General features: G+C 55.1%; 47 protein-coding genes and 1 pseudogene (2 of these 48 cut by a window edge). 13 read left to right on the top strand and 35 right to left on the bottom strand.

Translation table 11 applies throughout. The features are described from left to right. The 23 genes from F0Q32_RS06110 to F0Q32_RS06220 form a co-directional block, all read right to left on the bottom strand. On the bottom strand, positions 1-12 hold the 5' portion of the coding sequence (locus F0Q32_RS06110; RefSeq protein WP_149462364.1) for a CDP-glycerol glycerophosphotransferase family protein. 1,074 nt of this gene lie to the left of the window's left edge; the window shows 12 of its 1,086 coding nt (coding positions 1-12); the start codon lies at positions 10-12; the stop codon falls past the left edge of the window. A 76-nt stretch (positions 13-88) separates the two neighbouring features. Continuing rightward, complete coding sequence (locus F0Q32_RS06115) at positions 89-484, bottom strand: adenylyltransferase/cytidyltransferase family protein (RefSeq protein WP_149462365.1); 396 nt, start codon at positions 482-484, stop codon at positions 89-91. Positions 485-812: 328 nt separating this feature from the next. Further along, positions 813-1,706 carry a GalU regulator GalF gene (gene galF / locus F0Q32_RS06120; RefSeq protein WP_149462366.1) on the bottom strand — a complete coding sequence of 298 codons (894 nt, stop codon included), beginning with the start codon at positions 1,704-1,706 and terminating at the stop codon, positions 813-815. A 146-nt stretch (positions 1,707-1,852) separates the two neighbouring features. Beyond that, complete coding sequence (wcaM, locus tag F0Q32_RS06125; protein WP_149462367.1) at positions 1,853-3,244, bottom strand: colanic acid biosynthesis protein WcaM; 1,392 nt, start codon at positions 3,242-3,244, stop codon at positions 1,853-1,855. 6 nt (positions 3,245-3,250) lie between these two features. Next, positions 3,251-4,477, bottom strand: coding sequence for a colanic acid biosynthesis glycosyltransferase WcaL (gene wcaL / locus F0Q32_RS06130; protein WP_149462368.1), 1,227 nt, complete (start codon positions 4,475-4,477; stop codon positions 3,251-3,253). Next, positions 4,474-5,754, bottom strand: a complete 1,281-nt coding sequence (gene wcaK, locus F0Q32_RS06135) for a colanic acid biosynthesis pyruvyl transferase WcaK (protein ID WP_149462369.1) — start codon at positions 5,752-5,754, stop codon at positions 4,474-4,476. Before wcaK ends, wcaL begins: the two co-directional genes overlap by 4 nt. 15 nt (positions 5,755-5,769) lie before the next feature. Beyond that, complete coding sequence (gene wzxC / locus F0Q32_RS06140; RefSeq protein WP_149462370.1) at positions 5,770-7,248, bottom strand: colanic acid undecaprenyl disphosphate flippase WzxC; 1,479 nt, start codon at positions 7,246-7,248, stop codon at positions 5,770-5,772. Between the two features lie 9 nt (positions 7,249-7,257). Continuing rightward, positions 7,258-8,652 (bottom strand): undecaprenyl-phosphate glucose phosphotransferase, encoded by a 1,395-nt coding sequence (wcaJ, locus tag F0Q32_RS06145; protein ID WP_149462371.1) that lies wholly within the window; start codon positions 8,650-8,652, stop codon positions 7,258-7,260. 138 nt (positions 8,653-8,790) lie between these two features. Then, complete coding sequence (gene cpsG, locus F0Q32_RS06150; RefSeq protein ID WP_149462372.1) at positions 8,791-10,161, bottom strand: colanic acid biosynthesis phosphomannomutase CpsG; 1,371 nt, start codon at positions 10,159-10,161, stop codon at positions 8,791-8,793. Positions 10,162-10,268: 107 nt separating this feature from the next. After that, the gene (cpsB, locus tag F0Q32_RS06155; protein WP_149462373.1) at positions 10,269-11,705 is read right to left on the bottom strand and encodes a mannose-1-phosphate guanyltransferase; all 1,437 of its coding nucleotides are present in this window, start codon (positions 11,703-11,705) and stop codon (positions 10,269-10,271) included. A 3-nt stretch (positions 11,706-11,708) separates the two neighbouring features. Further along, complete coding sequence (gene wcaI, locus F0Q32_RS06160) at positions 11,709-12,932, bottom strand: colanic acid biosynthesis fucosyltransferase WcaI (protein ID WP_149462374.1); 1,224 nt, start codon at positions 12,930-12,932, stop codon at positions 11,709-11,711. A gap of 59 nt (positions 12,933-12,991) precedes the next feature. Beyond that, positions 12,992-13,531, bottom strand: coding sequence for a GDP-mannose mannosyl hydrolase (locus tag F0Q32_RS06165; RefSeq protein ID WP_149462375.1), 540 nt, complete (start codon positions 13,529-13,531; stop codon positions 12,992-12,994). A 3-nt stretch (positions 13,532-13,534) separates the two neighbouring features. Then, entirely contained in the window at positions 13,535-14,500 is a 966-nt protein-coding gene (locus F0Q32_RS06170) for a GDP-L-fucose synthase (RefSeq protein WP_149462376.1), read from the bottom strand. Positions 14,501-14,502: 2 nt separating this feature from the next. After that, on the bottom strand, positions 14,503-15,624 hold the full coding sequence (gene gmd, locus F0Q32_RS06175) for a GDP-mannose 4,6-dehydratase (protein ID WP_015963835.1): 1,122 nt from the start codon (positions 15,622-15,624) through the stop codon (positions 14,503-14,505). Positions 15,625-15,651: 27 nt separating this feature from the next. Beyond that, the gene (wcaF, locus tag F0Q32_RS06180; protein WP_149462377.1) at positions 15,652-16,200 is read right to left on the bottom strand and encodes a colanic acid biosynthesis acetyltransferase WcaF; all 549 of its coding nucleotides are present in this window, start codon (positions 16,198-16,200) and stop codon (positions 15,652-15,654) included. Positions 16,201-16,215: 15 nt separating this feature from the next. Next, positions 16,216-16,962 carry a colanic acid biosynthesis glycosyltransferase WcaE gene (gene wcaE, locus F0Q32_RS06185; RefSeq protein WP_149462378.1) on the bottom strand — a complete coding sequence of 249 codons (747 nt, stop codon included), beginning with the start codon at positions 16,960-16,962 and terminating at the stop codon, positions 16,216-16,218. 13 nt (positions 16,963-16,975) lie between these two features. Further along, positions 16,976-18,199, bottom strand: coding sequence for a colanic acid polymerase WcaD (wcaD, locus tag F0Q32_RS06190; RefSeq protein WP_149462379.1), 1,224 nt, complete (start codon positions 18,197-18,199; stop codon positions 16,976-16,978). Beyond that, complete coding sequence (gene wcaC / locus F0Q32_RS06195) at positions 18,174-19,391, bottom strand: colanic acid biosynthesis glycosyltransferase WcaC (protein WP_149462380.1); 1,218 nt, start codon at positions 19,389-19,391, stop codon at positions 18,174-18,176. Before wcaC ends, wcaD begins: the two co-directional genes overlap by 26 nt. Beyond that, positions 19,388-19,876: a colanic acid biosynthesis acetyltransferase WcaB gene (gene wcaB / locus F0Q32_RS06200; RefSeq protein WP_149462381.1), complete on the bottom strand. Its 489-nt coding sequence runs from the start codon at positions 19,874-19,876 to the stop codon at positions 19,388-19,390. Before wcaB ends, wcaC begins: the two co-directional genes overlap by 4 nt. A 2-nt stretch (positions 19,877-19,878) precedes the next feature. Further along, positions 19,879-20,721 (bottom strand): colanic acid biosynthesis glycosyltransferase WcaA, encoded by an 843-nt coding sequence (gene wcaA, locus F0Q32_RS06205; protein WP_149462382.1) that lies wholly within the window; start codon positions 20,719-20,721, stop codon positions 19,879-19,881. Between the two features lie 135 nt (positions 20,722-20,856). Then, complete coding sequence (wzc, locus tag F0Q32_RS06210; protein ID WP_149462383.1) at positions 20,857-23,019, bottom strand: tyrosine-protein kinase Wzc; 2,163 nt, start codon at positions 23,017-23,019, stop codon at positions 20,857-20,859. A 2-nt stretch (positions 23,020-23,021) separates the two neighbouring features. Then, positions 23,022-23,465 carry a low molecular weight protein-tyrosine-phosphatase Wzb gene (wzb, locus tag F0Q32_RS06215; RefSeq protein ID WP_149462384.1) on the bottom strand — a complete coding sequence of 148 codons (444 nt, stop codon included), beginning with the start codon at positions 23,463-23,465 and terminating at the stop codon, positions 23,022-23,024. 6 nt (positions 23,466-23,471) lie between these two features. Continuing rightward, on the bottom strand, positions 23,472-24,605 hold the full coding sequence (locus F0Q32_RS06220) for a polysaccharide export protein (RefSeq protein ID WP_149462385.1): 1,134 nt from the start codon (positions 24,603-24,605) through the stop codon (positions 23,472-23,474). Positions 24,606-25,277: 672 nt separating this feature from the next. Between F0Q32_RS06220 and F0Q32_RS06225 the strand changes: the two genes are divergently transcribed. The 3 genes from F0Q32_RS06225 to cbpM all read left to right on the top strand — a co-directional run bounded on the left by F0Q32_RS06225 (position 25,278) and on the right by cbpM (position 28,237). Beyond that, complete coding sequence (locus F0Q32_RS06225; protein ID WP_149462386.1) at positions 25,278-26,864, top strand: TerC family protein; 1,587 nt, start codon at positions 25,278-25,280, stop codon at positions 26,862-26,864. A 162-nt stretch (positions 26,865-27,026) separates the two neighbouring features. Next, positions 27,027-27,944: a curved DNA-binding protein gene (cbpA, locus tag F0Q32_RS06230; RefSeq protein WP_149462387.1), complete on the top strand. Its 918-nt coding sequence runs from the start codon at positions 27,027-27,029 to the stop codon at positions 27,942-27,944. After that, positions 27,944-28,237: a chaperone modulator CbpM gene (cbpM, locus tag F0Q32_RS06235; protein ID WP_149462388.1), complete on the top strand. Its 294-nt coding sequence runs from the start codon at positions 27,944-27,946 to the stop codon at positions 28,235-28,237. Before cbpA ends, cbpM begins: the two co-directional genes overlap by 1 nt. Positions 28,238-28,358: 121 nt before the next feature. Here the strand turns inward: cbpM and asmA are convergent, their stop codons facing one another. From asmA to udk, 3 genes are all read right to left on the bottom strand, one after another. Then, positions 28,359-30,206, bottom strand: coding sequence for an outer membrane assembly protein AsmA (gene asmA, locus F0Q32_RS06240; RefSeq protein ID WP_149462389.1), 1,848 nt, complete (start codon positions 30,204-30,206; stop codon positions 28,359-28,361). Between the two features lie 26 nt (positions 30,207-30,232). Then, on the bottom strand, positions 30,233-30,814 hold the full coding sequence (gene dcd / locus F0Q32_RS06245; protein WP_015963821.1) for a dCTP deaminase: 582 nt from the start codon (positions 30,812-30,814) through the stop codon (positions 30,233-30,235). Between the two features lie 79 nt (positions 30,815-30,893). Further along, positions 30,894-31,535: a uridine kinase gene (gene udk, locus F0Q32_RS06250; protein WP_015963820.1), complete on the bottom strand. Its 642-nt coding sequence runs from the start codon at positions 31,533-31,535 to the stop codon at positions 30,894-30,896. A 323-nt stretch (positions 31,536-31,858) separates the two neighbouring features. Here udk and F0Q32_RS06255 point away from each other — a divergent pair. Next, positions 31,859-34,441: pseudogene (locus F0Q32_RS06255) on the top strand (diguanylate cyclase); the annotation flags it as partial. Positions 34,442-34,448: 7 nt separating this feature from the next. Here F0Q32_RS06255 and alkA read toward each other — a convergent pair. Then, entirely contained in the window at positions 34,449-35,288 is an 840-nt protein-coding gene (alkA, locus tag F0Q32_RS06260) for a DNA-3-methyladenine glycosylase 2 (RefSeq protein ID WP_149462391.1), read from the bottom strand. Between the two features lie 133 nt (positions 35,289-35,421). Here alkA and yegD point away from each other — a divergent pair, with 133 nt between their 5' ends. After that, the gene (gene yegD / locus F0Q32_RS06265; protein WP_149462392.1) at positions 35,422-36,774 is read left to right on the top strand and encodes a molecular chaperone; all 1,353 of its coding nucleotides are present in this window, start codon (positions 35,422-35,424) and stop codon (positions 36,772-36,774) included. Between the two features lie 108 nt (positions 36,775-36,882). Here yegD and F0Q32_RS26330 read toward each other — a convergent pair whose 3' ends face one another. Together F0Q32_RS26330 and F0Q32_RS26335 are read right to left on the bottom strand one after the other, a co-directional pair. Continuing rightward, on the bottom strand, positions 36,883-36,942 hold the full coding sequence (locus tag F0Q32_RS26330) for a type I toxin-antitoxin system Ibs family toxin (protein ID WP_223145798.1): 60 nt from the start codon (positions 36,940-36,942) through the stop codon (positions 36,883-36,885). Between the two features lie 217 nt (positions 36,943-37,159). Next, entirely contained in the window at positions 37,160-37,219 is a 60-nt protein-coding gene (locus tag F0Q32_RS26335) for a type I toxin-antitoxin system Ibs family toxin (RefSeq protein WP_108418456.1), read from the bottom strand. 276 nt (positions 37,220-37,495) lie between these two features. On the opposite strand from F0Q32_RS26335, the gene F0Q32_RS06280 reads away from it, so the two are divergent. From F0Q32_RS06280 to yegS, 8 genes are all read left to right on the top strand, one after another. After that, a complete protein-coding gene (locus F0Q32_RS06280) occupies positions 37,496-38,749 on the top strand; it encodes an MdtA/MuxA family multidrug efflux RND transporter periplasmic adaptor subunit (protein WP_149462395.1) in 1,254 nt (417 codons plus the stop codon). Then, complete coding sequence (locus F0Q32_RS06285) at positions 38,749-41,871, top strand: MdtB/MuxB family multidrug efflux RND transporter permease subunit (RefSeq protein ID WP_149462396.1); 3,123 nt, start codon at positions 38,749-38,751, stop codon at positions 41,869-41,871. Before F0Q32_RS06280 ends, F0Q32_RS06285 begins: the two co-directional genes overlap by 1 nt. Next, a complete protein-coding gene (mdtC, locus tag F0Q32_RS06290) occupies positions 41,872-44,949 on the top strand; it encodes a multidrug efflux RND transporter permease subunit MdtC (protein ID WP_149462397.1) in 3,078 nt (1,025 codons plus the stop codon). A gap of 1 nt (position 44,950) precedes the next feature. Continuing rightward, complete coding sequence (locus tag F0Q32_RS06295; protein ID WP_149462398.1) at positions 44,951-46,366, top strand: MFS transporter; 1,416 nt, start codon at positions 44,951-44,953, stop codon at positions 46,364-46,366. Then, positions 46,363-47,790 (top strand): two-component system sensor histidine kinase BaeS, encoded by a 1,428-nt coding sequence (gene baeS / locus F0Q32_RS06300; RefSeq protein WP_149462399.1) that lies wholly within the window; start codon positions 46,363-46,365, stop codon positions 47,788-47,790. Before F0Q32_RS06295 ends, baeS begins: the two co-directional genes overlap by 4 nt. Then, the gene (gene baeR, locus F0Q32_RS06305; protein ID WP_113857241.1) at positions 47,787-48,509 is read left to right on the top strand and encodes a two-component system response regulator BaeR; all 723 of its coding nucleotides are present in this window, start codon (positions 47,787-47,789) and stop codon (positions 48,507-48,509) included. The genes baeS and baeR overlap by 4 nt, the downstream gene beginning before the upstream one ends. Positions 48,510-48,717: 208 nt before the next feature. Further along, positions 48,718-50,079: a tRNA 5-hydroxyuridine modification protein YegQ gene (gene yegQ / locus F0Q32_RS06310; protein ID WP_149462400.1), complete on the top strand. Its 1,362-nt coding sequence runs from the start codon at positions 48,718-48,720 to the stop codon at positions 50,077-50,079. A 265-nt stretch (positions 50,080-50,344) separates the two neighbouring features. After that, complete coding sequence (gene yegS, locus F0Q32_RS06315) at positions 50,345-51,244, top strand: lipid kinase YegS (RefSeq protein WP_149462401.1); 900 nt, start codon at positions 50,345-50,347, stop codon at positions 51,242-51,244. 157 nt (positions 51,245-51,401) lie between these two features. Here yegS and F0Q32_RS06320 read toward each other — a convergent pair whose 3' ends face one another. The 6 genes in view from F0Q32_RS06320 to F0Q32_RS06345 are tightly spaced (at most 39 nt apart) and all read right to left on the bottom strand, a layout consistent with a single transcriptional unit that may run on beyond the window. Then, on the bottom strand, positions 51,402-52,175 hold the full coding sequence (locus tag F0Q32_RS06320) for an ABC transporter ATP-binding protein (protein ID WP_149462402.1): 774 nt from the start codon (positions 52,173-52,175) through the stop codon (positions 51,402-51,404). 10 nt (positions 52,176-52,185) lie between these two features. Then, positions 52,186-53,049, bottom strand: a complete 864-nt coding sequence (locus F0Q32_RS06325; protein ID WP_149462403.1) for an ABC transporter ATP-binding protein — start codon at positions 53,047-53,049, stop codon at positions 52,186-52,188. Further along, complete coding sequence (locus F0Q32_RS06330; RefSeq protein WP_149462404.1) at positions 53,021-53,926, bottom strand: ABC transporter permease; 906 nt, start codon at positions 53,924-53,926, stop codon at positions 53,021-53,023. The genes F0Q32_RS06325 and F0Q32_RS06330 overlap by 29 nt, the downstream gene beginning before the upstream one ends. Beyond that, on the bottom strand, positions 53,923-54,960 hold the full coding sequence (locus F0Q32_RS06335; protein WP_149462405.1) for an ABC transporter permease: 1,038 nt from the start codon (positions 54,958-54,960) through the stop codon (positions 53,923-53,925). The genes F0Q32_RS06330 and F0Q32_RS06335 overlap by 4 nt, the downstream gene beginning before the upstream one ends. Further along, the gene (locus tag F0Q32_RS06340) at positions 54,957-56,579 is read right to left on the bottom strand and encodes an ABC transporter substrate-binding protein (protein WP_149462406.1); all 1,623 of its coding nucleotides are present in this window, start codon (positions 56,577-56,579) and stop codon (positions 54,957-54,959) included. The genes F0Q32_RS06335 and F0Q32_RS06340 overlap by 4 nt, the downstream gene beginning before the upstream one ends. A 39-nt stretch (positions 56,580-56,618) precedes the next feature. Continuing rightward, on the bottom strand, positions 56,619-57,671 hold the 3' portion of the coding sequence (locus tag F0Q32_RS06345) for a mandelate racemase family protein (protein WP_149462407.1). 102 nt of this gene lie beyond the right edge of the window; 1,053 of the gene's 1,155 nt are visible here — the last part of the coding sequence; its start codon lies off the right edge, out of view; its stop codon occupies positions 56,619-56,621.

Raw genomic sequence — 57,671 nt, forward strand, 5'->3', positions numbered from 1 at the left:
AATATGATTCATATTTAACCTTCAAGAAAAAAACCCAAGCTAAAAGACTGCCATTTTTTCAATCTAAAATCATGTTAATTATCAATATTTATTTTAACTGTTTTACCACTTCAATAATCTCAGTAGTTGATATTGAAGGTGTTCTTGGTAAATAAATAACTTCGCAGACGTCCTTCACCCAATCAAAACGTCCTTTCCAGTCATCCCCCATAATAAGTACATCAGCACGAAACTCTAAAATGTAATTTTTTTTAAGCTCAAGAGACTCTTCCAAAAACACTTCATCAACAAATTTTAAGGCGCTTATAATTCGACATCTTTCTTGTTGACTGTAGATGGGAAACCTCCCCTTTTTAGCATAATTCAAATTATCGGAACTCACACCTACAATCAAATGATTGCCATATTCAGCAGCTCTTTCCAGAATATTAACATGACCAACATGAAAGACGTCAAATGTACCGAAAGTAATAATTCTCTTCATAGTTATCTCACTATAGGTATGCTACCGCCCCTGGCTCAACAGCTACCAGTGCACTGCACAAAATTCAGTATGTCGCAGGCCACCCATCGCAAACCTTCGCGTTTGCGATGAATCTCACCCACCAATTCAGCCCACTATTTTGGGCGCAATCCCTGTGTAAGACAAGGAAAAATCCGGCAATTTTTGTCAAAAGTCACCGCGCAATCACTAATTTTAGTTGTTGTTTTTAAAAGCAAAAACGGCAGCTGTTGTGAAATGAGATGTTTCTCAACCACAATCATCTGCCGTTCTGTTACATCACCAACAATCCGTGTTATTGCGTAATGACTTATTCTGAAAGAAGTTTCTCAATCCCTTTACGGAATTTAGCGCCTTCCTTCAGATTGCGCAGCCCATACTGGACAAACGCCTGCATGTAACCCATTTTCTTACCACAGTCGTAGCTGTCGCCGCTCATCAGCATCGCGTCAACGGACTGCTTCTTCGCCAGCTCGGCAATAGCATCCGTCAGCTGAATACGACCCCAGGCTCCCGGCGCGGTTTTTTCCAGTTCTGCCCAGATGTCAGCGGAAAGCACATAGCGCCCTACTGCCATCAGGTCGGAATCCAGCGTTTGCGGTTGGTCCGGTTTTTCAATGAACTCGACGATACGGCTCACCTTACCTTCTACGGTCAGCGGTTCTTTAGTCTGAATAACAGAATACTCAGAGAGATCGCCCGGCATACGTTTCGCCAGCACCTGGCTACGGCCCGTTTCGTTGAAACGCGCCACCATAGCAGCAAGGTTATAACGCAGTGGGTCGGCGGATGCGCCATCAAGAATGATATCGGGCAGAACAACCACAAACGGGTTATCGCCAACGATCGGACGCGCGCAAAGAATGGAGTGGCCCAGACCCAGCGGCTGTGCCTGACGCACGTTCATGATGGTTACGCCCGGTGGGCAAATGGACTGAACTTCCGCCAGCAGCTGACGCTTAACGCGTTGCTCCAGAAGAGCTTCCAGTTCGTAGGAGGTGTCGAAGTGGTTTTCCACGGCATTTTTAGAGGCGTGGGTGACCAGGACGATTTCTTTGATCCCTGCAGCAACAACTTCGTCGACGATGTATTGGATCATCGGCTTGTCAACGATCGGTAGCATCTCTTTAGGAATGGCCTTGGTGGCAGGGAGCATATGCATGCCCAGCCCGGCTACCGGAATGACTGCTTTCAAATTAACCATTATCGTGTCCACCTATATACGGTTGATGAATTATAGCTATTAAACATGTTTGATCCACTATGTTTTCTCATAGTATCGGGTAAATACCGCTAAATCTCTGGATACAATCCGAGAATGCGTCTGAAGTGGTGGGTTCGGCTAAAAATTCAGCGTTCAGGCAGGGTGAAATTCAGCGCATCAACATTGACAACATGCTGATCGATACGGTCAATATCCACAGACCGCTGGCCATTTTCATTGACCGCATGAATATTTGACATTGAGAGCAGCGTCTCCTGTTTTGCCATGAACTTCCCGCGTACATCCTTACGTAAGTCAAAGTGAAGCTGTAGCGCGGGCCCGCGCGTTGCAGGTTGCATCACCTTGATATTACGCATAAAGATGTGTTGCGGCTTGTTGTGGATCTCCAGCGACGCGTGGTTCAGATCAAGATTGGTCAGCGCCACAAAAGATGGCGCGTTACCCGATGAAATCTGTATTCCCCGCAGCTTTTGCGGTAATTGGCGATTATCCATCCGCACATTATTTACCCTGAAATTCTGCGGTATCGACAGATATTTCCCTTTGATAACGCCGTAGCCAATTAACATACCCGCGCTATTCACCATATCCACGCCATCGATAACGAAATTATCACACCCATATATTGCTACCGTTGCGTTATCAATTCCGGCTTTCTTACTGTATTCGGGGGTGATATTTCGTGCCTTAATATTACGGATAATAAAGTGTTTACCATTTTCGACGTGAACCAGCTGTCGGCAATGGCTGCCGGTGATATTGGCGACGACAAAGTTTTTCACCGCCTGATGTTCCGGGTAGTCGTTGTCGTAGGTACTGCCCGCAAGCCCAATACCGATGCCCCAGTTGGTCTTGCCATTGGTGCAATCAATATGGTCAATCACATGATCGGAGATGAGGATATTCTTGTCGTTAATCGCGACGTTCCATTCAATGGCATCGCCCTGAAGATGGCTAAATTTACAGTGGGTAATTTTTACGCCGTCGAGTTGATTATGAAATCCCTGGCGTAAAATACCGTAGTTAGCCTGGCTGACATTTACCCGCGTGATGGCGAGATTGCGCATCGTTCTTTGTTGCTTGCCGCCGATGTAGATTTGCGTCACCGGGCCAAAGCCGCTCATCGCCAGCCCTTCGATGGTACAGTCAGAACCACGTACATCGAGGGTGATATTATTGAGACTCCCCTCCCCCACCACTTTACACCCATTCTGCAGTGCAAAACGCCCGCGACCATTGCCTTTAAGGCTGCCGTTAACCTGCAGCGTTTTACCCGGTGGCATGATGATGCCGGTGTTGATATTGTCGCAAATCACGCCCCTGGGGACGTCGATAATATCGGCGTCGTTAAATGCCTGACGAAATGCGCGGATCCAGTCATTACCGACCAGATAGTTGCGGATATCGACTGCATCATTACGCCCCAGCGCCCGAGCGGCTGGGCTGTGTAGCAGAGGAACAGCGGCGAGCGTAGCGCTTACCGACAGGAAGCGACGTCGGGAGTATTTTTTATCCATGCAACCTCAATAGCAAAGGGTTTGCAGCAGGCTCGCAAGCTGGCGGTTAATCACCTGCTGATTGAAATCGGTTTCGACTTTTTTTCGCGCGCGTTGCAGCACCGGGCGCAGCGTCTGTTCATCAAGATGGCGCAGTTCGCTGAGTTTGCCCGCCAGTGCCGGGGCGTCATTCTCCGCCACCAGCCAACCGGAGGCGTTGGCGTCTATCAGTTCCGGAATACCACTGTGCTCGGTCGAGAGCACCGGAATGCCCACCGCCATCGCTTCCATCAGTGCCACGGGAATCCCCTCCATATCGCCATCCGCGCCGGTGATTGACGGCAGCAGAAAGACATCCGCCTCATCGAGCATCGCTTTTACCTCGTGGCTGGGCTTAAAACCCGGCATCTCGACGTACCCTTCCAGTTGATACTGTTCGATAAGCGTCCGCAGGCGGCGTTCCCACGGGCCAATACCGAGGATCCGGTAATGAAAGGCGACCCCGCGCTCTTTCAACTGGCGGCAGGCTTCAATTGCCACATGCAGACCTTTTTTCTCCGTCAGGCGGGCGACAGAGATAATCTGTAGCGTGTCACCCGGTGCTTTAGTGGGACGCAAGGCGAAGCGCTCCATGTTGACGCCCATCCGCGAGACAGCGATTTTGGTGCTCGGGCAACCCATGCCCTGTAGCCGCTTCGCCCACAAATCACTGATCGGTAGCATCAGGTCGCCCCGCCGAAACAGTTGCTGATATTCGGGCGTATAGTGACTGAGTACATCGCGGCTGGAGATATCAATCCCGTGAAAAACGGTGGCGATTTTGCCGCGGATCACGCCCAGTTCGCGCAGTTTCGCCGCGGTGACGCCCGCCGGGCCGAAGTGGGCAATAAACACATCGGCACTAAACGGTTGGGCGTTATTGCCGCAAATGGCCGAGAGGATCAGGTTGCGCGCTTCATGACCGTAACGCTTCATGTTTAGCGCCTGCCACGTTGCCAGGCGATGCAAACCACGCAACGTGCTTACTGCACGATGGCGAAACTTGGCGCCTGTAGTTACCGGTTCATCCTGTAACCAGCGGGTTTTCGCTGCGAGGTTATATTGGGTGTATGCGGCGTGGGTGTTGGCCATATCGCCCTTTTGCAGGGCAATAATTTCGACCTCATGGCCCATCTCGATAAAGGCCACAATCTGGTTGAGCACAAACGTTTCAGACGACAGCGGGAATTTCAGTAAGAAGAAACCAACCTTCATTTCTCCTCCCCGATACGCGTTAATACCGACTCGACCATCGCCAGTCCCGCAGCACGTTCACGCGCCACGGCGTCATTCAGGCGTGGCACCAGTGTGGAGAGTTGGCCTAATGTGTCTGCCGCCATAGCTTCCAGGTCGCCGTTCAGCAGATGGCGAATATCCACCGCCATCTCGGGCACCCCCAGTTGCTGCATAATACCCGCCGATTTGTGTTCGTAGTTAATGGCAATTGCCGGTGTGCCGAAGTTCATGGAGATAATCGCTGAATGCAGGCGCGTACCCACCGTCAGGTCACAGGCGCCCAGCAGTTTGCCCATTTCCAGGTCGTTGAGTTCGTCCATCACCACGTGATAGCGCGACGGGTCCTGGATGTGTTTGCGTAGGTTCAGCGCCACCATACGATCGTCTTTGTTGTAGCTGTCGATACCCGTACAGGTAGAGAGCGCCATCACCTGCCAGCCGCTGGCGATAATACGGTTGACTACACCCGCAAACGCTTTTTCGTAGGCTTCCTGCGTGGTGCCGAGGCGCTTATCAAACGGCGCCAGTTCGCGCAGCGTAATCGCGACGGTTTTCTGCTGCTGTGCCACGTTCAGCCAGTGTTGGACGGCGTAGCTCGCGTCAAACGTCTCATCGTGGTGATCCACCAGCCAGGCGGTATCGACGCCCTTCTCCACTTTCGAGGTGTCAATGTCGCTGCGTTTCATCAGGTCAAGACTCACGGATTCACGCAGGAACAGCGCGTCGCAGTGACCGAACACATAGTTTGCCATCTGGTTAAACGCGGGGGACTGGAATGGGCCAACACTATGGCCGACCATATAAATCGGTTTTTTCGCCATAAAGGTGCACAGCGCGTGCTCAAACTGCGTCACACCATACAGGTCGACAAAGAACGATCCACCGACCTGAATAATCGCATCATAGCCTGACAGCAGGCGCACAAAATCGGTAAAGCCCTGGGCAATCGCGATATTACGCAGTTTTCCGCTGTCGGTGACGCGTGAGAGCAGCACCTGGTGCTGATAGCGACGGCGCAGCACTTTCTTAACCCGCCCGACCATGCCCGGCGCATTGTTGTGTGCCTTCATCTGCAAATAGAGCGGGTCGCCCATCACCGGGCGATTTAATAACCAGGAAGAACTCACCGGATAGCGGCTCATCACATCCACTTCAGCCTCAGGCGACAGCGTATTGATGGCATCTAAAAGCCCGCGCAGAATGGCGCTATCGCCACGGTTGCCGCAGGTGTGATTGCCAAGAATCAATAATTTCATAATGACCTCAAAAAATTAGCCTGCGCGAAGCAGTGTTTTCATCTTCTCGTTACGGCACAGCTGACGCTTCATCTCCACCACCAGCGGGTGACGGGAGAGCACGATCATCGCCCCAAAGGCCAGAACACCCGCGGCGATTTGCACCGCCAGCAGTAGCGCCAGTGACAGTTGACCATTCAGTACCCACCCCAGCCCATAGCTCACCACGAGCGTGGGCAAAGAGAGATAGAACGGCAGCCACAGGCTGAGAATGTATTCACGGTAGCTGGAGCCCAGAATGGGTTTAATCAGAACGAAATAGCTCAGAATGGTGTTGATAATTTGCACCAGCAGGAAGCCCAGGGTGACGCCAATCGCCCCGCCTAACTGGCCGCCGACGATAATCGCCGGGATAAACAAGCAGGTTTTAAAAACATTGAATTTAAAACTGATATCGACGCGCGCTTTCGCCATCAGCAGCGAACCAATCGGATTACCGACCGAACGTAACAGCCCGACCACACACAACAGTTGCAGCACCGGAATGATGCTCACCCATTTCTCACCAAAAACCAGCGGCACAACGTGGTTGCTCACCACCATCAGCCCGAGCAGCGCCGGGAAGTTGATAATGCCGACCACGGAAAGCAGCTTGTAGAAGTTGACGCGCAGTTTGGCTGTGTCGTCCTGGATTTTGGCAAACGCCGGGAACAGCACGCGGGTGATAATCGGGTTCAGCTTCATGGGCGGTACCACCGCCACGTTATAGGCCAGGTTATAGCCTCCCGCGACGCTCGCCCCCAGAATACGCGCCAGCACCAGCGTCGAGAGGTTAGTATTCACGTAGTTGATGACGCTATCCGCCGTCAGCCAGGCCCCGAAACGCAGGTTAGACGACACGCTCGCCAGCGAAAAATGCAACCCGGGGCGATAGATTTTGCGGCCAAAATAGCCAAACAGCAGCGTGCGCACCGCGCTGTTCACCAGATATCCCAGAATTGCGGTCATCGCCAGCGGCCAGAAATGCGCCGACACCACGGTAAACGTAAAGCCTGCCAGAACCGAACTGGTTTCAATCAGGCCAATCTTGTTAAATTCCAGCTCTTTTTGCATCAGCGCGCGGAACTGCTGCCCATGGGGGATCACAATAAATGCCAGCGATAAGGTCTGAATCAGCGGCTGTAAATCCGGGTTATGCAGCACGCTGGCAATCGCCCCGCTCAGGGCAAACATTGCCACGCACACCACCACGCCCAGCCCGACGTTCAGCCAGTACAGAGTGGTCAGTTCGAGTTGGCTTATCTCTTTGCGCTGAATGATCGAGTTCGCGATACCGAAATCAGACAGCGTATCCGCCAGGGCGATAATCACCAGCGAAACGGTCAACAGACCGAACTGGTGGTTATCGATGATGCGCGCCAGCACCGTCATCTGCACCAGCCCCAGGCCGATGATGATCACGGTCGCCATTGCCGACCACTTCGCGCCGCTGATGGTTTTTTCTCTCAGGCTCATACCCGTTCCTCAATACGCCGTTTTACTGACGAAGCCTTTAAACACCGTCAGGAAAACAATTTTGATATCGAACCACAGGCTCCACTCGCGAATGTATTCCAGGTCGAACTCGACACGTTTTTCCATTTTTTCCAGCGTGTCCGTTTCACCGCGCCAGCCATTGATTTGCGCCCAACCGGTAATGCCAGGCTTCACTTTGTGGCGCAGCATGTAACCTTCAATCAACTGACGATACTGTTCGTTATGCGCCACCGCATGAGGACGTGGGCCGACAATCGACATGCCGCCGGTCAACACATTGATAAACTGCGGTAGTTCATCGAGCGAGGTGCGGCGCAGGAAGTTGCCAACGGGCGTGACGCGCGGATCGTTCTGTGTCGCCTGAGTGACCACCGCGTCGTTTTCCATCACTTTCATCGAGCGGAATTTCCATACTTTGATAGGCTTACCGTCCATGCCGTAACGGGTCTGACGGAAAATGACCGGCCCGGCGGAAGTGAGTTTCACCGCCAGGGCAATGCAGCACAGCGCAGGTGAGATCAGCAGCAGGATCATGCTGGCCAGCATAATATCTTCCAGCCGTTTAATGATGCGGTTCACGCCCGACAGCGGCGTGTCGTACAGCGGCACGACCGGTACGCCGTTCACCTCTTCAATTCGTGAGTGAAGAATGTTGAAGGTAAAGACATCGGGGATGATCAGCACCGAGCAGGTGGTGTCCGCCAGTTCGCGCATCAGTTTTTTGATCAGGCCCTCTTCCTGCATCGACATCGCGATATAGACGTTGTGAATTTTGCCCGCGCGCGCGTCATCCAGCAGTTGTTGAATATTGCCCGCCCAATCGGCGCTGACGCCGCCAGGTTTGGCGTCATGATAGGTCCCCACCACTTCATAACCCAGCCACGGCTGATTACGGAAGCTCTCCAGCAGCGCCTGCCCCTGCGGGAGATCGCCCGCCACCGCGACGTAGCGTTTGTTATAGCCGTGATTACGCAGCACGCCCGCGCCATAGCGAATAAACGCCCGGCTGGCCAACATGCCGCAGGTGGTCAGTAAATACCAACTCAGCCAGACGCTGATGTTGGTGCTGAAATCATCATCAAACGCCAGCAGCCCGGCACTGAACACCAGGCTCAGGGTCCAGTTCTGCAACAACAGCAGCAGTTCGGTGGTAATGCGCACGCCGCGCCACGAACGATAGAAATCGGTGATCCCACCGATCATCTGGAACACCACCAACGTCACCAGTGCCATCAGCAGATGGAGATATAAAAACGGCAGCGCCGCGGCTTTGCACACTACCCACAGCCCGCCGAGCATAATGGTGATATCCGAAAAACGCTGCACCATTGAGATTAACGATGCATTCGTTTTGGCTCGCTCGCGCTTTTTTAGAGTCGTCATCGTTGTTCCTTTTTCATATGCCGTCACCCTCACCCTACCCCTCTCCCTGAGGGAGAGGGGACAGATCGTGCCCATACGTAAACATCTGCGCGGGTTTTCACCCTCTCCCTCAGGGAGAGGGCCGGGGTGAGGGGGCCCTTACTGCTTAAGCAGCGCCAGAATATCCTGCGTTCGCGCCTGCATCAGCGTAGTGTCGCCGCGCGATTCCACGTTCAAACGCACCACCGGTTCGGTGTTCGACGAACGCAGGTTGAAGCGCCAGTCCGCAAACGCGAGGCTGATGCCGTCGGTGCGGTCAATTTCCAGCGCCTCGTCAGCAAAATGCTGTTCAACGCGGGCAATCGCCGTAGCAGGTTCCGCCAGTTTGCTGTTAATCTCCCCACTCGCCGGGAACGCCGCCATGCGGTCACGCACCAGTTCGCCCAGCGTTTTTCCTTTCAGGCACAGCAGTTCGCTTACCAGCAGCCACGGGATCATCCCGCTGTCGCAGTAGGCAAAATCACGGAAGTAGTGATGGGCGCTCATTTCGCCGCCGTAGATGGCGTCGTCTTTACGCATGCGTTCTTTGATAAAGGCGTGCCCGGTTTTCGACATCACCGGCGTGCCGCCTGCCGCCGTTACCACATCTACCGTGTTCCAGGAGAGACGCGGGTCGTGGATAATTTTTGCGCCCGGATTTTTCTCAAGGAACGCTTCCGCCAGCAGACCGACAATGTAGTAACCCTCGATAAACTGCCCGGTCTCATCGAACAGGAAGCAGCGGTCGAAATCGCCGTCAAAGGCGATACCCATATCCGCGCCGTGTTCAATTATCGCGTTGCGGGTGTCATCGCGGCATTCAGGTAACAGCGGGTTAGGAATACCGTTGGGGAAATTGCCATCCGGGGTGTTGTGCACTTTAATCAGCGTCACCGGCACGTTCAGTGCTTTAAAGCGCGCTTCCAGGGCATCAATTACCGGGCCTGCCGCGCCATTGCCGGAATTCACCACCAGCTTGAGGGGCGTCAGGTTTTTGACGTTGATGTACTGCAACAGGTGATCGATATACGCATCGCGCAGATCAATTTTCTGATAGCTGCCGCGTTGACTTTCATCCACCGGCGGGAAGTCGTTGGCTTCCGCCAGTCGCTGCACATCGCGCAGCCCGGTATCACCGCTGATTGGGCGCGCGCCTTCACGCACCAGCTTCATGCCGTTGTAATCCATCGGATTATGGCTGGCGGTGACTTCGATACCGCCGTCAATGCCAAGATGGAAGGTCGCAAAGTAGATCTCTTCAGTGCCGGAAAGGCCGATATCGAGCACATCGACGCCGGCATCGCGCAGACCGCGCGCCAGCGCCAGTTTCAGCGCTTCGCTGGTCAGACGCACATCGCCGCCCAGTACAATAGTTTTGGGTTTCAGAAACTCGCCGTAGGCGCGGCCAATACGCCACGCAATATCTTCATTTAGCTCTTCGCCTAATTTGCCGCGAATGTCATAGGCTTTAAAACAGGTTAACGTTTTCATGTTTTTACCTTTCTTCAGGCAACAGTTGGCCCTGACCGGTGAGGGTCATTATTTTCAGTGTCGTGAATTGCCGGATGGTGCTGCGCTTATCCGGCTAACAAAACGCGCTACACGCGCCCGTAGCGATCCGCGAAGCGCACCACATCGTCCTCTTCCAGATACGAACCGGAGCGGACTTCAATTAAATCGAGCGGGATCTTCCCGGGATTCTCAAGGCTGTGCGTCGCGCCGAGCGGAATATAGATGGATTCATTTTCACCCAGCAGCTTGATCTCATCGTTGATGGTGACTTTGGCGGTGCCCGCCACCACAATCCAGTGTTCTGCCCGGTGGTGATGCATTTGCAGTGAAAGCCCCTCGCCCGGTTTCACGGTGATCCGCTTCACCTGATAGCGATCGCCGGAGTCAATCGAGTCATATTTTCCCCACGGGCGATACACTTCGCGGTGAATATGATGCTCATGACGACCATCGGCTTTAATCTGCTCGACGACTTTTTTGACATCCTGCACCGCGCTGCGATCGGCGATCAGAACCGCGTCTTTGGTTTGCACTACCACCAAATCCTTTACACCTACGGTCGTCACCAGGCCGGATTCGGCGTATACATAGCTGTTTTCGGTTTTGTGGCTGATCACGTCGCCGTGATGCACGTTGCCTTCCGGCGTGTGGTTGCTGATTTCCCACAGTGAGGACCAGGAACCCACGTCGCTCCAGCCCGCATCCATCGGCACCACAACCGCATCGGCGGTCTGTTCCATCACCGCATAATCGACAGACTCTTCCGGACAGGCCAGAAACGCCGCTTCATCAACACGGATAAAATCGAGATCCGGGTCAGTGACGTTCATCGCCTTTTCGCACGCCTCGAGAATATCCGGGCGGTATTTTTTCAGCTCTTCAAGGAAGCGCCCGGCGCGGAAAAGGAACATGCCGCTGTTCCAGTAATATTCGCCGCTGGAGACATACGCCTGGGCGGTATCAAGATCCGGCTTTTCGACAAACTGGGCAACATCGAAGGCCACCGCGTCTTTTTCACCCGGGCTGATATCACCGCGGCGAATGTAACCGTAGCCAGTTTCCGGCAGATCGGGCACGATACCAAACGTGACCAGCTTTCCGCTCTCTGCATACGGCGTCGCATTGCGCACCGCTTCCCGGAACGCGTCTTCATTCTGAATTACGTGGTCGGCTGCCAGCACCAGCATCAACGGATCGCAGCCGGTATCCCGACGCACTGCCGCCAGCGCGGCAAGGGCAATGGCCGGTGCGGTATTGCGACCAGCAGGTTCGAGAATAATGTTCTCGGTCAGTTTATTCATCTGGCGCAATTGCTCAGCCACGATAAAGCGGTGCTGCTCATTGCAGATAACCACCGGACTTTCACACTCCACGCCGTGCAGGCGGTTAATGGTCGCCTGCAACATGGTCAGCTCGCCTTTCAGGCACAGGAACTGTTTCGGATAAAGCACTCGGGACAGCGGCCACAAACGGCTGCCGGAGCCACCGGCCATCACTACCGGAAAAAGTGTTGATTGACTCATTGTTTAACCCCGAATATCAGCTATAAATTGGCTCAGCACGTTCTCTTTTTCGAGCGTGCGTTCCGCGTAGGCCAGCGCCTGCGCATTGCGTTTCGGCATCAATAGTGCCTGTTCAATACCATCCATTAACGCTGGAACCGATTCCGGCTCGACGCACACGGCGATCCCCGGCTCAGTCAGGCACAACTGCCCCAGCTCGGTTTCAGCTTCAGCGGTAATCACCGCATTACCGCCCACCGCCAGAATATTGGTCAGTTTGGATGGCAGTACCGCATCCGCCGCGCCGCGTTTTTGAATCACCAGATGGCAGTCGGCCATCGAGAGCAGCGCGGGCAATGCGTCGTAAGATTGCAGCGGGAAGAAGCGGACATTATCCAGACCTCGTTCCAGCGCCAGTTTTTCCAGCCGCGCTTTCCCGCCGCCCTGGCCGACAATCACAAACAGCCACGGTTTGTCACGCAGCAAGGCAGCGGCTTCAATCACGCTTTCCAGCCCCTGCTTCTCGCCGATATTGCCGGAGTAAAGAATCAGTTTGCGGTCGGCTGGCAGGCCAAGCTGCTCACGCAACACCGCCACGTGTGTACTGTTTACCTCGCGGAAGCGTTCCACTTCCGACCAGTTCGGGAAGAAAATCACCTTCTCTTCCGGCACGCCCTTCTCGCAGGCTTTATTCATCATTGAGCGCGAGATGGTCGAGACGTTATCCACGTTATGCAGGCCGCTGCGCTCAAAGGCACTGGCGAGCTTTGCCACTTTGCCCGGTTTACCCTTACCCGCCATCCCCAGGCCAAGCATCGCATCGACTTCGTAATCCTGAATATGCAGTAAGGTTCGTGCGCCAGAGAGTTTTGCCAGCAAACGCATCCCCGGCGTGCAAAAGAGCGTAGGCACCACGCCAATGATGCGATCCGGCTTCCAGCGACGCTGGGCCAGCAGCGGGAAAAAGCTGCTGACGGCAAAGCTGGCCAGATGAATCAGGCGCTTCAACGTGGAGGGCTGTTTAGGGACATACAGCGGGCAGCGCCAGACAGTGGCGGCGCCCTCTTCCCGGCGATAGCGCCAGGCGGAGTAGTGTTCGCCCACCTGCCACTGCGGGTAGTATGGCGGCGCGGTGATCACCCGGACGTCGTGCCCCTGGCTCGCCATCCACTCGACCATTTCGCCGGTGTATTTGCCGATACCAGTCAATTCCGGTGAATAGTTAATGCCATAGACCAGTATTTTCATACGCTTCATCCTTCAAGTTGCCTCTGCGTTGTCTGCGCTCATTCACCCCAGTCACGTACTTATGTACGCTCCCGGGGATTCACTCGCTTGCCGCCTTGATGCAACTCGAATGATTTTGCGTATAGCCCTGGTACCTCGGCCCGCTTCTCTTCGAGGAAGTAGGCGCGGCTGTTGGCATGCACATTGTCCGTTGCCAGCAACGCCGATGCCGTCAGCCAACGGTAATCGTTGTGCTGCTCATCCGGGAGCGTCAGGTCGCTTGCTTCAACGCGCAGGCGGAAGCCCAGCACAATGTAGTGGGTCGAGAAATCCGCTTCGGAGAAGTTGTCATCATAAAAATGCTGCCAGACGCCGTAGAACTGGCCTGCCGATATCGGCAGGCTCAGGCCCAGCTCCGCCTGCGTTAAGCGGGCGAAGGCGTCGGCGAGCGTTTCATCTTTCTGCACGCGACCGCCAGGAACAAACCAGAACCCCTGCGCCGGGCGGTTGGTGCGTTTGCCAAGCAGATATTCGCCCTGTGCGTTCTCCACAATCAAATCGATTGAGATAAGCGGCGTCGAACGCACTACGGTGGCAAAATCCTGCGTGCTCAGAAACATCGGTTACCCCCGAAAACGCTGCTGGTTTTGCAGAAACCACTGGTAGGTGCTGGCCAGACCAGCTTCCAGGGTGATTTCGTGATACCAGCCCAGTTGATGCAGGCGGGAAACGTCGAGCAGCTTGCGCGGCGTGCCGTCCGGTTTCGACGCATCGAAAACCACGCGGCCCTTGAAGCCCACCACTTTCGCCAGCGTCTGCGCCAGCTCGCGAATAGTGCAGTCGATACCGGTGCCAACGTTGATGTGCGACAGCATCGGCTGGGTGTTCTCCTGCCACACGTCGCGGTCCAGCTCCATCACGTGGATGCTGGCAGCCGCCATGTCGTCCACGTGGAGGAACTCGCGCATTGGCGTGCCGCTGCCCCACACCACCACATCAGACGCATTCTGCTGGGCGGCTTCATGGAAGCGGCGCAGCAGCGCGGGAATGACGTGCGAATTGCTCGGGTGGAAGTTATCGTTCGGCCCATACAAGTTAGTCGGCATCACCGAGCGATAGTCGCGACCGTGCTGGCGGTTATAGGATTCACACAGCTTGATCCCGGCAATTTTGGCGATGGCGTACGGCTCGTTGGTCTCTTCCAGCGTGCCCTGCAGCAGCTCACTTTCAGCCATTGGCTGCTTCGCCAGCTTCGGATAGATGCAGGATGAGCCAAGGAACAGCAGCTTATTCACGTTATGCACATGTGCGGCGTGAATAATGTTGCTTTCAATCATCATGTTTTCGTAGATGAAATCGGCGGGATAGGTATTGTTCGCCACAATACCGCCCACTTTTGCCGCCGCCAGATAGACCTGGTCAATCTGCTCGGTGGCAAAGAATTCATTCACAGCCTGGCTGTCGAGCAGGTTGAGCTCATCGCGAGTACGCAGAATCAGATCCACGTTTTCTCGCTGCTCAAGCTGGCGGACAATGGCCGAACCGACCATTCCCCGGTGGCCCGCCACAAAAATACGTTGTCTGGTCATTCTCAGGACTCCAGCGCGATCGCCACATCGTAGCCGTGGGATTTCAGCAGAGAGTGTTTCTTCGCCGCTTCAAGATCTTTGGCCACCATTTCTGAAACCATTTCCTGAAGAGTGGTTTCCGGTTTCCAGCCCAGTACTTCATGCGCTTTGGTCGGGTCGCCCAGCAGGGTTTCCACTTCCGCAGGGCGGAAATAGCGCGGGTCAACGGCGATGATGATATCGCCCGGTTTCACGCCTGGCGCATCATGGCCGGTTACGGAAACCACGATACCCTTCTCTTCCACGCCGGTGCCTTCAAAGCGCAGTTTGATACCCAACTGTGCCGCGGCCATTTCGACGAACTGACGCACGGAATACTGCACGCCGGTGGCGATCACGAAATCTTCCGGTTTGTCCTGTTGCAGCATCATCCACTGCATTTTCACGTAGTCCTTTGCGTGGCCCCAGTCACGCAGGGAATCCATGTTGCCGAGGTACAGGCAGGACTCCAGGCCCTGAGCGATATTGGCAATCGCGCGGGTAATTTTGCGGGTGACGAAGGTTTCGCCACGACGCGGGGATTCATGGTTGAACAGAATGCCGTTGCAGGCATACATGCCGTAGGATTCACGGTAGTTGACGGTGATCCAGTAGGCGTACAGTTTCGCGACCGCATACGGAGAGCGCGGATAGAACGGCGTGGTCTCTTTCTGTGGAATTTCCTGTACCAGGCCATACAACTCAGAGGTGGACGCCTGATAGAAACGGGTTTTCTTTTCCAGGCCGAGGAAGCGAATGGCTTCCAGCAGACGCAGGGTGCCCATGGCATCCACATCGGCGGTGTATTCCGGAGATTCAAACGAAACGGCTACGTGACTCATCGCGCCCAGGTTGTACACTTCGTCCGGCTGCACTTCCTGCAGGATACGGGTCAGGTTGGAGCTGTCGGTCAGGTCGCCGTAATGCAGATGGAATTTCGGGTTGCTGGTGTGCGGATCCTGGTAGATATGGTCAACGCGTTCCGTGTTAAAAGAGGAAGCGCGGCGCTTAATGCCATGCACTTCGTAGCCTTTTTCCAGCAGAAGCTCTGCCAGGTAAGAACCATCCTGACCGGTTACGCCGGTGATGAGAGCGACTTTTGACATGTTTTTATCCTCTGTACTTATCAGAAATTAATCAGTTTCAACGCGTTCGCGTATCACCACTGCGGGGTTGCCACGGCAAATCACGTTTGCCGGAAGCGATTTAAAAACGCTGCTTCGCGCACCAACGACGGTGCCGTCGCCAATTTCAATGCCGGGAGCGACAAACACATCCGTCGCCAGCCAGCATTTCTCGCCAATCACAATCGGTGTGGCGGTAATATCAAAATGTTGACTCTGAAAGTCATGACTTCCGGTACATAAATAACACTTCTGTGAAACCACCGAATTTGCGCCGATGGTAATATCGCCCAGCGTATATAACACGGCGTCGTCGCCTACCCAGGCATAATCACCGAGGGTTAATTTCCACGGATAAGTAATTTTCACCGACGGGCGAATCACTACGTTTTTTCCTATTTTCGCGCCAAACAGACGTAACAAAAATGCGCGCCAGCGGTAGAGTATTTGCGGTGACCAGGCAAACAAAGTGGATTGTACCGCCCACCATAATTGCACTTTAATGCCGCCCGCTCCGCGAAAACCCGTCGGAACAGAGAATCCCGATAAATCTTGCATAGTTTTTCCTTATATTCAGGATTTGTTATATAAGGCTTTTGTTTTGCCGGTAGTACGCAGGCGTAATAAATAAGACAATTCTGTCAGAAGCTTTGGCATACGTAATATTTCACGCTGTACATTTTTTGCATCCTGACACAACTGTAAATTATTGGTAGTTGATACGCCGCCCATGGAAAATTCTGACACCAGGCCTTTAATTCTTTTAAAGGCATAGCCTGCTTTATACATTTTGGCGGCCAGTGCATAATCAGATGAAACACGATATTGCATATCATACGGATTTTGTTTCAACCCCACGCAGGGGAAGAAGATAGCCTGATGACTGGCGGGCAGGCTGTGATAAATATACCAGCCGCTTTTTGCCCGACGGGTTAACAGCGTGCCATCACCAAAATCGAGCATCGCATCACCCAGATACATTGCATCATCTTTTTTATTACGCAGCTGACGCACAAATTGTGAGACGTCCTGATGAAACACATCGCCGGAATTCAGGAACAGGGCAAACTTGCCTTTGGCCATCGCGATGCCTTTATTCATTGCATCGTACAGGCCGTTATCCGGCTCGCTGACATAACGTAAGTTGTACTGCCCGTTGCGTTTTTCGAGAAACTCCGCCGTGCCGTCTGCCGACCCGCCGTCCACCACAATCCACTCAAACTGAATGCTCGGATCGTTCGCCAGATGCGCCAGTGAACGCCAGGTTTTGACGATGCCGTCATGGTTACGAAACGCGACGGTAATAACACTCAGCAGCATTGTTTTTTCCACCTTATCCGTTGTCTGCCATATTGAGCGCTTTACGCAAAATAAAGGGACAGACAATTAAAAATGCATATTCCGGGCTAAATATCGAACCGGTAAAAAACAGCGATATCGGCGTAAAAAGAAACAACTGCACGCGGAAATTGCGATTATTCCCAAAAGCGTTAATTGTCATCTTTCCGACATTAATCATGTACCATGCCGTTAATATCACTGCGAACCACGAAAAATAAATAATGAGCAGATACAAACCATTGTCTATTGTTTTTCCGACATCCGCACCGTTAAAGATTCCGAATGATGCCACATATTCGTAAAGAGATCCGAAACGCACAATCCCATCAATATGGGTCAGTGAATAACCGACCATTACCAGCGGACCAACAATGCGGTAATAGGATGACGAGCCTTCCGTCCCCAAATCCCCCAGGCGTTCCGATATATACGGAAAGGCAAACACCAGGCCGACCAAAAATACGGCCAAAGAAATAATCGCTAACGGCAGTTTTTTCTTAATAGCCTCTTTGTTCAGATACTGGAAAGCCCACTCCAATAAATAAAACAGGATAAACGTCATTACCCCGGAAAATGATCCTGAAAGAATAATCCCTGCCAGAATCATAGCATCTGCTTTAGGGGTTTTGATACCGAACTGTTTGATACAGAGCCAAATTGAGATTAACGCCAGAGCGAAGAATGCCGGCTCGAAATAAAGTGCGGTGGTACGCTTACCGCCGAACTTGATAAAATTCAGAACATAGCTGTTACTGTATATAAGATATTTCGAAATTGTCTCCATCAGGCTACTGCCTCCGGAGACAATAATTTGCAGCATCTCGACGGCTGCCAGCATGACGATGACGCCAATCACCATATAAAAGCCACGCAAAATTTTGCGGTGGTTATGCGGCGAGATAACCTTAAAGCGAATACTCCATACCATGCCGACAATAATCACAATGTAGACAAACAGCATCGTCGAGGTGACGTACTTGCTGGCATCGTAAGACTGGCCGAACAGATAGTTAAACAGCGTCAGCCCTGCCCCCGCGCCGAGTGCAATCATCAGTTTTTTCAGGTTAATCAGATCAACGTAGAGTAAAAGCAGCAGCGGCAGAAAAGTAACGATAGTTATCGGAAAGCTCTCACCAAGCTGGGCGATTTTAACGTTAACCAGCAAGTAGATTAACGGTAGCAGCAGATAGCTACAGATTCTGATAGAACGAGACATACTCCTCCAGCATCTGTTGGCCGCTGTAGGCCTGACGGCTCCGGGCGCTAAACTGCGCAAGCGTGGTCCCAAAAATAGCCTGAGCGATATCCACTTTCGATAGCTGCGCAAGACGCAGAACGTCGCTGTCATCGACCGTACGCCCACCCGATTTACTCAACACTTCCTGTGCGGCATCGCTGTGAGTCGCAATAACCGGCACGCCAATCGACAGCGCTTCGCACAGAATCAGCGGATAATTATCGACGCGAGAACTGAACAGCAGCGCATCCATACCGTTGAGTTTGCCCATCAGCTGGCGTTTATCGGTCAGGAAACCATGATTCACCACGTTATCCGCGTTGAACGGGGAGAATTTACCGAAGGTATGTACTTCCACTTTATCGCCGAGGGCAATCAGCGCCTGCACCAGTTGCTGATTGGTTTTTCCGTCGTAACGCAAGTCATGCGCTACCACGGCGATTTTTGGCCGCTGCGCATTTGCCACTTTGGGCTGAAGGTCGGCCAGAATGGTTTCCGTGGCCACATCAATTCCGTTGTTAATCACCAGACAGCGGCCTGCGCCGTAAAGGCTGTTGAAGGCATCGGCCACGTGATGACTGGGCGAAATAAAGTTGCAGCCCAGCGCCAACATCTGGCGAAACAGCGCGCGTTTTTCATCGACCTGCAGATGGGCACGATCGACCTTCACCGGCGGGTAGTTACTGAGGGTCGGACACTGCGTGCAGTTGCTCTTCCAGCCTTCACAGCCGTCAAGAAACGCGCAGCGACCCGTGACGCTCCAGTGATCGTGCAGCGTCCAGACGAAAGTGACGTCAGGTTTATGCGCTTTCACCCGCTGGCAGAATTTCACGACCTCCGCCAGATTGAGCCAGTAACTGTGCAGCACATGAAAATGCAACACTACCGGGCCGCTTGTGCGCGTCACTGTGCGATACAGCCCGTTCAGATTACCGAACAGGTCGCGGTTAAACAGACGAAACAGCGCCAGGTTCGCTATCGAAGTGGCACGCGCCGTATGCTTAATCACATTCGGATAACGGTCATGGCTTTCGCTTCTTTTACCGCCTTTGCCATAGCCGTAGATAAACTGCGAGTTCATTCCCTGCTGTAGCGCGCGCTGATGGAGATCCAGCGCTACGCCTGCCGCGCCGCCCTCTGCCAGGCGAACGTTAAATTGCATAATATTCATTTCAGTACCTTCACCCGCGCTTTCTCACCCACCACCAACGCATGGTCGGGGATGTTATCCAGCACCACGCTGCCTGCGCCGATGGTGACCTGATTACCAATCGTGATATCGCCGATAATCACCACGTTGGCCCCGAGTTCAACGCCGTTGCCGAGAACCGGACACGCCAGGCTGTTGGGGCCGCGATTACCGATGGTGACACCGTGACGGATGGTAAAATCATCGCCCGCCACCACGTTCTTGTTGATGACTACGGCATAACCGTGGTGAATAGTGAAGCGACGACCAATCGTCGCGGCGGCCTGAATTTCGTAGCCAAACAGACACTCGGTCACGAAGCGATAGAGCAACAACATTGGCGCGGCCCACAGATTATTGAGCACATTTTTCTTGCGCCACACAGAGCAAAAATGGGCGATGCGATAGGCCATCACCATGCAGCATGGGCGCAGGCTCCAGCTATTGGCGCGTAAATCTTCCAGCATGATTATTTCCCCCGCAGCCCGTCGGCGAGGCGTTTGCCGTTGCGCACTGAAAACAGCGTTAATAGCGTGCGCCAGTTCATGCGTTTATTGCGGATCTGATACAGGGTGAAGAGCTGGTATTTCTTGCTCGCCCGGTCAAATTTGTCTTTGTGTTTGCGGTAAAAATGGAAGTAACCGGAAAACTTTTTCGGCGAATTGGTGATTTGCATCTCACCGTGGTTGATGTGCAGGATCTGCGTCGCTTCTTCGATTTTCCACGGCTCGCCGTAGGCCACCACCATGCGCAGGAAGATGTCGTAATCCTGCGCCGCTTTCAGTTGCGTATCGAACAGGCACTCTTTGAAACGCCACGCCGAACTAAACACCTGGTTGCCAACAATGTTGCGTTTATAGAATAACGTGCGGGAAAACGGCGATTTCGGATACAACGGCAGGCTCGCCGGCTGTGAGTAGACTTCGCCCTGGCAAAGATAGTCGTTGGCATAAAGAAACGCGTGGGTCACCAGCTGGTGCTTTTGTTCGAGAAACACCGACAAACGGTTTGGCGTCCATTCATCGTCATCATCAATACCGGTAATAAACTGGCCTTTCGCCTGCATAATCGCCTGGTTACGCACCGCACACGCGCCGGAATTAACGTCGTTATGGATGTAGTACACGCGAGGATCATTCAGGTCGGTGACAAATTGCTGAAGCTGTTCGTATGATTCGGAGCAATCATCGACGATGATCATCTCCCAGTTCGGGTAATCCTGGCGCAGCACCGATTTGATGGCGCGGATAGCCAACTGCTGGCGATTCCAGGTCGGCATATAGATAGAGATCAATGGATTTTCTGTGGTCATGAGGATCCCCCGGAGAAGCAAAGTCATGGCATTTTCCCCCTCACCCCGGCCCTCTCCCTCAGGGAGAGGGAGAAAACCAGCACCGTACGATCCCCTCTCCCTGTGGGAGAGGGTTAGGGTGAGGGCAAACACACCTTATTTAGAATCAGATTTATATTCGTATTCGTAGTAGCCGTAATCCTGATAGCCCGTCGCGCGACGGAAGATGGAGTTCAGGATCACCCCTTTCACTTCAATGCCGTTTTGCTCGAAGCGGCTAAGGCTGGTTTCCACTTCTTTCAGGGTATTGACCGCGTAGCGCGCTACCATCAGCGTGGTGCCCGCGTGGCGACCGACAATGGCGGCATCGGTGACCGCCAGGATTGGCGGCGTATCGATAAGGATCAGATCATAGTTGGCGCTGGCCCAGCTCATCAGTTCGCCGAATCGCTCGCTCATCAGCAACTCCGACGGATTAGGCGGTACCTGACCGCGCGGTACCAGATCGAAGTTGTTAATCGAAGTGCGTTTCGCGCAGGACGCAATATCGGCTTTCCCGACCAGCACTTCTGACAGACCGTTATCGTTGCTGGTCCCCAGCAGTTCGTGGGTATAGCCTTTACGCATATCACAGTCGATCATCAGCACGCGCTTGCCGGTCTGGCTTATCACCGCCGCGAGGTTGGCGCAGACAAAGGTTTTACCAATAGACGGGCTGACGCCGGTCATCATCAGCACCTTGTTACCCGCCTGCATCATCGCAAAGTGCAGGCTGGTTCGCAGGCTGCGCACCGCTTCAATCGCCAGATCCGTTGGGTTACCGACCGCCAGCAACTGGCTCTGTTTATAGCGTTTAACGCCTTTCACCGTTTTCACGCTGTCACGTGCTTTCTGCCACTCCGACAGCGGAATGCTGGCATAAACATTAATACCATGCTCTTCCAGCACCTGCGGGCTTTCGATACCACGGTTAAACAGCGAGCGCAGCAGCACGCCAACGATAGAGAGCATCAGGCCGAGGATCAGACTGCCGAGAATAATCAGCGCTTTCTTCGGCTTCACGACGCCCGGTTGTGCAATCGCCGGGTCGACAATACGCACATCACCCACGGTACTGGCTTCGGTGATTTTCAGCTCCTGCTGTTTATTCAGCAGCTGCATATACACCTGTTGCCCGGATTCCACATCACGCGTTAAACGCACAATTTCCTGCTGGGTTTTCGGCATCGCGGTCACCCGTTTCGACAGGCGTGCTTTCTCTTCTTCCAGCGCCCGACGTTTTTCCAGCAACGTGCGATACGCAGGGTGAATGCGGGTGTAGAGCTTAGAGATTTCCGCTTCTTTAAAGGTCAGTTCATTGAGCTGTGCGTCAATGTTAACCATCGAGTCCAGCACGGATTTCGCTTCCAGCGGCAGGTCGACGGAGTCTTTCTGCTGGCGATAGGCATTAAGGTTGTTTTCCGCAACATCCAGATTATGGCGCACCACCGGCAGCTGTTTATCGAGGAAGGCGAGGCTTTTCGCCGCTTCTTCGGATTTGCGCGCCACGTTCTGTTCGAGGTAATTACGCGCAATGCTATCGAGGATCTTGCGGATCTGCTCTTTATCTTCGCCGGTAATGCTGAGGGTCAGCACGCCGGAATCTTTACCATCTTCCGTGACGCTCAGGCTGTTTTGCAGCGAATTAATCATGCCGAGCGTGGAGAATCGCGTCAGGGTAAACGATGCGCCTTCATGGGCGGCAATTGCCGTCACCAACAGTGACACGCCGCCTTTCTCCAGCGGTTTGCCTACTTCGCCCTGGGCGCTGAAGCCATCATCATTGCTCAGTTGATAGCGCGTCGGGCTCAGCACTTCCAGCGTAAAGGTGCTTGCCGCCATCGACTGCGGGCGATTAAAAGTGCTGACTTTAACCGTTTCATTTTTGCGCCCCATCAAGCGATCCCACCCTGCGCCAATCAGCGGGAAGGTGTTTTTCTCAACCGAAATATCGAGGTCAAGGTCGTCAACAGTTTTGCCCAGCACCAGACGCGAGGTGATCATTCTGATCTCCGCGTCAGACGCGGGCGGCTTATTGCTCAGAGCGCTGCTGATATCCTGCACCAGCGCGCTGCCCTGATTTTGTTCAATGCGCACCAGCGCATCGGCGCTGTAAATCGGCGTGGCAAAAAGGGTGTAGATAATGCCGACCAGCGTGAACACGCCGGTAATACCCAGCACCCACCATTTTGCTTCGATGACCGTGCCCACCAGGCGACCAATATCAATTTCATCACTGCCCGTGGTCTGCGGGGCTATCTGTTTTACTTTTTCTGTCATTGTTATCCCTGCTGAGCTTTCAGTGCCTGCGCCCACTGTTGAGCAGACCGGTCGAGTAACTGATATACCGCTTCAAAGGCTTCACGGCTTTTGCGATAGGGATCGGGAATGTCGCGTTCATCATCCCAGTGCCCAAACAGCATTACCTTGCCGCGCATTTCCGGCGCGATGTCATGCAGTTTCGAGATGTGGCGGCGTTCCATTGCCAGAATCAGGTCATACTCCCGGCACATCGCGCCGGAAATTTGGCGAGCGCAATGCCCGTCAAGCGAAAGTTGATGGTCTGCTGCCACGCTCACCGCGCTGGCATCTGCCCCCTTCCCCACCAGTGCGCCCAAACCTGCGGACGCAATGGTTACCGACGGCAAATGGCTTTTCAGCAGACGCTCCCCCGTTGGGGAACGGCAAATGTTCCCCACACATACCACCAGAATTTTGTTAAACATGTCGGCTTACCACGTATGGACATCTTTTGCCGTGTCCGTCATGTAGCGAACGCCACTGATGGTCGGCAACAGTTGGTTGATCAGACGGTTCCAGCGCGTCACTGGCGCGGTCGTCACGTACACGACGTCATACGGCTGCAGCACGAAGTTGGTCGCCATCACCAGCGAGGTGGCATCGGACATATCCAACTGATAAACGTTCGCCATCTTGCCGTTGTTGCCCTCTTTGGTTGGGCGGATCACGAAGATACCGCTGGCGTTCGAGGAGGTGAGATCCAACCCTTCCGCCTGGCCCAGCGCTTCGGTCAGCGTCATGCCGCTGAAGTCCATTTTGAGGGTGCTCTGTTTCTTCACTTCACCCATCACGAACACTTTCAGGTCATCGTTGCGTGGCACAAACAATATGTCGCCCGGATACAGCAGTCGGTTCTGTTTCAGGTCGCCGTTCTGCATCAGCGCCTGAATGGAGATGCGCTCTTCACGCCCGTTATGCGTCAGCACCACGTTGCGCCAGTCGGCCATGTCGGTCAGGCCGCCTGCGGCGTTAATGGCATCCAGAACGGTCAGCGGCACGTTAGTAATCGCCTGCTGCCCCGATTTATTTACCTGCCCGGACACATACGCTTTCTGCGAGCGGAACGCGGCGACGTTCACATCAACTTGTGGGTCGGTGATGTAAGCGGCCAGGCGTTGGCTGACAACCTGGCGGATTTCCGAGAGGGTTTTGCCTTTCACCTCAACTTTACCGATGTAAGGGTAAAAAATGGTGCCGTCAGGCTGCACCCAGTTCCCGGTGTCGCTGGAGCTGCGGTACTGGCCTGCCGGGGTGGTGAGTTCCGGGTGATCCCAGACGGTGACGTTCAGCACGTCACCCGGCCCCACGCGATACTGATAATTGCTTAACTCCTGATCCAGCGAGGTATTTGGCTGTGCGACATTGGGTCGTGGGCGCAATTGTTCAATCAGTCGCGGGGTCAGCGGATAAACATTCACCATCTTGTCGATGTCAAAATCAGCGTCTTGCTGTTTAATGACATCTTTCCCGTAGGTAGACATATTGCTGCCAGGAAAGACAGTGCAACCACTCATAAAGGTTACCGACACCAATAATGGCATCAATTTTAGTTTGGATTTCATCATTGATTATTTATCACTTTGGCAGAGAAATTATCCTGTGCGAATTAAATAAACCCGAACATCTCTATTACCTGAGCATTCAGAATGCATTTAATCGTGCGTGAATATAAATGGCATATATCCTAAAAAAGATTGTATTCATCCGCAGGCTATTGACAGAATAATCGAGGCTGATTATCTCGCCTTCAGGCACGCTACCGCCCTTGGCTTTAAGCTACCAAATCACCTAAAATTCAGAATGTTAGAAATAAGTCTACATTTTCGACATTGAATAAAGATTATTCCTGGCATTAAACTTTTCGGCGCATAAATATCTGCCGGATACGTTCCCATGCCTTTTAACATTCAATGCCGGAAGAATTGTTACAGCAATGCAAACAGCAGGCAAGGTAACGACGGCTTAAAAATAGTTTTTAAGAATAATATTAAGCGCCACAAAAACGTTTTTTTAGGATTTTATTTATATTGACATAAAAGAATTATCATAAATGTCGGTATGTTATTTCAGCAAGTATTGGCACTCGCTATAATAAACAAGAGAAAACATAAGGTTTAATTACCCACGACCAGGCATTTTTCGTCAGACAAATCTCAGGGAAACATTGCAATTTGCCCCGGCTTTATCCATGATCGAAGTGTGACAAATGTCATATGACTTAAGGTATTAAACAACGTATGGAATGGATTGCCGATCCCTCAATCTGGGCGGGTCTTATCACGCTTGTGGTCATCGAGCTCGTTCTCGGGATTGATAACCTGGTGTTTATCGCCATCCTGGCAGAAAAACTGCCTCCGGCGCAGCGCGACCGCGCACGCGTCACCGGCCTGATTCTGGCAATGCTGATGCGTCTGGTGCTGCTGGCCTCGATTTCCTGGCTGGTTACGCTCACTAAACCGCTTTTTGTGTTCCGCGATTTAAGCTTCAGCGCGCGTGACCTCATTATGCTCTTCGGCGGCCTCTTCCTTCTCTTTAAAGCCACCGTCGAACTCAATGAACGGCTGGAAGGTAAAGACAGCGATAACCCCACCCAGCGGCGCGGCGCGCGTTTCTGGGGCGTCGTCGCCCAAATTGTGGTGCTGGACGCGGTCTTCTCGCTCGACTCGGTGATAACGGCGGTCGGAATGGTTGACCATCTGGCGGTCATGATGGCGGCGGTGATTATTGCCATCAGCCTGATGCTGCTCGCCAGTAAAGCTCTCACGCGCTTTGTGAACAGCCACCCGACTATCGTTATTCTTTGTCTCAGCTTCCTGCTCATGATTGGTTTCAGCCTGGTCGCAGAAGGCTTTGGCTTTGCCATTCCGAAAGGCTATCTGTACGCGGCGATTGGCTTCTCGGTGATGATTGAGGCGCTGAACCAGTTGGCCATCTTCAACCGTCGTCGCTTCCTGACAGCAAACCTGACGATGCGCCAGCGCACGACCGAAACGGTGATGCGCCTGCTGAGTGGGCGAAAAGAGGACGCCGAGCTGGATGCCGATAGCGCATCCATGATTGCCGACCATCGGGACGATCCTATCTTCGAGCCGCAGGAACGGATGATGATTGAGCGCGTGCTCAACCTCAACCAACGTACCGTCAGCAGTATTATGACCTCGCGCCACGATATTGAGCATATCGATCTCAGCGCCCCGGAAAGCGAAATCCGCGCGCTGCTGGAGAAAAACCAGCACACGCGTCTGGTTATCACCGGCGGCGATGATGAAGAAGAGCTGTTAGGCGTGGTACACGTGATTGATCTGCTGCAACAGTCCCTGCGCAATGAGCCGCTGGACCTGCGCGCGCTTATCCGCCAGCCGCTGGTCTTCCCGGAAACGCTGCCGCTGCTCTCCGCACTGGAACAGTTCCGTAACGCCCGTACCCACTTCGCTTTCGTAGTCGATGAATTTGGTTCGGTGGAAGGTATTGTGACGCTCAGTGACGTCATGGAGACCATCGCCGGCAACCTGCCGAACGAAGTGGAAGAGATTGACGCCCGCCACGATATTCAGCGCAATCCGGACGGTACCTGGACGGCGAACGGGCATATGCCACTGGAAGATCTGGTGCAGTACATTCCACTGCCGCTGGACGACAAACGTGAGTATCACACCATTGCCGGGCTGCTGATGGAACATTTGCAACGCGTACCGACAGCGGGAGAAGAGGTGCAAATTGGCCCCTTCACGCTGAAAACGTTGCAGGTTGAAAGCCACCGCGTGCAAAAGGTCCAGATTATCCCACCGCCGCAGGAAGAGGATGAACTGAACTACGAGGTGTAATGCACATAAGGGCTGATTATTAATCAGCCCTTTTACCTTCTTGTCTTCTATCAATTTTCCCGCACATTTCTTCTGCCCTACCGCGCACATTTGCCCTACGCTTATACACGAGCCCTTTTTCAGGTGGGCCATGACCACCGCATTCATTAATGAGATAACATTATGGAATTAAAGGATTATTATGCGATTCTGGGGGTTAAACCAACGGACGATCTGAAGACCATCAAGACCGCCTACCGCCGTCTGGCGCGCAAATATCACCCCGATGTCAGTAAAGAAAACGATGCCGAAGCCCGCTTTAAAGATCTCGCCGAAGCCTGGGAAGTGTTGAAAGACGAGCAGAAGCGCGCCGAATATGACGAGCTCTGGGCGCATCGTAACGATCCGCAGTTTGGCCGCCATCAGCAGGGCCACGAGCAGAGCTACAATCAACAGGATTTTGACGATATTTTCTCTTCGATGTTTGGTCAGCAGGCGCATCACGCCCGCCGCCAGCGCGCGTCGCGCGGCCAGGATCTGGAAATTGAAGTGGCGGTGTTCCTCGAAGAGACGCTGGCCGAGCAGCAGCGTACTATCAGCTATAAAGTGCCGGTGTATAACGTCTTCGGCATGGTTGAGCAGGAACTGCCGAAAACGCTGAATGTGAAAATCCCTGCGGGGGTCAGCGACGGGCAACGTATTCGCCTCAAAGGCCAGGGCACGCCGGGCGAAAATGGCGGGCCAAACGGCGACCTGTGGATGATTATTCACATTGCGCCGCATCCGCTGTTTGATATCGTCGGCCATAATCTGGAGATCGTACTCCCGCTGGCGCCATGGGAAGCTGCGCTGGGTACCAAAGTTGAAGTACCTACGCTAAAAGAGAGCATTCTGCTGACCATTCCACCCGGCAGTCAGGCCGGACAACGGCTACGCATTAAGGGCAAAGGGCTGGTCAGTAAAACCGTCACCGGCGATCTGTTTGCGGTGATTAAAATTGTAATGCCGCCGAAACCGGATGAGAAAATGCGCACGCTGTGGCAACAACTGGCTGAGAGTCAGGCCAGCTTCGACCCGCGTAAAACATGGGGGAAAGCATAATGACGACCGTTACCGTAACCTTAACCGTCACTGAATTTTGTCTGCGCACGGGAGTGTCATCCGAAGAGCTGGATGAAATTGTCGGGCTGGGGATGATTGAACCGCGCGTTTCGCAAGCACAGGAGTGGCTGTTTGATGACCATGCAGCGGTGGTGGTACATCGCGCCGTGCGCCTGCGTCATGAGCTGGAACTCGACTGGCCGGGGATCGCCGTGGCGTTGACGCTGCTGGATGAGAATGCGCGGCTGGCGCGGGAAAATGAATTGCTGAGACAAAGGCTGGAGCGGTGGTAGAACTCCCCCCTCACCCTAACCCTCTCCCACAGGGAGAGGGGACAGAGTGTGCTAATCTACATGTTCTGCGCGGGTTTTCTCCCTCTCCCTGTGGGAGAGGGCGGGGTGAGGGGTGTATGTCTTAATGACTCTCTAAAAACTGCTTCACATCCTTTCCTGACTGCCTGTCCTTATTTTTGTCCGCCCAGTCGCTCAGGCGGCGGCGCGCTTCGCTTTGCAGATGCTTACGCAGCGCCTGATCCACCTGAAGGCTGTAATTCAGCGCCTGCCACTTGCCGTAAACACGTAGCGGAATGGCCGTCTCTTTGAGGATCTGAACCAGCGAGCTTTGGCCCTGCCAGCCGTCAACTACGCGGACGTTAAACTGCATGTCGCCCTCTTCTTTGACCAGATCCAGCACACCTTTACCATTAACCGCCAGCAGCGGCGACTCGCCCTGCATATCGCTCAGGGTCAGTTTGCCGTGATCCAGGCTGAACGCCGTCGTCAGGTTATCAAGCCGCGTGGCGCTGTCGTAGCTTTCCTGCGCTTTAACATCGGCGCTGCGCTCAACCGCCTGCTGTACCAGTTGCTGGAAGTTCAGGCCTTCCGCGCGCACGTCTTTCAGCGAAATATCCGCTTTCCCTTCCCAGTTGCGACGGAAGCTCTCAGCGTCAATGGCCGTACCGGCAAACTCACCGTCCAGCGTTAAGCGCCCCGTCAGGTCAATAGGATAATTAAAGGCTTTCAGCAGGCTGCCAATCTGGACATTCTCAAGCTGCGGATGGAATTCCGCCGCAGGCGTTAATTTCCGGGCATCCAGTTGGCCAGGCAGAGAGAGTTTTCCACCGTCCAGCGTGCCTTCAAGCCGGGTAATATCCAGCAGACCACGCGTGTTGGTCGCCTGATGCGCCACATTGGTGAAGTTCATTCCGCGCCAGGTCAGCTGTTTTGCGACCAGCGAAATCGCGCCATCAAAGCTTTTCAGGCCGCTGTATTGCGGAACGCTGTCGCTGTCGGCAATAACCGGACGCGCCTGTTTTGGCGCACTCTGCGCCTGCTGGACACCGTTGGCGTCGGTCATGGCTGCGCTACGGGTTAACAGGTTATCGAGATTGAGCTTGTCAGACTGCAAATCGAGCGTCCATACCGGATGGTCGCTCAAGACCACGCTGCCAGAGCCGCGCAGTGAGCTGTCGTTAGCTGTAAAATTGATGTCGCTGAAGCTCAGGGTTTTCTGCTCTTCCTGCCAGCGCGCATTCACGCTACCTGCACCGCTGATGCCCTGCGAAGGCAAATCAGCGCCCTGAAGTTGCCAGGTGATTTGCGAGAGCTGCGCGTCCAGACGATGTGGATAATCGCCGGCCTGGATACGTGCGGTCAGCGCCAGTGCTAAATCACGTTGATCACGATTGATGCGCCCAGAAAAATCGAGTGTTGCCACGTGATGTTCGTCCTGCTCCATCTCCAGACGGATGTCACGTACTGTAACCTGTTCATCATCAGCATGCTGGAATACCAGCACGCTATCGGCCACTTTGAGACGAGAGATATCAAAGGACCAGCCGCGATCTTCCGGCACCAGCGGCAAGGTGTTTTCTTTCGGCACAACGGGAGCATGTTCAACCGGTGCGGCTTCACTCTGCGGCGTTAACTGGATCACCCCGCCCTTGAGCATCACCTGCTTAACCTGTAATTGATGCGAAAGCAGCGGCAGCAGCGCCACATCCAGACGCATGTTATCGGCGCGAACCAGCGGCTCCGTTGCCCCCGGTGCGGTGAGACGCATTCTACCGGACAAAATGCTGAGCTGCGGCCAGACGTGCCAACGCAGCGGGCCATCCAGTTGAAGCTGATAGCCACTGCGTGCTTCGACCTGCCGCACCATATAGCTGCGGAAGTCGTTCGGGTTGACCAACAGAACTAACGCCGAGAGGCCGGCGATGAGCACCACCAGCAAAATCATCAGCGTCGTTAAAATACGTCTCATGGCATCCTCACCAGACCAGCTTTAACTCAGTCTTTATCGATACGACTGGCGACCGCACCCTGCTGGTCACGGTACTTCGCGTCTTCACGACGGTTGTAAGGGCGTGCAGCCGGGCCAGAAAGCGGCTCAAAGCTCAGCGCGCCAATCAGCATCCCCGGACGCAGCGCCAGCGGCAATTTTCCGGAGTTATAGAATTCAAGAACGATACAACCGGACCAGCCCGGATCGATACGGTGTGCGGTCACGTGAACCATTAGCCCAAGACGCGCAAGGGAGGAACGCCCGTCAAGCCAGCCGACTAAATCCGCAGGCAGCGTGACAGATTCCAGCGTCACCGCCAGCGCCAGTTCACCCGGGTGCAAATAAAATGCATCACCTTCTGCGAGAACGATCTCTTCGCTCATCACGCGATCGAGCGCCGCGCTCACTTCCGCTTTCGGGCCGCTTAAATCAATATAGGCGGCAGTATGACCGCTGAAGGTACGAAATTTATTGCCCAGGCGCACATCAACCGTCGCGCCATTAATACGCTCGACGGGAGGACGCGGGTTAATTGCCAGTCGGCCTTCATCCAGCCAGGCTTCAATATCTCGGTCACACAGACGCATGCCATTCTCCTTTGGTACAACCAGCCCCCATGATGAGATGCGCGGGGGCGATTACTGCACGTTACACAATTCGCGTGAGTTATTCAAAAAACTGACTAATTTTCGCTTTCAGAATATCAATTGCAATGCGGTTTTTCCCGCCGCGCGGCACGATGATATCGGCATACTGTTTGGAGGGGTCGATAAACTGCAGGAACATCGGGCGAACGGTTTTCTGATACTGCGCCATCACTGAGTCCATCGAACGGCCGCGCTCGTTAACGTCGCGCTTAATGCGGCGCATCAGGCAGATATCCAGCGGGGTATCAACGAAAATTGAGAAGCTCATCTCTTCACGCAGCCGCGCTTCCGTCAGTAACAGAATACCTTCAAGAATAATGACTTTTTTCGGTTCGACGTGAACCGTCTCGGCGGTGCGGGTATGTTCTACATAGCTGTAGACCGGTAATTCGATAGGTTCGCCGCGTTTGAGCATTTGCAGATGCTGCAATAAAAGGCTGTGATCCATCGCGTTTGGATGGTCATAGTTGGTCTTAACACGCTCTTCCATCGACAAATGACTTTGGTCTTTGTAGTAGCTGTCTTCGGGAATAACGCCAATATGTTCATCACCAACCTGTTCACGCAATTCGCGATACAGCGTGCTGGCGATAAGACTTTTACCCGAAGCCGATGCGCCGGCGATGCCTATGATGACGCACTGATGAGACTTATCAGTCATAAATTTTTGCGACCTGATTAACCTGGATGATAAGGAAGGACGACGCCAGAGCGTCAAACGCGGCAATTATAGGGATTTCGCGACCGCGATACCAGTCGTATGCGCGGGATTGCGCGGGTCGACTGCGAAAAGTTCCTCTGCCACGTACGCGTCAGGGGCGAAAGCGTACGTTTTCCGTTCCGTCAGGTTGCGCAAGCAGGGTCTCAGTGCTATCTATTTATGTGCTACCCCCATATAAATTCTTAATGCTTTGTACTAGCATGGCAACATCCACTATCAGATAAATCTGAAACCACCCTGCGGCACTCTTCGCGAAAATGGTAATGAAAAAAGTATCCCGGCCAGTATTCGTTGTTCCCACTCACCCTGTGCTACGTCTGGCCAGTCTGGGTCTGGTGACGTTTATTTTCACCCTTTTTTCACTTGAGCTGACGCAACTTGGCGCGCTTCTGGCACCGCTCTGGTTCCCGACGTCGGTCATGATGGTGGCGTTTTATCGCCACAGCCGCCGCTTATGGCCCGCCATTGCCATTGCCTGTACGCTGGGTAATGTGGCGGCATCGTTGGTGCTCTTTCCGCTGCACGAGCTAAACCTCATTTACTCCGGGATTAATGTCGCCGAAGCCGTCGTGGGTGGTCTGCTGCTGCGTAAACTCTTACCCCACTATAACCCGCTGCAAAATCTTCATGACTGGATCCGCCTTGCCATTGGCAGCGCGCTGATTCCGCCGCTGGTCGGCGGGCTGATGGTGTATCTGCTCGTGCCGGGTGATAACCCGCTGCAGTCGTTTATTGTCTGGACGCTTTCCGAAGCCATTGGCGCACTGGCGCTGGTGCCATTAGGGCTGCTGTTTAAGCCGCATTACCTGCTGCGTCACCGCAACCCGCGCCTGCTGCTGGAAACGCTGCTGACGCTGGCTGTGACCCTCGCCCTTAGCGCACTGTCGATGATTTATATGCCCTGGCCCTATACCTGCATCATCGTATTTCTGATGTGGAGCGCCGTGCGCTTACCGCGTATGGAAGCGTTTATGGTTTTTTTGTGCACGGTGATGCTGGTGTCGCTGATTATGTCGGATTCCACGCTCTCTCAGCACGTTTCCGTCGTCTATACCGTTACCAATGCGTCGTGGATGCCGTTTGTGATGATTCTGCTTCCGGCGAACGTCATGACCATGGTGATGTACGCCTTTCGCGCCGAAAGTAAGCATATTGTTGAAAGTGAAGAACGTTTCCGCAATGCGATGGAACATTCAGCCATTGGCATGGCGCTGGTGGGAACGGAAGGCCAGTGGCTACAGGTGAATAAATCCCTGTGCCAGTTTCTGGGATACAGCCCGGATGAGCTACGCAAACTGACCTTTCAGGAACTCACCTTACCGGAGGATTTAGACTCCGACCTGAGTCAACGCGACAGTCTGGTGCGCGGCGACATCAACACCTACACCATGGAGAAGCGCTATTACACCCGTCAGGGCGAAGTGGTCTGGGCGCTGCTCGCCGTGTCATTAGTGCGCAACCCGGATAGCACGCCACTCTATTTTATCGCCCAGATTGAAGACATTAACGAACTGAAAAAAACCGAGCAGGTCAATCAGCGCCTGATGGAGCGCATTACGCTTGCCAATGAAGCGGGCGGCGTGGGTATCTGGGAATGGGATCTCAAGCCGAACAAAATCAGCTGGGATAAGCGGATGTTTGAACTCTACGGAGTCCCTTCACATGTGAAACCCACCTGGCAGGTTTGGGAATCCTGCCTGGTTGAAGAAGATCGCGAAAACGCGACCCGCAAAGTGTTGAACTCGCTCAAATCCAGCGCGCCGCTGATGCTGGAATTTCGCGTTAAGCTGAAGGGTAAAGTTCGTCATATTCGATCGCTGGCGAACCGCGTGCTGAATAAACAGGGCGAAGTAGAACGCCTGCTCGGCATTAATATTGATATGACCGAAGTGAAAGAGCTGAACGAAGCGCTGTTCCAGGAGAAAGAGCGGTTACATATCACGCTCGACTCCATCGGCGAAGCCGTCGTGTGTACCGATAGCAACATGAATATCACCTTTATGAACCCGGTGGCGGAGAAAATGAGCGGCTGGACTCAGCAGGAAGCGCTAAACAAACCGCTGCTTTCCGTCCTGCATATCAGCGTCGGCGATCATGGCCCATTGATGGGGAATTTCCATACGGGCGATCTCTACCGCAGCGACATTGACGACGATTTAGTCCTGCATAGCCGACACGGCGGTAGCTTCGATATTCAGTACAGCATTACCCCCCTGAGTACCCTGAATGGCGAAAACATCGGTTCAGTGCTGGTGATTCAGGATGTCACCGAATCACGCGAGATGCTGCGTCAGCTCAGCTACAGCGCTTCACATGATGTGCTGACCCATCTGGCGAACCGGGCTAGTTTTGAAAGCCACCTTAAGCGCCATCTGCTCAACATTGATAACGCGCAGGAACGTCATGCGCTGGTGTTTATTGACCTTGACCGCTTTAAGTCTGTGAACGATAACGCGGGACATGCCGCCGGTGATGCCCTGCTGCGCGAGATTTCAGCCCTGATGCTCAGCCTTGTGCGAAAAGGCGATATTCTTGCCCGCCTTGGCGGTGATGAGTTCGGCCTGCTGCTGCCGGAGTGTAAAGAAGAGGACGCGCACGATATTGCGCAGCGCATTGTCGACGGCGTGAATAACTACCACTTTACCTGGGAAGGCCGCGAGCACCATATTGGTGCCAGCGTGGGGATCACCTTTATCGACAGGAATAATACCTCTCTGACCGATCTGTTATCGCAAGCGGATATCGCCTGCTATGCCTCGAAAAACAATGGCCGCGGACGGGTGACGATTTACGGCACGCACCCGGATGCCATGCCGCGCGTCCAAAACCGATTATCACAAAAAGAGTAAGCCTTTAGGGGGCCCAGTCTTCCGTATACCAGATATGCAGCAGCGCATAAGAGCGCCAGGGATGCCAGCGCTCGGCATAGAGGCGGATCTGCGCGGGCGTCATGCCGGGGAAACGCTGCTTGATCAAATAATCATCCGGCAAAAATACATCGCTGGCCTGCCAGCCGCGCAGGGCAAAATAGTTCGCCGTCCAGCGACCAATCCCGGGGAAGCTTTGCAGTGCTTTCATTCCCTGCTCAATATCCTCGGGGGCGTTGAGCGGCAGCTCGCCGGTTAACGCCGCCCTTGCCAGATAGATAAGCGATTCCGCCCGCTTGAGCGGCATACCCAGCGCCTTAAGCCGCTGGGGATCGGCATTCATCAACTGTTCCGGACGTGGGAAAAGGTAAAAGTCGGTAAAATCGGGCAAGGGGTCACCCACCGCGGCGACCACTTTGCCGGTTAATTTTGCCGCCATTGATACGCTCACCAGTTGGCCGAGTATCGCCCTGACGCCTTGCTCGAACGCATCCATCGCGCCCGGTAAGCGTAACCCTGGTCGCGCGCTCGCCAGCGTGCCAAGCGTATCATTAATTGTCTGAGGCTCACATTTAAGATCCAGCAAGTGAGAGATTCGCGTCAGGCAAGGCTGCGCTACCGGTAATAAGCCTTCTGAAAGCGTGACGCAAAGCACCTGCCGCGTTTCATCCGGCGTCATAGTGATGACGCCGCAATGCCCGTTGTATTCAAAACTGCGCGTGTATCGCCCTTCCTCAAAACGCTCGATGCCTGCCACCGCACGCGCCTGTAAAAAACCCCACATCCACGGCCAGTCGTAAGGTGCCTGCCACGTTAATTCGAACATATTTTCTCCCCGGTTTGCGCCTACAGCATAGCGGCAAACCGGCTTTTGTTCCTTGCTTTCATATTCCGACTTGTCGTCAGGAAAAAATGCAAGTAAAGTCGCCCCCCTTCTTCACCGGCATGGGGATTTAAAGGTGTTTATTGGTTTTGACTACGGTACGGCAAACTGTTCAGTGGCGGTGATGCAGGAGGGAAAACCTCATCTGTTGACCCTGGAAAACGGCAGTTCGCTGCTGCCTTCGATGCTCTGTGCCCCCACCCGCGAAGCGGTCAGCGAATGGCTCTACCGCCATCATCAGGTACCCGCCACGGGCGATGAGACCCAGGCCTTGCTGCGCCGGGCGGTCAACTATAATCGCGACGAAGATATCGACGTATTGAGCAACAGCGTGCAGTTCGGACTGGCATCTTTGCGCCAGTACATCGATGACCCGGAAGAGGTCTACTTCGTCAAATCGCCAAAATCATTCCTCGGCGCCAGCGGGCTGAAGCCGCAGCAGGTAGCCGTATTCGAAGACCTCGTGTGCGCGATGATGCTGCATATTCGCCAGCAAGCGCAGGGTCAACTACCTGAAAGCATTGATCAGGCGGTCATTGGTCGCCCCATTAACTTCCAGGGGCTCGGCGGGGACGACGCTAACGTGCAGGCGCAGGGTATTCTCGAACGCGCGGCGAAACGTGCTGGTTTTCGCGATGTGGTATTCCAGTATGAACCCGTTGCCGCAGGGCTCGATTTCGAAGCTACGCTGGATAAAGAGCAGCGCGTGCTGGTTGTCGACATCGGCGGCGGTACCACTGACTGCTCCGTTTTGCTGATGGGCCCACAATGGCGTGAGAAGCTTGATCGCGAACAAAGCCTGCTCGGCCACAGCGGTTGCCGCGTCGGCGGGAACGACCTCGACATCGCGCTGGCCTTCAAAAGCCTGATGCCATTACTTGGTATGGGCGGCGAAACTGAAAAAGGCATCGCCCTGCCGATTCTGCCCTGGTGGAATGCGGTGGCGATTAACGATGTTCCAGCGCAGACCGATTTCTACAGCAGCGCCAATGGCCGCATGCTGCGCGACCTGGCACGCGACGCCCGCGATGCAGAGAAAGTCGCCCTGCTCTACAAAGTGTGGCAGCAGCGTCTGAGCTACCGCCTGGTGCGCAGCGCCGAAGAAAGCAAAATCGCGCTCTCCGATCGCCCGGAAGTGGCAACGACCTTGCCGTTTATCAGCGATGAACTCGCCACCGCTATCACTCAGCAAGGGCTGGAGACAGCGCTGGACCAACCGCTGACGCGCATTATGGAGCAGGTACATCTGGCGTTAAACGCAAGCGCAGAAAAGCCGGATATCATCTATCTGACCGGCGGCAGTGCCCGTTCTCCGCTGATCAAAAAAGCGCTGGCGGAGCAACTGCCTGGAATTCCGATTGCCGGTGGCGATGATTTTGGCTCGGTCACTGCTGGTTTGGCCCGCTGGGCGCAGGTGGTGTTTAGTTAACTGCTCGCCATGTCGCAAAGTGGCTCGCACAGGCATTGACTTCCACTGGATGCAATCCTAAATTAAGGAGTGAGGGTTAGGGAGAGGTTTCCCCCTCCCCCTGGTGTCTTAGTAAGCGTGGAAGCTAATCACTAAGAGCATCACCAGTATGATGACCAGTTTCATCATAACCCTTTCCTTTTTAAGGCCCCTTCTTCGGGAGGGGCTTTCCCTTTTCAGCCCCCTGCTGAACACCTTTTCTGCATTGCTGCCGCCTCCTTTCTGGTAAGACGCGCCAACTGCTATCTGCGCCGCAAAGTCTGCCGTGCACGATTGACTTCCCGTTGATGCAACCCTAAATTAAGGAGTGAGGGTTAGGGAGAGGTTTCCCCCTCCCCCTGGTGTCTTAGTAAGCCGGTAAGCTAATCACTAAGAGAATCACCAGTATGATGACCAGTTTCATCATAACCCTTTCCTTTTTAAGGCCCCTTCTTCGGGAGGGGCTTTCCCTTTTCAGCCCCCTGCTGAACACTTTTTCTGCAATGCAGCGATTCAGGATGCACTCTAACGCAGCCTCCTTCTGCTGTGCTTCCTGCGTGTCAATTCCCCGAGCGGCCTCGCAAAGCGGCCGTGATTCGGACGATTCGTCCCTGTGTTTCATATTTCCTCCATTTTTTCCGACCATCCGATCACTAAACTAGTATCATTCCGCGAAATGGTTCAGGACGAGAAACTCATTAAAATGAAAGGCAGTAACAAATCCCGCTGGCTGGTTGTGCTGGCATTGCTGATTGTGGCCGGCGCAGTGACAGGCTACTGGCTGATGAATCGCACACCAGAATCCGCAGGCCCGGCAGCTGCCGCTCAGGGAGAGCGCCCGGCAGGCAGTGGACGTCATGGTGGCCGCTTCGGCGCAACGCTTGCGCCGGTTCAGGCCGCGACAGCAACCAGCGAAGCGGTACCGCGCTATCTGAGTGGATTAGGCACCATCACCGCCGCCAACACCGTGACGGTGCGCAGCCGCGTAGACGGTCAGTTGATAGCGCTGCACTTTCAGGAAGGACAGCAGGTAAAAGCAGGCGATCTGCTCGCGGAGATCGATCCGAGCCAGTTCAAAGTTGCCCTCGCTCAGGCGCAGGGACAACTGGCGAAAGACAAAGCGACACTGGCTAACGCCCGTCGCGATCTTGCCCGCTATCAACAACTGGTGAAAACCAATCTGGTTTCACGCCAGGAGCTCGATACCCAACAGTCGCTGGTCAGCGAAACGCAGGGGACTATCAAGGCCGATGAAGCCGCCGTTGCCAGCGCACAGCTTCAGCTCGACTGGAGCCGTATCACCGCGCCAGTGGACGGGCGCGTAGGTCTGAAGCAGGTTGATATCGGCAACCAGATTTCCAGCGGCGATACCACCGGTATTGTCGTGCTCACCCAGACACACCCGATCGACCTGGTGTTCACCCTACCGGAAAATGACATTGCCACCGTGGTGAATGCGCAGAAATCCGGTAAACCGCTGACCGTCGAAGCGTGGGATCGCACCAACAAACAGAAACTGAGCGATGGTGTACTGCTGAGCCTGGATAACCAGATTGACGCCACCACCGGCACCATCAAGCTGAAGGCGCGTTTCAACAACCAGGATGATGCCCTCTTCCCGAATCAGTTCGTTAACGCGCGGATGCTGGTGGATACTCAACAGGATGCGGTGGTGATTCCGGCTGCGGCCCTGCAAATGGGCAATGACGGTCACTTTGTCTGGGTGCTGAACAGTGAGAATAAAGTCAGCAAACATACCGTGGTTCCAGGTATTCAGGACAGCCAGAAAGTGGTGATCAGCGCCGGGCTCTCGGCAGGCGATCGCGTGGTAACGGACGGTATCGACCGACTGACCGAAGGCGCGAAAGTGGAAGTGGTGGAAGCACATAGCGCCACCAGCGATAGCAAAACGGCAGAACCCGCGACCGCCGCGGGCCATAAAGGAGCACGCTCCTGATGCACGTTTTACCGCCGAGCAACACGGGCGGCCCATCCCGCCTGTTTATCATGCGCCCGGTCGCCACCACCCTGCTGATGGTGGCGATCCTGATTGCCGGGATCATCGGCTATCGCTTCCTGCCCGTTTCGGCGTTGCCAGAAGTAGATTACCCCACCATTCAGGTGGTCACCCTTTACCCTGGCGCCAGTCCGGACGTCATGACGTCTGCCGTCACCGCACCGCTGGAGCGCCAGTTCGGCCAGATGTCCGGCCTGAAACAGATGTCCTCCCAGAGTTCCGGCGGGGCGTCAGTGGTGACTCTTCAATTCCAGTTAACGTTACCGCTGGACGTGGCCGAGCAGGAAGTGCAGGCCGCGATTAACGCCGCCACTAACCTGCTGCCGGACGATTTGCCTAACCCGCCGGTTTACAGCAAAGTGAACCCGGCAGACCCGCCAATCATGACGCTCGCCGTCACCTCTTCCGCCATGCCGATGACGCAGGTGGAAGATATGGTCGAAACGCGCGTGGCACAGAAAATATCTCAGGTTTCCGGCGTCGGGCTGGTGACGCTGGCGGGCGGTCAGCGCCCTGCCGTGCGGGTCAAACTGAATGCACAGGCCATTGCCGCGTTAGGATTAACCAGTGAAACAGTGCGCACCGCGATCACCAGCGCGAACGTTAACTCGGCCAAAGGGAGCCTCGACGGCCCGACCCGCGCCGTGACGTTATCCGCGAACGACCAGATGCAGTCAGCGGAAGAGTATCGCAAGCTGATTATCGCTTATCAGAATGGCTCCCCGGTGCGTCTGGGCGATGTCGCCACCATTGAGCAGGGTGCGGAAAACACCTGGCTTGGCGCGTGGGCTAACAACCAACACGCGATTGTGATGAACGTCCAGCGTCAGCCGGGCGCCAACATTATCTCTACCGCCGACAGCATTCGTCAGATGCTGCCGCAGCTCACTGAAAGCCTGCCGAAATCAGTAAACGTTGAGGTGTTGTCCGATCGCACCACCAATATTCGCGCCTCGGTCACCGATACGCAGTTCGAACTGATGCTCGCCATTGCGCTGGTGGTGATGATCATCTACCTGTTCCTGCGTAACGTTCCGGCGACCATCATTCCCGGCGTAGCGGTTCCGCTGTCGTTGATTGGTACCTTTGCGGTGATGGTGTTCCTTGATTTTTCCATCAACAACCTGACGCTGATGGCGCTCACCATCGCCACCGGTTTCGTGGTCGATGACGCCATTGTGGTGATTGAGAATATCTCGCGCTATATCGAGAAAGGCGAAAAACCGCTGACCGCCGCGCTGAAAGGCGCGGGCGAAATCGGTTTCACCATTATCTCCCTCACCTTCTCGCTGATTGCGGTGCTGATCCCACTGCTGTTTATGGGCGATATTGTCGGTCGCCTGTTCCGCGAATTTGCGGTGACGCTGGCGGTGGCGATACTCATTTCCGCCATTGTGTCGCTGACCCTGACACCGATGATGTGTGCGCGCATGCTCAGCCATGAATCCCTGCGTAAACAGAACCGCTTTTCCCGCGCCAGCGAACGTTTCTTCGACCGCGTGATTGCCGGTTACGGGCATATGCTGGCCCGCGTCCTCAAGCATCCATGGCTGACGCTCAGCGTGGCGCTGGGTACCCTGGCGTTATCGATTATCCTGTGGGTGGTGATTCCGAAAGGCTTCTTCCCGATTCAGGATAACGGCATTATTCAGGGCACGCTGCAGGCGCCACAATCGGCGTCTTTCGCCAACATGGTGCAGCGCCAGCAGCAGGTTTCCGACATCATTCTGAAGGACCCGGCTGTCGAAAGCCTGACGTCATACGTCGGTGTGGACGGCACCAACCCGGCGCTGAACAGCGCCCGTTTGCAAATCAACCTCAAGCCGCTGGATGAGCGTGATGACCGCGTGCAGAACGTGATTAAGCGCCTGCAACAGAATGTCGACCGCGTACCGGGTATCTCACTCTACCTGCAACCGACGCAGGATCTCACTATCGATACCACCGTGAGCCGCACGCAATACCAGTTCACGCTTCAGGCGAACTCTCTCGATGCCCTGAGTCTGTGGGTACCGCAGTTGGTCGAGCAACTGCAAACCCTGCCGCAGCTTTCTGACGTCAGCAGTGACTGGCAGGATCAGGGACTGGTGGCTTACGTTAACGTGGATCGCGATAGTGCCAGCCGTTTGGGTATTTCCATGGCGGACGTGGATAACGCGCTATATAACGCCTTCGGCCAGCGCCTTATTTCCACTATTTATACCCAGGCCAATCAGTACCGCGTAGTACTGGAACATGACACACAAGCGACGCCGGGGCTCGCGGCGCTGGATAACGTGCGCCTGACCAGCAGCGACGGCGGTGTGGTGCCCTTAACGGCCATCGCTAAAGTTGAGCAACGTTTTGCCCCGCTCTCCATCAATCATCTGGATCAGTTCCCGGTGACCACCATTTCGTTCAACGTGGCGGGCGACTATTCATTGGGCGATGCGGTCGATGCGATTATGAACGCAGAAAAGACGCTCAGCTTCCCGACGGATATTCGTACCGAATTCCAGGGCAGTTCGCTGGCCTTCCAGTCGGCGCTCAGCAGCACGGTCTGGCTGGTGGTCGCGGCAGTGGTGGCGATGTATATCGTGCTCGGTGTACTGTATGAAAGCTTTATTCACCCGATTACCATCCTCTCTACCCTGCCAACCGCAGGCGTAGGGGCGTTGCTGGCGCTGATGATTGCCGGCAGCGAGCTGGATGTGATCGCTATTATCGGCATTATTTTGCTCATCGGGATCGTGAAGAAAAACGCCATCATGATGATCGACTTCGCGCTGGCGGCAGAGCGTGAACAGGGCATGCCGCCGCATGAAGCGATATATCAGGCGTGTCTCCTGCGTTTTCGTCCGATTCTGATGACCACACTTGCTGCGCTGCTCGGCGCGCTGCCGCTGATGCTGAGCACCGGGGTCGGCGCGGAACTGCGTCGCCCGTTAGGGATTGGTATGGTTGGCGGCCTGCTGGTCAGCCAGGTGCTGACGCTGTTCACCACGCCGGTCATTTATCTGCTGTTTGACCGTCTGGCGCTGCATCTGAAAAAACGCTTCCCGCGACATGAGGAGGAGGCGTAAATGAAGTTTTTCGCTCTCTTCATTTACCGCCCGGTGGCGACGATTTTAATCTCTATCGCCATCACCCTCTGTGGCGTGCTGGGCTTCCGACTGCTGCCGGTGGCCCCGCTGCCGCAGGTTGATTTCCCGGTCATTATGGTCAGTGCTTCGCTGCCTGGCGCGTCGCCTGAAACCATGGCGTCGTCGGTCGCCACGCCGCTGGAGCGTTCGCTCGGGCGCATTGCCGGGGTTAGCGAAATGACCTCCAGCAGCTCGCTCGGCAGTACGCGCATCATTTTGCAGTTTAATTTTGATCGCGATATCAACGGCGCCGCGCGCGATGTGCAGGCCGCAATCAATGCTGCACAAAGCCTGTTGCCAAGCGGCATGCCCAGCCGTCCAACCTATCGTAAAGCCAACCCGTCCGATGCGCCGATCATGATCCTGACGCTGACCTCGGATACTTACTCCCAGGGTGAGCTGTATGATTTCGCCTCGACGCAACTGGCGCAAAGCATCGCGCAGATCGACGGCGTTGGCGATGTCGATGTCGGCGGCAGTTCACTGCCTGCTGTGCGCGTGGGGCTTAACCCACAGGCGCTGTTTAATCAGGGCGTGTCGCTGGATGATGTGCGCACCGCCATCAGCAATGCCAACGTGCGTAAACCACAGGGGGCGCTGGAAGATAACGCTCATCGCTGGCAGATTCAGACCAACGACGAACTGAAGACGGCGGCGGAATACCAACCATTAATCATCCATTACAACAACGGTGCGGCGGTGCGTCTAAGCGATGTCGCCACGGTGACTGACTCCGTGCAGGACGTACGTAACGCCGGGATGACCAATGCCAAACCCGCGATTTTGTTGATGATCCGCAAACTGCCGGAAGCCAACATTATCGAAACGGTGGACGCCATCCGCGCCGAACTGCCGGAACTTCAGCAGACCATTCCGGCGGCGATTGACCTGCAAATTGCGCAGGATCGCTCGCCAACGATTCGCGCCTCGCTGGAAGAAGTTGAACAAACGCTGGTGATTTCCGTGGCGCTGGTGATCCTGGTGGTATTCCTGTTCCTGCGATCCGGTCGCGCGACACTGATCCCCGCCGTCGCCGTTCCCGTCTCATTGATAGGCACCTTTGCCGCCATGTATCTGTGCGGCTTTAGCCTGAATAACCTGTCGCTGATGGCGCTCACTATCGCCACCGGATTCGTGGTGGATGACGCCATTGTGGTGCTGGAAAACATTTCGCGCCATATCGAAGCCGGGATGAAACCGATGCAGGCCGCCCTTCAGGGGAGCCGGGAAGTCGGGTTTACGGTGCTGTCGATGAGCGTGTCGCTGGTGGCCGTTTTCCTGCCGCTGTTGCTGATGGACGGGCTTCCGGGCCGCCTGTTGCGCGAGTTTGCGGTGACGTTGTCGGTGGCAATTGGTATTTCGCTGGCGGTATCGTTGACCTTAACGCCGATGATGTGCGGCTGGATGCTCAAGCGCCAGCCTGCCCATACGCCAACCCGTAATAAGGGACTGGGACGTTTGCTGGTTGGCCTGCAACAGGGTTACGGTAAATCCCTGCACTGGGTGCTGAAACACTCGCGAATGGTTGGTCTGGTTTTCCTCGCAACCGTTGCGCTGAATGTCTGGCTCTATATCGCCATCCCAAAAACCTTCTTCCCGGAGCAGGATACCGGCGTGCTGATGGGCGGCATTCAGGCTGACCAGAGCATCTCTTTCCAGGCGATGCGCGGAAAATTACAGGACTTCATGAAAATTATCCGTGAAGATCCGGCGGTGGATAACGTCACCGGCTTTACCGGCGGCTCGCGCGTGAACAGCGGAATGATGTTTATCACCCTGAAATCGCGCGGTGAACGGCATGATTCAGCACAACAGGTGATCGACCGCCTGCGTAAGAAGCTGGCGAAAGAGCCAGGTGCTAACCTGTTTCTGATGGCGGTGCAGGACATTCGCGTCGGCGGACGTCAGTCTAACGCCAGCTATCAGTACACCCTGTTGTCTGACGACCTGAGCGCCCTGCGCGAGTGGGAACCGAAAATTCGTAAAGCGCTGGCGGCACTGCCGGAACTGGCGGACGTGAACTCGGATCAGGAAGATAACGGCGCCGAGATGGATCTGGTTTATGACCGGGAAACCATGTCGCGTCTCGGTATCAGCGTTCAGGCAGCCAACAGTCTGTTGAACAATGCCTTTGGTCAGCGGCAGATTTCAACCATCTATCAACCGCTTAACCAGTACAAAGTAGTGATGGAAGTCGATCCGGTCTACACCCAGGACGTCAGCGCGCTGGATAAAATGTTCGTCATTAACAACGAAGGCAAAGCGATTCCGCTTTCTTACTTCGCCAAATGGCAGCCCGCTAATGCACCGCTCTCGGTGAACCATCAGGGATTATCGGCGGCGTCGACGGTGTCGTTTAACCTGCCAACCGGGAAATCACTGTCGGAAGCGAGCGATGCAATTGACCGCGCTATGACTCAGCTTGGCGTGCCGTCTACGGTGCGCGGATCGTTCGCCGGTACCGCACAGGTGTTCCAGGAGACCATGAACTCGCAGATAATTTTGATTATCGCCGCCATCGCCACCGTCTACATTGTGCTGGGGATGCTGTACGAGAGCTACGTTCACCCGCTGACTATCCTCTCCACGCTGCCCTCGGCGGGCGTCGGCGCGCTGCTGGCGCTGGAACTCTTCAATGCCCCCTTCAGCCTAATCGCGCTTATCGGGATTATGCTACTAATTGGCATCGTGAAGAAAAACGCCATTATGATGGTCGATTTTGCGCTGGAGGCGCAGCGAAACGGCAATCTGTCGCCTGAAGAAGCGATTTTCCAGGCCTGCCTGCTGCGTTTTCGCCCGATTATGATGACCACGCTGGCGGCGCTGTTTGGCGCCTTACCGCTGGTGATTTCCAGCGGCGACGGCTCGGAACTGCGCCAGCCGCTGGGGATAACCATTGTCGGCGGTTTAGCCGTCAGCCAGTTGCTGACGCTGTACACCACCCCGGTGGTTTATCTGTTCTTCGATCGTCTGCGCCTGCGTTTTTCGCGTCAATCCCGACAATCGGTAACCGAGTAAAATGACAGAACTCCCCGCCAGCGTGCGCTGGCAACTGTGGATAGTGGCGTTCGGCTTCTTTATGCAGTCGCTGGACACCACTATCGTCAATACCGCCCTCCCCTCTATGGCGGCAAGCCTGGGCGAGAGCCCACTGCATATGCATATGGTGGTGGTCTCTTACGTGCTGACCGTCGCGGTGATGCTTCCCGCCTCCGGCTGGCTGGCGGACAGAGTGGGCGTGCGCAATATCTTCTTCACCGCCATTGTCCTGTTCACCGCCGGGTCGCTATTTTGCTCACTGGCGAGCACGCTCAATGAGCTGGTGATGGCGCGCGTATTGCAGGGCGTGGGCGGCGCGATGATGGTACCCGTCGGGCGACTGACGGTGATGAAAATCGTGCCACGCTCGCAGTATATGGCGGCGATGACCTTCGTCACTCTGCCCGGCCAGGTTGGACCGCTGCTGGGTCCGGCGCTCGGCGGCATGCTGGTGGAATACGCCTCCTGGCACTGGATCTTCCTGATCAACATTCCAGTCGGCATTATCGGCGGCATCGCCACCCTGATGCTGATGCCAAACTACACGCTGCAAACTCGCCGTTTTGATCTGAGCGGTTTCATTGTGCTGGCGCTGGGCATGGCGGTGCTGACGCTGGCGCTTGATGGTCAGAAAGGGCTCGGCATCTCAAGCCTGACGCTGGGGATTCTGGTCGCCGCCGGCGTCGCCTCGATTCTGTTTTATCTCTGGCACGCCAAAGGTAACGACAACGCACTGTTTAGCCTGAAGCTTTTCCGCACACCAACGTTTTCCCTTGGCCTGGCGGGCAGTTTCGCCGGACGCATCGGTAGCGGAATGCTGCCCTTTATGACGCCGGTCTTTTTGCAGATCGGCCTTGGATTTTCGCCGTTCCACGCCGGGCTGATGATGATCCCGATGGTGCTCGGCAGCATGGGGATGAAACGTATTGTGGTGCAGGTGGTTAACCGTTTTGGCTATCGCCATGTACTGGTCACCACCACGATTGGCCTCGCGCTGGTTAGCCTCGTGTTTATGGCCACGGCGCTGGCAGGCTGGTATTACGCACTGCCGCTGGTGCTGTTTATTCAGGGGATGGTTAACTCCAGCCGCTTTTCGTCGATGAACACGCTGACGCTGAAAGATTTGCCCGATGAACACGCCAGCAGCGGCAATAGCCTGCTGTCGATGATCATGCAGCTCTCGATGAGTATTGGCGTCACCGTGGCGGGCTTACTGCTGGGGATGTTCGGCCAGCAGCACGTTGCCGCCGACAGTGGCGCCACGCATCAGGTCTTTATGTACACCTATCTGTGCATGGCGCTGATTATCGCCCTGCCCGCCCTGATTTTTGCCCGCGTACCTGACGATGTCACCAAAAACGTGGTTATCGCCCGACGAAAAAGGAGTGAACAGTGAAATTATGGCGTCCGGGGATCACCGGAAAACTTTTCCTCGCCATCTTCGCCACCTGTATCGTGTTGCTTATCACGATGCACTGGGCGGTGCGCATCAGTTTTGAGCGCGGGTTTATTGATTACATTAAGCACGGCAACGAGCAGCGCCTTGAACTGCTGAGCGACGCGCTGGCAGAGCAGTATGCGCAGCACGGTAACTGGCGTTTTCTGCGTAATAACGATCGCTTCATCTTCCAGATTTTGCGCTCATTCGAGCATGATAATAATGATGAACATCGCCCACCGGGCCCGCCAGGACCGCCGGGGCCTTCCATGCCGCCGCACGGCTGGCGAACGCAGTTTTGGGTTGTCGATCAGCGCGAACGCGTTTTGGTTGGCCCACGCGAGCCCGTTCCGCCGGACGGCACACGCCGCGCGATCGTCGTCGATGGGCTGGCCGTCGGCGCGGTTATCGCCTCACCCGTAGAGCGGCTGACGCGTAATACGGATATTAATTTCGATGAACAACAGCGCCGCACCAGTTGGCTGATAGTCGCGCTTTCAACGCTACTCGCCGCGCTGGCGACCTTCCCGCTGGCGCGCGGTTTGCTGGCTCCGGTGAAACGGCTGGTGGAAGGCACGCATAAACTGGCGGCGGGTGATTTCTCAACGCGCGTTGACGCGCGCGGCAGCGATGAACTCGGCAGGCTGGCGCAGGACTTCAACCAGCTCGCCAGCACGCTCGATCGCAATCAGCAGATGCGCCGCGATTTTATGGCCGATATCTCCCACGAACTGCGCACCCCGCTGGCGGTACTGCGCGGTGAGCTGGAAGCCATTCAGGATGGCGTGCGTAAGTTCACCCCGGAATCGGTCGCCTCTTTACAGGCGGAAGTCGCCACGCTGACCAAACTGGTGAACGATCTGCATCAGCTTTCGATGTCTGACGAAGGCGCGCTGGCGTATCAAAAAGCGCCGGTGGACCTCGTTTCCTTGCTGGAAATTGCCGCGGGCGCTTTCCGCGAACGTTTAGCCAGCCGCGGCTTAACGCTGCATCTTTCATTGCCCGAAAGCGCGATGGTCTTCGGCGATCGCGACCGCCTGATGCAGTTGTTCAATAACGTGCTGGAAAACAGCCTGCGTTACACCGACAGCGGCGGCGACGTGCATATTCGCGCCAGGAAAACGCTGCAAAACGTGACGGTTGAGTTCGCAGACAGCGGGCCGGGCGTCAGCGATGAACAGCTCGCCATGCTGTGCGAGCGTTTTTACCGAACGGAAGGATCGCGCAACCGCGCCAGCGGCGGCTCCGGCCTCGGGCTGGCGATTTGCGTGAATATTGTTACCGCCCACGGCGGCAGGCTTGATGCCGCCCATTCGCCTTTTGGCGGGGTAAGCATTAAAGTAGAATTACCGCTGGATCGCGACACATCGAGAGAGTTATGACTGAGTTACCGATAGATGAAAACACCCCGCGCATTTTGATTGTCGAGGACGAACCCAAGCTCGGGCAGTTGCTGATTGATTATCTGTTGGCGGCCAACTACGCGCCAACGCTTATCAGCCACGGTGATCAGGTTCTGCCTTTTGTGCACGATACGCCGCCGGACCTAATCCTGCTGGATCTCATGCTGCCGGGTACCGATGGCCTGACGCTGTGCCGCGAAATCCGCCGCTTCTCAGAAGTGCCTATTGTGATGGTCACCGCCAAAATCGAAGAAATTGATCGCCTGCTGGGGCTGGAAATTGGCGCGGATGATTACATCTGCAAACCTTACAGCCCGCGTGAAGTGGTCGCGCGCGTGAAAACCATCCTGCGCCGCTGCAAACCGCGTCGGGATATTCAGGCGCTGGATGCGCAAAGCCCGCTGATTGTCGATGAAAACCGTTTTCAGGCCTCCTGGCGCGATCGTCTGCTGGACTTAACCCCCGCAGAATTCCGCCTGCTGAAAACCCTGTCGCAGGAGCCGGGAAAAGTCTTCTCGCGCGAACAGCTGCTTAACCACCTTTACGACGACTATCGCGTAGTGACTGACCGCACCATCGATAGCCATATCAAAAACCTGCGCCGCAAGCTGGAAGCGCTCGACGCCGAACAGTCGTTTATCCGCGCGGTGTATGGCGTAGGATATCGCTGGGAAGCGGATGCGTGCCGGATGGCGTAATCCTCGCATAATGCCTGATGGCGCTGTGCTTATCAGCTCCGGGGCCACTCACCTGTAGGCCGGATAAGGCGTCGCCGCCATCCGGCAACAGGGGGAAGGTTTACTCCTGCTCCCCGCAGCGCTACAATGCCCGCCCTAAAAGTATGGGAACCCTCCCTGCCGCGCACACCGTGACGCGGATCTGACCTGTCATCAGAACGAGAAAATCATGTTTAAACCGGAACTCCTTTCCCCGGCGGGAACGCTGAAAAATATGCGTTACGCTTTCGCTTATGGCGCGGATGCAGTTTATGCGGGCCAACCGCGTTACTCCCTGCGCGTTCGCAATAACGAATTCAATCACGAAAATTTGCAGCTCGGCATTAACGAAGCCCATGCGCTCGGTAAAAAATTCTATGTGGTGGTGAATATCGCGCCGCATAACGCCAAGCTGAAAACTTTTATTCGTGACCTGAAGCCGGTGGTGGATATGGGGCCGGATGCGCTGATTATGTCCGATCCGGGTCTTATCATGCTGGTGCGTGAGCATTTCCCGGATATGCAGATTCACCTCTCCGTACAGGCGAACGCCGTGAACTGGGCGACGGTGAAATTCTGGCAGCAGATGGGGCTCTCCCGCGTGATTCTTTCCCGCGAACTGTCGCTGGAAGAGATTGAAGAAATTCGCCAACAGGTGCCAGAAATGGAGATTGAGATCTTCGTTCATGGCGCGCTGTGCATGGCCTACTCTGGCCGTTGCCTGCTTTCTGGCTATATTAACAAGCGCGACCCGAACCAGGGTACCTGCACCAACGCCTGCCGTTGGGAATACAACGTTCAGGAAGGCAAAGAAGATGTGGTCGGTAATATCGTCCACAAATACGAGCCGATTCCGGTGCAAAACGTTGAACCGACGCTGGGCATCGGCGAGCCAACCGACAAAGTGTTTATGATTGAGGAAGCGCAGCGTCCGGGCGAGTACATGACCGCCTTCGAAGACGAACACGGCACTTACATCATGAACTCAAAAGATCTGCGCGCCATTGCCCACGTCGAACGTTTGACGCAAATGGGCGTGCACTCGCTGAAAATCGAAGGCCGTACTAAATCCTTCTACTACTGCGCGCGCACGGCGCAGGTGTACCGCAAGGCAATTGATGATGCCGCCGCAGGCAAACCGTTCGATACCAGCCTGCTGGAAACCCTGGAAGGTTTGGCCCATCGCGGTTACACCGAAGGCTTCCTGCGTCGCCATACGCATGATGACTACCAGAATTACGAATACGGTTTCTCTGTGTCTGAACGCCAGCAGTTTGTCGGCGAATTTACCGGTCAGCGCAAAGGCGCGCTGGCGGAAGTGGCTGTGAAGAATAAATTTGCCGTCGGCGATAGCCTGGAACTGATGACCCCCCAGGGTAACGTAAACTTTACGCTGGAGCAGATGGTCGACGCCAAAGGTGCCGATAAACCCGTCGCACCGGGCGACGGTCATATTGTCTGGCTGCCGGTACCGGAAGATATCGCTTTGGATTACGCGCTGCTGATGCGTAATTTCAACGGCGAATCGACGCGTAACCCGCACAGCAAGTAGTTCATAGTGGGTAATTTCGCAAGCGAGAAGAATCTTAGAATTGGATCACATACCTAATTGTTTATTCCGGGTATTATCGCTTCGCTGAAAAACATAACCCATAAATGCTAGCTGTACCAGGAACCACCTCCTTGGCCTGCGTAATCTCCCTTACGCAGGCTAATTTTTTATCTGTCCCCTTCCTTTTCTGAAAATCAGCTCCTTCTTATCCGGCTATACTTTTTCTGCCATATACTTTTATTACGTTGAATAACGAGGAAAAAGGATGACCAACTTTCCCGCCAGCTTATTGATCCTCAACGGCAAGAGCGCGGACAATCCGCAGCTGCGTCAGGCGGTTGATACCCTTCGTAAAGAAGGCGCTGAACTTCATGTTCGCGTCACCTGGGAAAAAGGCGATGCGCCGCGCTATATCCAGGAAGCGCTGCAACTTGGCGTCGCCACGGTAATTTCCGGCGGCGGCGACGGCACCATTAATGAAATCGCCACCGCGTTGATTGAGCTGAAAAACACCAATGCTCCGGCGTTGGGGATTCTGCCCCTCGGCACCGCTAATGATTTCGCCACCAGCGTCGGTATTCCGATGGATCTGGAGAAAGCTCTGCGTCTGGCGATTTCCGGACGCGATGTGCCGATTGATACTGCGCGCGTGAACGATAAAACCTGCTTTATTAATATGGCAACGGGGGGATTTGGCACGCGCATTACCACCGAAACGCCGGAAAAACTGAAAGCGGCGTTGGGTGGGGTATCGTATTTGATTCACGGGTTAATGCGGATGGACACGCTGAAACCTGACCGCTGTGAAATTCGCGGTGAGAATTTCCACTGGCAGGGCGATGCGCTGGTGATTGGCATTGGTAACGGGCGTCAGGCCGGCGGTGGACAGCCGCTCTGCCCTGACGCACTGATTAATGATGGGCTGCTGGATTTACTGGTGATTACCGGGGAAGAACTGCTGCCTGCCATTTTCACCACCATTACACAGCAGGAAGAGAACCCGCATCTGGTGCGCGGGCGCTCTGACTGGATAGAAATCACCTCGCCGCATTCGATGACCTTTAACCTTGACGGTGAGCCGCTTAGCGGGCAGACGTTTCGCATCGATATTTTATCGGATGCGCTCCGCGCGCGCCTGCCGCCAGATTGTCAGCTATTGCGCTAGCCTGCAATAATGCCGGATGCGGCTGCGCCTTATCCGGCCTACAACTACAACGACTCCCCCCGGCAAAGTCCGCACCAGTGCCGGATGGCGGCTTCGCCTTATCCGGCCTACAACGACTCCCCCACAGGCCGGGCAAGCGCAGCGCCCCCGGCATGGCTCAATACGCTGCCACTTCCCGCGCCATCTCGCGGGTGTACTGCTGGCTGGCGTTGACCAGCATCCGCGTATAATCCGTTTGCGCTTTCCCGGCAACCAAATCGTCAACGGTGAGCGTTTCGAGGATTTTACCGTACTGCATCACCGCCACTTTCTGGCATAAGTGGGCGATGACGCCGAGGTCATGCGTCACCATCAGATACGTCAACCCCGACTCCTGCTGCAACTCCGCCAGCAGGTTTAAAATCTCCGCCTGCACCGACACATCCAGCGCCGACGTCGGCTCATCAAGCAGCAACACCTGCGGCTCCAGAATCAACGCGCGGGCAATCGCCACGCGTTGACGCTGCCCGCCGGAGAGCTGATGCGGGTAGCGCTCGCGAAAGGCGCGGTTTAACCCCACGCGATCCAGCAGCGTGTTGATTCGTCGGTCGCGATCGGCGATGCCGTGGATTTGCAGCGGCTCCTCCAGAATATCGCCAATGGTATGGCGCGGATGCAACGAACCGTAGGGGTCCTGAAACACCATTTGCACCTGGCGACAGCGCGTCCGGCTGATGCTGTGATCCAGCGGCTGGCCGTTAATCGCCAGCGCGCCCTGCCAGTGGGTAAACAGCCCGGCAAGGCACTTCAGCACCGTGGTTTTGCCCGAGCCCGACTCCCCCACCAGCCCGTAAATCTCACCCGGCTTAACGTGGAAACTCACGTCATACAGCACCTGGTTACGCTTCTCACCTTCACCAAACACCAGATTCAGGTTATTCACTTCAATCATGACGCGCTCCTTATTCCATCAGCCAGCTGGCCTGGCGCTGAAGCACCGGCAGTACCGGGCGGCGCTGATGCATATCCGGCAGCGAGTTAATCAACCCCTGCGTGTAGGGATGCTGCGCCTTATCGAGATCTTTCGCGGCAATCGATTCCACCACCCGCCCGGCGTACATCACCAGCACGCGGTCGCAAAAACTGCGCACCAGGTTGATATCGTGGCTGATAAAAATCAGCCCTAACCCGCGTGATTTCACCAGATCGTCGAGCAAGCCCAGCACCTGCAAACGCACGGAGACGTCCAGCGCCGAGGTCGGTTCATCGGCGATCACCAGTTCCGGATCGGTTATCAGCATCATGGCGATCATGACGCGCTGCCCTTGCCCACCAGAAATTTCATGGGGATAGAGCGCGTAAACGCGCTCCGGCTGGCGAATACGCACCACTTCAAGCATCTCCATCGCTTTAGTTTTCGCCTCGGCTTTACGCCCAGGATGGTGCGTCAGCCATGCTTCAGCAATCTGATCGCCGACGCACACCACCGGGTTGAGCGAATATTTCGGGTCCTGCATGATCATCGAAATTCGCTTACCACGAATGCCGCGCATCTGCGCTTCCGTGGCATGCTGCAAATCGATATCACCGAACTGCATCCGCGAGGAGGTAATCCGGGATTTTTTCGGATGCAGATGCAACAGCGCACGCCCGACGGTCGATTTACCCGAACCTGATTCGCCAACAATCGCCAGCTTTTCGCGTCCCAGTTGAAAGGAGACACCGCGCACCGCGTGGGTCACCGCCTGGCCGTTAACAAACTCGACGTGCAGGTCGCGCACATCAAGCAACGGCGTATTACATGCTGCGAGGATCGAGGATGTCACGTAAGCCATCTCCTAAGAAATTGAATGCCAGACTGTTAATCAGAATCGCCAGCCCCGGGATTGTCACCACCCACCAGCACTCCATCATGTAAGTGCGACCGCTGGAGATCATCGCCCCCCACTCCGGTTCCGGCGGTTGCGCGCCAAGGCCGAGGAAGCCGAGCCCGGCGGCGGTCAGGATAATCCCCGCCATATTCATGGTGATACGGATAATCACCGACGGCAGGCACAGCGGCACAATATGTCGCCACAGCACGCGTACCGGTGATGCGCCCTGCAAACGGACTGCCGAAATAAAATCAGCCTGACGTAGCGAGAGTGTTTCGGCACGCGCCAGGCGCGCAATCGGCGGCCAGGCGGTTAAGGTAATTGCGATCACCACATGTTCAAGCCCTGGCCCTAACGCGGCGACAAACGCCAGTGCCAGCACCAGGCTTGGGAAGGAGATAAAAATGTCGGTGACGCGCATCAACACCATATCGACCTTTCCGCCAAAATAACCTGCGGTAACGCCGAGCAGCAGCCCCAGTGGGCCGACGGTAACCGACACCAGCAGTACGATGTAAAGCGTAATGCGCGAGCCGTACACCAGACGGCTGAAAATATCGCGACCAAACTCATCGGTACCAAACCAGTGCTGCGCGTTGGGCGCGATAAGCGCGTTATTGAGGTCCTGCACCAACGGGTTATACGGCGCGATGAGCGGCGCAAAAATCGCTACCACCAGCAGCAGGAAAATAATCCCGCCGCCAATAGCGGTCAGCGGGTTCCGCGCCATCTTGCCGATAAAGCCGCTCGTACGCTGTAGCGCACGTTTGATGCGCGCCGCACCTTCCCCATCACCTGCACGTACCGGCGTATCCAGAGAAACGGTCATGATTTTGTCCTCGGATCAAAGAGTTGATAAAGCATGTCGGAAAGCAGGTTGAGCATCACGAAGATAACCCCGACCACCAGCACGCAGCCCATCACCGCGTTCATATCACCCAGCAGCAGGCTGCCGGTAAGATAGGAGCCAAAACCCGGCCATGAGAAAACGGTTTCAATCAGCACGGCGCCTTCCAGCAGTGAGCCGTAGGCCAGCGCGACGACCGTCAGCAGTTGTACCAGAATGTTGCGAAACGCGTGATTCCAGATAACCTGACGTTCGGTCAACCCCTTCACGCGGGCGGTGATAATAAATTCCTGCGATAACTGCGCCAGCATAAAGCTGCGGGTCATCCGGCTGATGTAGGCCAGCGAATGGAAACCGAGCAGCGCGGCAGGCAGGATCAGATGGTTTATCGCATTCCAGAACACCGTACCGTTGCCCGCCAGTAACGCATCAACGGTCATTAATCCGGTACGACGCGGCACGAGGCCGTCCAGACCTAAATCCACGCGCCCTGCGCCGCCCACCCAGCCGAGCCACGCGTAAAACACCAGCAGCCCCATCATCCCAACCCAGAAGATAGGCGTGGAGTAGCCTGCCAGACTGATAATTCTCACCACATAGTCGGAAACGCTGTTACGACGCGCCGCCGCCAGTACGCCCAGTGGAATGCCGAGCCCGGCGCCGACAATGATCGCCATCGTCGCCAGCTCCATGGTGGCCGGGAAGACGCGGATAATATCGTCGAGCACCGGTTTGCCGGTGAGCAATGCGTTGCCTAAATCACCGTGCAGCAGGTTGCTGAAATAGATACCAAACTGCGCCGCCAGTGATTTATCAAAGCCCAGTTGCTGATAAACCTGCTGATAGGTGCTTTGATCCGCATCGGGTCCGACAATCGCCAGCACCGGGTCGATGGGCATCACGCGCCCGATGAAAAACGTGAGTAACAGCAGGCCGAATAGCGTAATTGCGACCTGCATCAATCGCTTAGAGAATCGCCGGGCGCGCGAGCCTGACGCAAGTATGACCATACTCATCCTTTATCTCCTTCGCTGACTTTATAGACTTCACGCAAAAACGTGGTGGCCGAGGGGTGCGACTGGAAATCTTTGACTTCATTACGCACCACCACCGAATCTACCATCTGCGACAGTGGTTGCAGCGCCGGGATGAGCTGGTCATAACGGGTCTGGATTGCCTGATAGTCGGCCTGCTGTTTTTGCGGGTCGCGTTCAAGCAACGCCGTATCGATCATCTCGTTCAGTTGCTTGTCGTAAAAACCGGTGCGCCAGCCCTGAAAGTTAGTCAACCGCGCTTCATCGCTGTTGTCCGGGTTGTACACCAGCGCACGCAGGCTGGAGTGCGGGTGCGGCTCCATTCCGCTGCCGCCGCGCCCCACCAGCAGGTCAAATTTGCGTTCGCGCATCGCGCCATAAATCTGGTTACCGGTGCCGGTAATGATTTTGGCGTTAATGCCCGCCTGCATCAGCGTTGACTGAACGGCAATCGCAATATTGAGGAATGGCTGATCGGCCAGCACGCGCAGCGTGGTGTCAAAACCTTCAGGATAACCCGCTTCTGCCAACAGTTTTTTCGCCCGCGGAATATCGAGCTGATAACCAGGGTCAGGCAGCGTTGACGGCATACCGGCTTTGATAGGACGCTGGTGCAGCACACCGTATCCCGGCATCAGCGCTTTGTTGATCCCCTGATAATCAATCAGATAGCGTACCGCTTCGCGCACTTTCGGGTTGGCAAAATGGGCCTCTTTCATGCTCATCGCCACGTAATACACCGTGCCTTTCTGCACGGCCTCTACCGTCAGGTCAGGGTCTTTACGCAGAGCATTGATATCGGACACGGCCATATTATTGGCGACGTCCAGATCGCCCTTTTCAATCATCAGACGCAGGGTTTGCGACTCCTGAAAATGGCGCAGCACCACCCGGCTCATTTTGGCTTCTTCCCGCCAGTAGTGCGGGTTGCGCTTCATGCGCAGCACATCTTTCGCCTGCCAGGTTTCCAGCATGAAGGGGCCGGAACCGGCTTCGTTGGTGGTCAGCCAGCGATTGCCCCAATCGTTATTGGCTTCATGCTGCTGTACGGTTTTGCTGTCGAGCACCCCCAGGTTGCCAAGCGCGCCGAGGGAATAAATCACCAGTTGCGGATCGTTAGCCTTCGGCAGCGTGATTTGCACCGTATAACGGTCGGGCGCGCTCACCTGGTTATCGATATTTTTCTTACTGAAGCCGTAGGATTTCCACACCGACGCTTGCGCAAGGTTCAGGTGCAGAATACGGCGCATCGACCACACCACATCATCAGCCGTAAGCGGATTGCCGGAATGGAAAGTGACGTTATCGCGTAAATGGAAAGTCAGGACTTTGCCGTCCGGGCTAATATCCCAGGATTTCGCCAGCGCCGGTTTCACGTTGGTCAGCTGATTGGCATCGAGCTCCACCAACGAGTCGTAAAGGTTAACGACAATACCCACCACCTCGTTCCCGGTCATCGCCGCCGGGTCGAGCGTCAGCAGGTTGTTCATATTCATACCAATGATGAGCTGATCGGGGGGCGTTTTCGCCAGCGCCGCCCCGCTCCCCATCATCAGCGACAGCGCGAGTAAACACGCGCCCGCAAGGGAAGATTTTTTCATCTGTGTATACCGTTTGTAGGGTTGAAGTATTTTTATCTGTCAGTCGTGGCTGACGGTATTGGCTTCGATATACGCAAAATTAATGTCTTCCCCGAGACCCGGCCCCTGCGGCAGATGCACAAAACCATCGACGTCCATAGGGTCCACAATCGAGTTCAGGTAAGCCGCGGGCTCATCGTAATTCAGGAATGGATGCAGCAGGCCGCGCTCGTACCAGCGACAGTTGCGAATCGCCCCCACCACCGCCAGGCTTGCCGCACCGTTGCCGTGCACTTCGCAATCCATACCGAAGGATTCCGCCAGCGCCGCAACTTTCATGGTCGGCGTGATGCCACCGACGCCGTTAGCGCCCGCACGCAGAATGTCGCAGGCTCCGGCTTTCACCCAGTCGGCGCGGCTGTGGTGCTTCCCACCAAAGCTTTCCGGGCCAATCACCGGAATAGAGAGATTTTCCGCAAGCCAGGCATAAGACGACATGCTGTCCTCCTCCATTGGCTCTTCAAACCAGGCGAAGTTGAGTTTTTCCAGCTCTTTACCAATCCATAACGCTTCGGTGCGGCTATACCAGTGGTAGCCGTCAATCATCAGGTCGATGTCCGGGCCGACGGCTTCACGCACGGCGGCGCAGGCTTTGATATCCATTTTCGGGTTCGGCGCAAAAGAAACCGGCGGCATCCAGGTGTGCAGTTTGATAGCCTTATACCCGCGCGCCACCAGCGTTTCGGCAAACGCTGCGTACTCTTCCGGCGTGGAGAGCCCGCCTTTCAGATCGTCGCCGCACATGGTGCTGCCGTAGGCCGGAACTTTGTCACGAAAGCCGCCCAGCAGTTTATACACCGGCATGTTGAGTTTGCGGCCCATTAAATCCCACAGCGCCTGCTCGACAAACGACAGCGCGCGCTCGGTCAGTTGATGTGCGCTCCCGCGCTGCCAATGGACTAAATCCTGCCAGATACGCTCGCGGTTAAACGGGTCCTGCCCGACCAGCACCTTGCGGAAAAAGGTATTCACCACAAACGGGCGTACCACTTCCGGCGGGGCAAACGAAAAACCCTGAGTGCCGTCATCAGTAGTTATCGTGAGCATCGCCAT

The sequence above is a fragment of the Pseudocitrobacter sp. 73 genome, assembly GCF_008369545.1.
In the GTDB taxonomy this organism is placed as follows: domain Bacteria; phylum Pseudomonadota; class Gammaproteobacteria; order Enterobacterales; family Enterobacteriaceae; genus Pseudocitrobacter; species Pseudocitrobacter vendiensis.

Coding starts and splice junctions, on each gene's coding strand:
- F0Q32_RS06115 (WP_149462365.1), bottom strand. CDS start 484: ATGAAGAGAATTATTACTTTCGGTACATTTGACGTCTTTCATGTTGGT.
- galF (WP_149462366.1), bottom strand. CDS start 1,706: ATGGTTAATTTGAAAGCAGTCATTCCGGTAGCCGGGCTGGGCATGCAT.
- wcaM (WP_149462367.1), bottom strand. CDS start 3,244: ATGGATAAAAAATACTCCCGACGTCGCTTCCTGTCGGTAAGCGCTACG.
- wcaL (WP_149462368.1), bottom strand. CDS start 4,477: ATGAAGGTTGGTTTCTTCTTACTGAAATTCCCGCTGTCGTCTGAAACG.
- wcaK (WP_149462369.1), bottom strand. CDS start 5,754: ATGAAATTATTGATTCTTGGCAATCACACCTGCGGCAACCGTGGCGAT.
- wzxC (WP_149462370.1), bottom strand. CDS start 7,248: ATGAGCCTGAGAGAAAAAACCATCAGCGGCGCGAAGTGGTCGGCAATG.
- wcaJ (WP_149462371.1), bottom strand. CDS start 8,652: ATGACGACTCTAAAAAAGCGCGAGCGAGCCAAAACGAATGCATCGTTA.
- cpsG (WP_149462372.1), bottom strand. CDS start 10,161: ATGAAAACGTTAACCTGTTTTAAAGCCTATGACATTCGCGGCAAATTA.
- cpsB (WP_149462373.1), bottom strand. CDS start 11,705: ATGAGTCAATCAACACTTTTTCCGGTAGTGATGGCCGGTGGCTCCGGC.
- wcaI (WP_149462374.1), bottom strand. CDS start 12,932: ATGAAAATACTGGTCTATGGCATTAACTATTCACCGGAATTGACTGGT.
- F0Q32_RS06165 (WP_149462375.1), bottom strand. CDS start 13,531: ATGTTTCTGAGCACGCAGGATTTTGCCACCGTAGTGCGTTCGACGCCG.
- F0Q32_RS06170 (WP_149462376.1), bottom strand. CDS start 14,500: ATGACCAGACAACGTATTTTTGTGGCGGGCCACCGGGGAATGGTCGGT.
- gmd (WP_015963835.1), bottom strand. CDS start 15,624: ATGTCAAAAGTCGCTCTCATCACCGGCGTAACCGGTCAGGATGGTTCT.
- wcaF (WP_149462377.1), bottom strand. CDS start 16,200: ATGCAAGATTTATCGGGATTCTCTGTTCCGACGGGTTTTCGCGGAGCG.
- wcaE (WP_149462378.1), bottom strand. CDS start 16,962: ATGCTGCTGAGTGTTATTACCGTCGCGTTTCGTAACCATGACGGCATC.
- wcaD (WP_149462379.1), bottom strand. CDS start 18,199: ATGTCTCGTTCTATCAGAATCTGTAGCTATCTGCTGCTACCGTTAATC.
- wcaC (WP_149462380.1), bottom strand. CDS start 19,391: ATGAATATTATGCAATTTAACGTTCGCCTGGCAGAGGGCGGCGCGGCA.
- wcaB (WP_149462381.1), bottom strand. CDS start 19,876: ATGCTGGAAGATTTACGCGCCAATAGCTGGAGCCTGCGCCCATGCTGC.
- wcaA (WP_149462382.1), bottom strand. CDS start 20,721: ATGACCACAGAAAATCCATTGATCTCTATCTATATGCCGACCTGGAAT.
- wzc (WP_149462383.1), bottom strand. CDS start 23,019: ATGACAGAAAAAGTAAAACAGATAGCCCCGCAGACCACGGGCAGTGAT.
- wzb (WP_149462384.1), bottom strand. CDS start 23,465: ATGTTTAACAAAATTCTGGTGGTATGTGTGGGGAACATTTGCCGTTCC.
- F0Q32_RS06220 (WP_149462385.1), bottom strand. CDS start 24,605: ATGATGAAATCCAAACTAAAATTGATGCCATTATTGGTGTCGGTAACC.
- F0Q32_RS06225 (WP_149462386.1), top strand. CDS start 25,278: ATGGAATGGATTGCCGATCCCTCAATCTGGGCGGGTCTTATCACGCTT.
- cbpA (WP_149462387.1), top strand. CDS start 27,027: ATGGAATTAAAGGATTATTATGCGATTCTGGGGGTTAAACCAACGGAC.
- cbpM (WP_149462388.1), top strand. CDS start 27,944: ATGACGACCGTTACCGTAACCTTAACCGTCACTGAATTTTGTCTGCGC.
- asmA (WP_149462389.1), bottom strand. CDS start 30,206: ATGAGACGTATTTTAACGACGCTGATGATTTTGCTGGTGGTGCTCATC.
- dcd (WP_015963821.1), bottom strand. CDS start 30,814: ATGCGTCTGTGTGACCGAGATATTGAAGCCTGGCTGGATGAAGGCCGA.
- udk (WP_015963820.1), bottom strand. CDS start 31,535: ATGACTGATAAGTCTCATCAGTGCGTCATCATAGGCATCGCCGGCGCA.
- alkA (WP_149462391.1), bottom strand. CDS start 35,288: ATGTTCGAATTAACGTGGCAGGCACCTTACGACTGGCCGTGGATGTGG.
- F0Q32_RS06280 (WP_149462395.1), top strand. CDS start 37,496: ATGAAAGGCAGTAACAAATCCCGCTGGCTGGTTGTGCTGGCATTGCTG.
- F0Q32_RS06285 (WP_149462396.1), top strand. CDS start 38,749: ATGCACGTTTTACCGCCGAGCAACACGGGCGGCCCATCCCGCCTGTTT.
- mdtC (WP_149462397.1), top strand. CDS start 41,872: ATGAAGTTTTTCGCTCTCTTCATTTACCGCCCGGTGGCGACGATTTTA.
- F0Q32_RS06295 (WP_149462398.1), top strand. CDS start 44,951: ATGACAGAACTCCCCGCCAGCGTGCGCTGGCAACTGTGGATAGTGGCG.
- baeR (WP_113857241.1), top strand. CDS start 47,787: ATGACTGAGTTACCGATAGATGAAAACACCCCGCGCATTTTGATTGTC.
- yegQ (WP_149462400.1), top strand. CDS start 48,718: ATGTTTAAACCGGAACTCCTTTCCCCGGCGGGAACGCTGAAAAATATG.
- yegS (WP_149462401.1), top strand. CDS start 50,345: ATGACCAACTTTCCCGCCAGCTTATTGATCCTCAACGGCAAGAGCGCG.
- F0Q32_RS06320 (WP_149462402.1), bottom strand. CDS start 52,175: ATGATTGAAGTGAATAACCTGAATCTGGTGTTTGGTGAAGGTGAGAAG.
- F0Q32_RS06330 (WP_149462404.1), bottom strand. CDS start 53,926: ATGACCGTTTCTCTGGATACGCCGGTACGTGCAGGTGATGGGGAAGGT.
- F0Q32_RS06335 (WP_149462405.1), bottom strand. CDS start 54,960: ATGAGTATGGTCATACTTGCGTCAGGCTCGCGCGCCCGGCGATTCTCT.
- F0Q32_RS06340 (WP_149462406.1), bottom strand. CDS start 56,579: ATGAAAAAATCTTCCCTTGCGGGCGCGTGTTTACTCGCGCTGTCGCTG.